Origin of the sequence: Pseudomonas beijingensis (assembly GCF_030687295.1) — a bacterium.
Classification (GTDB): Bacteria; Pseudomonadota; Gammaproteobacteria; order Pseudomonadales; family Pseudomonadaceae; genus Aquipseudomonas; species Aquipseudomonas beijingensis.
The window spans coordinates 3474371-3532041 of sequence record NZ_CP117425.1 but is presented as its reverse complement, the minus strand read 5'-3'; the positions used below and the strand labels follow the sequence as shown (position 1 = coordinate 3532041).

The following is a 57671-nucleotide window of genomic DNA, read 5'->3' as shown; positions in this document are numbered from 1 at the left end:
TATTCTCGAACTGAAGGTGATATCGCTGCGGTAGGCGCTGCTCCCACGCTATCGAGGTCGAGTATCAGGGCGCGGTTTTCGGCGGTATTGTAAATTTCGGACATTGACGCTTGTCCCTCCCGCACGTAAGAGTTGGCGCGAAAAATGCGTGATTATTCGCGTATTTTTCCACTCAAGGGTCCGGTCATGGTCAACCTGCGCGCGCCGACGCTACGGCACCGCACCGCGTACGAACAACCCTGGTTCGTGCTCAGTTCATCGCGGTATTCGGTAATACCTTCCGACCACCCGGCGATTTCGCATTTCTATGCCTTCGATGTCGCCCACTCAGCTGACCTGCTGGCGGTGCCGGACGGCTGCGTGGACATCGTGTTCGACTGTGATACCACACGCCCGAGTGTGAGGATCTGTGGCACTCCGCTGGAGGCGCAACGGGTTGAACTGCTCCAGGGGCATCATTACTTCGGTGTGCGCTTTTCGCCGGGGGTAATACCTGGTTTCATCAACGTACTGGCTGAGGACCTGACCGAACAGGAATGGGATCTGCTGGAAGTCTCTGCGTTTGCCCAGCGCATTTTCGAAAGCATCGTCAAAGCCCCGCAGTTGCACGAACAGGTGAAGCTGTTCAACGACTACCTGGCCCCACGCCTGATGGGCAGGACATCGAAACTCACCGCGATGGTCATCCAGCAGGCAATCGCGCGCCGTGGCGATCTGCGCATCCAGCAGCTTGAAGACCTCAGTGGCTACACCAGTCGCACCATCCATCGCCAGTTCAGCCAGGACACCGGCCTGTCACCCAAGACCTTCTGCAGGATCATCCGCTGCCAGACAGCCCTCGACACCCTGAATACCCAACACGAAGTGTCGTTCTCGGAACTGGCTCTGGACCTGGGCTTTTCCGATCAATCGCACTTCCTGCGCGACTTCAAGAAACTGATCAGTACAACCCCTTGCGAGTACCAGCGCAAAATGCTGCAGAACGCCTATAACGACCGCATCAGCATCGCCTGAGCCCTGGCCCTGCTCGCCGGCAAAATAAGCGGCCCCATAGCGTCTGCCCTATTGAAACTTGAGGGTTCGCGTTTCAACAAGGTGCCAAGGCAGCCGCCCAATCCTCATTTTTAGCGCTCGTAATGCTCGAGCCCACATTGAAGCCCTGCCGCCGCTCAGTGCGTCATCCACTCACGCCGGCATGCCTGCGGCGCCTGGGTGCCAGCACACTCCGAGCGACTGACAATATGTCAGTCAGAGAACGCTCATACAGGCTGCCGCCGGCCTTGCAGCCTTTGCTTATCGGCCTTGCGCTCATGGCCCTGACGTAAGCGCAATGCCGCTATTGCCGCAACCACCAGGATGATTGCCACGATTTTCATTCCATCCATCGCGTTGCCGGTACTTTGCTCGATCAACCCCATCACAGAGGGCCCGAAAAAACCGCCCAGCAGACCGCAAGAGTTGACGAACCCAAGGCCGCCGGCGAGCGCCGCACCTTTTAGCCGCGAAGCCGGGTAAAGAAAAATGATCGACTGCACGACGAAGAACATCACCGCCGAAAGACAGAAACCCAGCAGGCTGATCACCGGTCCCGCCAGCGAGGCGATTCCCAGGCCAGCAGCCATGGTCAGCAATCCCATGACCAATATCTGTCGAGAGCGTTGCGGTGTAGTGGCGAATCGAGGCAGCGCTATTGCCCCCGCCGCTGCCGCCAACCAAGGCAAGGAAGTCAGCAATCCGATCTGCAAGGTGCTGAGGTCACCGTATTTGCCAATGATACCGGGCAGGAAAAAAATCACCGTATAGACCGTGATCTGATGGCAGAAGTAGACAAGGATCGCCAACAGGATTTGCGGAGTCAGACATTGTTTGAACGAGTGGCCACCGCGACCGGCGCCCTCCTCCGCTTCAGCTGCCAGCCCCCGCTCGATCTGCTCGGCTTCAGCGGCGCTCAGCCACGGGGCCTTGTTCGGGCGGTCTGGTAATTTTTTCCACACAACCATGGCGAAAAACACGGCTGGCAGACCCTCCAGCATGAACATCCACTGCCAGCCGCGCCAGCCCAAGACGCCGTCCAACTGCATGAGCGCAGCCCCCAACGGGCCGCCAATGATGTTGGCAAAGCACACACCCAGCAGAAAATAACCGGTAGCACGGGCTCGCTGTTCCCGGCCAAACCAATACGTCAGGTACAGCATGACACCGGGGAACAGGCCCGCTTCGGCGATGCCTAGCAACAAACGCAGGACGTAGAACGACGTTTCACCTTGAACAAAGGCCATCGCTGCAGAGATCAAGCCCCAGGTCACCATGATTCGTGCAATCCAGAATCGAGCGCCGACCTTGTGCATGATCAAATTGCTAGGCACCTCCGAAAGTGCATAAGTGAGAAAGAACAATCCCGCTCCCAGTCCATACGCGGCAGCAGAAATACCCAGATCGACATCCAGTTGATGTTTGGCCAACGCGATATTGGTGCGGTCGAGGAAGCTCAATACGTAGGCGGCGATCAGCAGCGGCATCAATTTGACGAACATCAGTTTGTTTAATGTTGCTGAATCTCGGGGCAGAACAGATGTTTCGATGATTCTTGTGGTTGTCATCGCACAAAACCTCTTGGCCTTTACAGCCTCTGAAAATCCCGACGGTGCTGACCGCCGGGAGCAAAACGATCAGCGATCCAGCTGGGCGACCAGTACTTCTGGCCGATGAGAAAACAACTGCAGGAACGCCCCACCCAGTGCACAGCCCGCCATCACGAAGAAGCACACGGTGTAGCCGTTGAGGCTGGTCCAGCCACCGCCCATGCTGATCAACGTCCCCATCAATACCGGTGCGATGCCGCCACCGATGAACATCGCCGTGGTGATGATGCCGTTGGCGGTCGATGTCGCAGAAGGCTGCGCGGAATCAGAGGCAACTGCGTAGTAGATCGGCCAGACCGCGTTGGCGACCAGACCGAACAGCAATTGCACGACGATGATGATCAGTGTCGTGTTGGCGAAGTAGAACGCACCGACACTGACGGCCATCCACAGTCCGCAGATGATCAATGTCACCCGGCGACCGATAATGTCCGACAGCGACGGCCAGACCAGTTGCCCAAGGATGCCGGTCAGCGTGAACACCACGCTCATTCCTGCCGACTCGGCCAGCGACAAGTGAAGTATGTTGTACAGGTACGCAGGCAGGACAATGTTGACGCCCATGTACACCACTTGCGTCAGCATGGTGTTGCCGGCGGTAAGGGCAATATTGCGGTTACTGAGCGTCGCCTTGAACGTTTTCCAGGCCTGGCCTTTGACGTTGGTCGAGGGCGTGCTGTCCGGCGGGGTCATGCCTTTGGCGGCGATGTCCACGTACAGCTTGGTGATACGTTCGGCGGTTGAGTAGCGCGACCAGAAAATCATCAATGGCAGCGCTACCACGAAGGCGAAGAAGAACACGTAGCGCCAGTTTTCTTCACCGAACGTGGTGATCACGAAGCTGGCGACAATACCACTGAGCATCGCGCCGATGGGGTAACCGGTATGGTGAGCGCCCAGAGCAAAACCGCGGCGTTCCACCGGCCACCATTCTGCGGTGTTACTGACGCCTACTGGTTCGCCCCAACCGGCTCCCAGGTTCACACCCACCCGCAAAGCGACGAAGCTGGCCAGGCTTCCACTGAGCGCCTTGAAGCCGGAAAAAAACGAAAGCGCGGTGTAGCCCAGGACCAGCGGCACCTGGAAGCGCGCCCGTTTCCAACCGCCGCCATAACGGTCACTCCAGATCGAACCTGGAATATCCAGGACCGCCAGGGCGAGCATGACGATAGTGGCCAGCGTGCCCCACTCGTCCGCCGATAAGTCGAAGTGCTTGGAGATTGTTGGCCCCAGGCGCAGCACAATCTCGCGGTCATAGGCGTTGAGAATCCAGATCAACCAGCACACCAGTAACGATACCCAGGAGAAACGATGGATCTTGCCCAGCGATGCTTTTTTATTATTTTGCATGGGAGAATCTCCAGGCGTGCCGCGCACGCCCTGTGAAGAGAGTTCAGTTGTCCTTAACGGTCAGGTCCGGTTTGGTGGCCGATCAGCTGGCAAAGCGTTTTTCGGCGATGCCCTTCACACCCAGCCCGGTGATGGCGAACAAAGCACCGCGTTGCTGGCCGTCTTCGGGAAAGCGCGGAAGCGGCGGCTTGGCCATTGAGGTGACAAACAGCGTGTCCAGATTCGGCCCACCGAAGGTCAGGCTGGTGACCTTCTTCACGGGCATATCGATGATGCGATCCACCTGCCCGTCTGGGGTGTAGCGCACCAGTTTTCCGGCGTATACCAACGCCTGCCACAGGCAGCCTTCGGCATCCACAGTGCAGCCATCCGCCGCGCCGCCGGCGGATGTGTCGACCTTGGCGAAGGTCCGACGGTTGGCGACTTTCCCTGTCGCATTGTCGTAGTCATACGCCCAGAGTTCACCAGACCAGGTGTCGGCGAAATAGAACGTTTTGCCGTTCGGGCTCCAGCATGGACCGTTGGACACGATGATGCCTTCGTCCAATGTATGCAGGCTCAGGTCCGGGTCGAGGCGATAGAGTTTGGCACTGGCCTCGTCCTCCTGAGTATCCATCGAGCCGACAATGAATCGGCCCTGACGGTCGACTTTGCCGTCATTGAGTCGATTATTCGGTCGGCCTGGCTCCGGGTCGATGATCAATTCAAGATCGCCAGTCGGCAAGTCGAGGCTATAAAGCCCGTTTTGCAAGGCGACGATCGCCGCGTCGCCGTTCTTGCGCAGGGCCATGGAACCGATTTTCTGCCCGACATCCCAGGCCCGCAGCTCGCGCCCATCCTCGGTGCAACGCAGAACCCGACCGTCGAAACTGTCGATCCAATACAGACGCTGCTGTTCGACATCCCAGACTGGACCTTCGCCCAGCGTAGTCTTCACATCGACGACGATTTCGATACGCATGTTTCACCTCTATCTTGTTGTTATTGAGATGGACGTCCGGCAACTGAAAACAGGGGTTAAAAATTGACCTGGTTCTTGCCCTTTAGGTTGAGCATTTCCCGGGCCTCATCCGGGGTCGCCACTCGTCCCCCTAACGCCTCGATCACCGTGCGAATGCGCTTGACCTGATCGGCGTTGGACGCCGCCAGTTTGCCCGGCCCATCCCACAGCGAATCTTCAAGCCCGACGCGTACATGACTGCCCATCGACAGACCCATCGTGCCCAGGGGAATCTGATTGCGACCGGCGCCCAGTATCGACCACTGGTACCCATCGCCGAACAAGCGGTCAGCCGTGCGGCGCATATGCGCCAGATCTTCAGGGTGACCACCAATGCCACCTCGTAGGCCAAACACCGACTGAATGAAAATCGGCGCTTTAAGCAACCCTCGCTCCAGGAAGTGCGCAGCGGTATACAGGTGGCCGATGTCGTAGCATTCAATTTCAAAGCGGGTGCGGTTTTCAGCACAGGTGTTGAGGATATGAGCAATGTCGCGGAAGGTATTACGGAAAATCCGATCGTCGCTCTCCGCAAGGTACGGCCGCTCCCAGTCGTGCTTGAACTCGGTGAAACGATCGAGCATTTCGTACAATCCGAAGTTCATCGAACCCATGTTCAGCGAAGCCAACTCGGGCTTGAGTTGCGCCACAGGCTGCAAACGCTCCTCCACACCCATGGTTGGCGCACCGCCTGTGGTGATGTTGATCACCACATCACTCTTGGCCTTGATTTGCGGCAGAAACTGGCGGAACAAATCCACATCTTGACTGGGCCTGCCGTCATGAGGATCGCGAGCGTGCAAGTGAACAATCGATGCACCCGCTTCAGCGGCACCGATAGCTGCGTCGGCAATTTCCTGCGGCGTGATTGGCAAATGCGGCGACATCGAAGGTGTATGGATGGCGCCAGTGACGGCGCAGGTGATGATCACCGGACGTTTTTTAGACATGAGTCTTCTCCATTCTTGTTCTTGACGAGAAAGTGGTCAGGGTTGCCCGGCTCCGAATAATGTCCGGCCGTTGTTGCAGCTGAGGTCGAGACGCTTAGAGGTACTCGACGTTGCCATCAACACTGATGGCCTGGCCGGTCACGTTGCGTGCGGCGGGTGAGCATAGGAACAACGCCATGGCCGCGACGTCTTCGGCGGTGACCATGCGTTTGAGCGAGATCTTTTTCAGGTATTCCTCGCGCATCTGGGCTTCAGGCACATTCATTTGTTCGGCGCGGGCACGAATCACACCGGCCATGCGCGGACCTTCGACGATACCGGGCAGCAAGGCGTTGACGCGGATATCGCTTTCGCCCAACTCGGATGCCAGGGACTTCATCAGACCGACAATGGCCCACTTGGTCGCCGCGTACGGCGTGCGCCAGGCGTAACCCAAGCGGCCAGCCACTGAAGCGATGTGGATCAAGTGCGCATTGGGTGACGCCTTGAGCAGCGGCACGGCGTGATGAGCAAAGCGGTATTGCCCGGTGAGGTTGATGTCGACGGTGCGCTGCCACTCTTCGTCGGTGATGGCGTCGATGCCCGCTGTAGGACCTGCGATCCCGGCATTGTTGATCAGTACATCAAGACCGCCGAACTGTTCGCGTTGAACCTTGAACACCGCTTCGATCTGCGACGGGTCACCCACGTCCGCACGGGTGGCGACACTGCTCGGATACCGGTCGCGAAATGCTGCGAGGGCGGCTTCACTGACATCACACACGTGCACCTTGGCACCTGCTTCCATGTAAGCCGCCGCCAGCACTTCGCCAATCCCGGCTGCGCCGCCAGAGATCAGCACCCGCAGACCGGTATAGGGAATCAATCGGTTGAGAACGCTCATGCCTTTTTTACTCCACCAGAGACAGACGACCTTGAACGGCCGTTCTTGACGATCAGGCGCGCCAAGGAGTCAGCGGCCTGCATGATGTCGTCGGTGACCGCCGCTCGGGCCGCAGCCCCATCACGCTCGGCAAGAGCCTCGACGATGCGGTTGTGCGCTTCCATTGAGCGCTGAAGGTGCGCCTTATCGGGTGCAACAAGTGCAAAGCAGGGGCCCATGTGCAGCCAAAAATTTTCCACGGCTGCGATGGTCATTTCAGCTTTCGCAACCGCGTAGATGCGCCGGTGAAAGGCAAAGTTGGTCCACAGATAACGGGGCACATCGACGCTGTCGGCGGCTTGCTGCATTTGATCGCACAGATGACTGATCTCTTTAAGATCGGAGTCCTTGAGAAGAAGGACCGCTTTCTCGGCCAGCAGACCTTCGAGTGCAACCCGGGCATCGCGGATCTCGCGCAGCCGTTCGGGAGTCATCATGCGGACACGCAGACGTGAGGTTTCGGTGACTTCGAAGGCGTTCTCTGCGCTGAGACGATTGAGCGCTTCACGCACCGGCATCGGGCTGGAACCCAGCGCCTCGGCAAGACCGCGGATAGTCAGCTTCTGGCCCGGCTGGAAGCGACCGCTCATCAACGCTTCCCGAATCTGGCGGTAAATCTGATCCTGCAGGGTATCGCGAGAAACCTGACGCATGGTGGGCAGGAGGGTCGGACGATCTGTCATGAGTAGCGCTCACATTTGGCGTTCTTATAGGCCAAATATGTGATCACAAATAACATATGTCAAATTGTTTTTTGCCCTGAACTCGGTGTCAGGGACCCGCGATGACCGGGTCGCGAAAGCGTTTTTACACACTCGCATCAAGTCCAGACCCTGAATGCTGGTTGATACATCATCGAATACATTATTATCAGCCCGCTGTTCGACAGTCCCAAGCCCCGGAATGGTCAGGGCACCCAATGGCATCAGGGAGAGATGGATGTACCTCAATCAAAAGTCCAGCCGCTGTATCTTGCTGGCCGGCGTCTTGGTAATTAGCGGTTGCACTTCGTTTTTGCAGGGTAAGCAGTATGTCGTTCCCGGCCCCGATGAACCCTCCGCAACGGTTCGCCTCAAGGCTGGAAATGGTGCGAGACTGGATGCCATGACGTTCAGTGACAATGGATGCTATGCGGGTTACACCATCCTGCCCTCTAACGGCGACTACATCGAATCTCGGGTCGCCGTGAATAAGGAGCTGATCCTGACCTATGGGCAGGTCGCAGGAAGCAGCGTCTGTCAAATACCGTTCTCCTTCACGCCACAGAACGGCGCCACCTATACCTTGATCCAAGGCTCCTGGAGCAAGCCCAAGGCAGGCATTCTTCCAATCTTCAACCGCGACGAATATTTCTGTGGCGTAGGCGTCGTCAAGAAAGTCGGCGACCAGGAGAGCATCGAACCCATTCAACAGCTTCAAATCAAGACTGGGTTCGCATGCCTGAAGTTCGTTAAATAGGGACACCGCACGGCATCCGCTGCGAGGTGGTTGAACCATTTCGAGCTGATGCCGTTCTCCCCGTACAACGACAGTAGCCTTTTTTAAATGGATTTCTCCCATTCAAGACGGGCGCTCCGGGCTTCCAACTCCTGGATTTTCTGCTGCTCGGGCGTCAGGGTTCTGCTCTGTGGAGTTGCTGCTACACGATATCGCCATCATCCTGGGCAAGCGGACGCGCGGGCGCTGAGGACGATGCTTGACCCTGCGTAACTGCGAGCGGCTGCATGGGCATGCTCTGACCAGGAGCGGCTTGGCCTTGAGAGGTGGCCGCGGGGCGTTGCCTCAAAGCTCCAATGCTTTTGTCCCAGGCCGATTGAGAGGTGCTGCCAATGGCACCAGCAACACTAATGATTCCATCCCCTGCCGCTTGAGCTGCACTTTTTGTGTGGTGGGTCGCTGAAACAGCTGTCTCTTTGGCAAATCTGGCGCCGGTGAGCGATGTCTTGAGTGCAAGCTCACCGCCCTTGACCGCCACCCTGCCAGCGGCATCTGCGCTCCCTTCTACTGCTTTTGGTACATGGGCATCGACAGCAGCGATGGCTTTTTTCGGCACTGACCCACCGAGTGAGGCGCCAGCTGCCCACAGCCCGAAAGCCAGGGTACCCAATACGTTCTTTACACCCTCCGAGGCGGCGGTAGCCGCCATTTTTCCCAGTTCCTTAGACTTGACCAAGTTGGCTGTGGCGGTTGTAGCCGCGCCCATTGCAGAAAAACCGCCAATCAGGAGGCCATTTCCTACAACACTGACCGGGTCCAGTATCTCTTTCAAGGCGTCGCCGCTGATGACTGCATTCAGAGCCGTAGCCGCGCCTTCACCAAGCCGCGCGGAAACCATCTTAACCAGGGCAGTGGCATCGAGATCCTTCAAGGTCTCGAAGTCATCCAGCCATTCGGTATCTTGATCAATAGGCTTATGAGCCTGCCCTTGCGGTACAGCATCCCGACGACCATAGAGCATCGCAGGGTCAGCTAAATGGTTAGTGCGATCGCGGCTTACATTGTAATGCTCAATTGCTATACCCACGATGATAGCCGTGACTGGTCGTAGGGCGGGTTGCAGGATTGCATCCAGGTTCTCTTTGCCAGCAGCCGTCATGGCAAGCGTTGATGCGTACATTGCAGTATTACGCACGGCAAACCCGGTGAGCCACTTATTGGCTTCGTCGAAAGCATTACGCAATGGACCTTTGTCCAACGCCAGCAGCTTTTGCGCTACTGATGCTTGAAGCGCCGGGTGCAGTGTATCGCTCTCGGGTTTAAGGTAATAACCAGGCTTAAAGCCCGCGATCATCTTGTTACCGGCAGCATCCGCCATACCGGCATACAAGCATGACATGGCGTTCTCTATAGCCGCTTGGCGTACTGTATTGCCCTGCTTGCCCGCGACCTGGAGGATGGACGGTTTGAAATTACCGGCCTCGGTAAGTGCCGCAAAGGGCGTGCCCCCCAGCCCTGACTTTATTGACGCAAACAATCTGTCGGCTCTGGCTGCGTTTTTTTCCGCCTTCTCCATGTCATGGACGTTATAGCCCCCTGCCTCTAACCGTTGAGCACGATCATCGCGAATGGCCTTCAGCTCCGCATTGCGGGCGCTTGAAGCAGGGGCAGCGGGTTGATCGGAGCCAGCTTCTGTTTCAAGGTGAGCCTCGAAATGGTTTTGAAGCCGGGTGCTCATCGCTAACCCGATAGAGCCGAGGTTAGGCGAGTGAGAGGTCTGTTGCGTTACTTCCTGCTGTATCTCATCAGGTACACGAGTCAGCTCGCGGCTTGCACGTACATTAGGCGTATCCATGGCGTTATCACTCTTAGTGATCGGCAGATAGAAGAATGCAAATGACTCTGGCAGGAGCGGAGACATCCTTACACCTGAGTGGCCGTGGCGGGAGAAGCGTTCCAAAGGATGTGATAAAAATTAAAACTAAGCGGCTATTTGATATGCGCCAGTTCAAAGCCCAAGTCGTCCAGGGATACCTGCAACCTGGAGCAACGACTTCCAGGTTGGCCATCAATCACCGCATCAACTTCAACTTGATCGGCAAGGGGCTACCGATTTACCAGGATCAATCACCCGCAACCCCGCCGGCCTTCGTAGCGGCGAGCCGCGGATAGATCGCACGCGTGCCCCACGACATCATCACTGCCGGGATCGAAAGCAAAAGGGAATACAAAATGCCGACTGCCAGTAGCGGCCCCGCTTCAGATGTCATCACCACACAGGGAATCTGCCCGAACATTACGATGGGGCCTGCCAACCATCTGCGTGCTTGAAACAGCAGACCCAGGGTCAATGTCAGCACCAGGGACGCAGGATATAGAACAGTCCAAAAACATTGCGCGTCCCAAGGCTCATTCACTCCCGCAGACCATGACGCCGCCAGCCAGAAGCTCACGCTGATGACGCAAGCAACGATCGTCGCCAGCCACATACTTTTCAATAACGGTCTCCCTTCTAAGCTGCACTGCATTAGTCCTCACCCGGTTCGCACATCGGACACCAAGTGAAGAGAAATCCTAGTACTGGAACATAATGTTCCGCGTCTACGGCCCAAGGAAAAGGCTTCGCATTGAATTCTCGACGGGCCTCGGCAGTTTTAGGATGTCGCCCTATCGATGAATGTCGTGGTCTGGAACAGCGCGATGGCTGCCGGCGAAGTGTTGGATGACGTAATGCTCGGCCAATGGGGCGTGGGCTCGTTCCCTTGGGTGCTACTGGTACTGCTGCTGGCCGGTTTTGCTATCGCCCTCCGCGCTCGCGCCCATGGATTCACCCAAGGTGACAGGTACGCAGGCTCGGCGGTTGTCGGTCACTGATTCCTGTCTGTCATTCTGAAACCACAATACGCCACGAACAAGGAAGGCCACGACCAATAAGGATCCTTGACATGTTCCTGTCAGCCTCCGGTCACTCTGACGTCAGATCCTTGCCCCTAAAGTACCCCCAATGACTGCCCTACGGTGCCAGCGTTACAGGCATCAAGGACACATCGCTTTAGCTGAACCTATTGCCATCAGCCGGAAGGAGAAACGCAATGAGCCATCCTGATGCGCACGTCAGTGCTCTTGATCCATTTACTTGGCAATCGACGCTCGACAGCAATCTGGACAGAAAAGGCCTGTTGCTCCGCCTGTTCGCCGAACAGCGATTCATGGCCGCGCAGGTGCGAACCTGCAAGCTGGATCACAGGGACTATCTGCTTTCGCTGATTGATCCGGCATCGACGGTGAACGATGGCACTCGGCACTCATCAAGTGTCGACGGCCATCGAATGCGGAGCGTCATCACCGAAGCGGCAAAGAAAGCTCATTGGGGCAAGCCCCCAAGACATGGTCGGGCGCAAGGCATCGCTGCCCACTATGACGCGCAGACCTGCATGGCGGTCGTTCTCGATATCGAAGTGAGCGACGAAGGCCGCTTGATCATTCATGACGCGGTCGTTGTCGCGGACTTGGGTTTCTTGAAAAATCCTGGTCGCGTGCGCTCGCAGCTCGAAGGCGCTTGCCTGATAGGGATAGCGTTCGTGACATCCTGCGATTTTGAGCCGACCCTCGGAGATACCCGGCCTAAACCTGCCAATCGCACCCGTTGGCCACTCGTCTCATGGCTGCCAGGACAGATCGCGGTGCACCTGATCAATCCCACCGGGGCTCCCGAAGCCGGCCAGCCCAGCCAGACCAGTTACGCACCTGTCGCCCGGGCCTTGTGCAATGCGATTTTGAAGGCCACGGGTAACGGTTCGGTCCGCAGCCAGTCACTCGAAAGATCGGGCGCAAATTAAGTCGCAGTGCTGCGGGCCAGATATCACCATGACTCGGGCAATCCGATTGCCGCACCACAGTCGCCATAGCAAACCAGCTAAATTAAAGCTTCCAGATCAGATGAGGTTTTGCGCCATGCCTTCAGGCTCCAATGTTTTTTTCAACAGCCGCGGGCAACGCGGCGCGGACCTGTTCGTAGAAGTGCTTCGCAGCGAGGGTGTACGTTACGTCTTCGGCAATCCGGGAACAACCGAACTGCCCTTGCTCGACGCCCTCTCAGGCGCCTCAGACATCCAATACATCCTCGGCCTCCAAGAGGCCTCAGTCGTAGCGATGGCCGACGGTTATGCGCAGGCATCCGGTCGCCCCGGCTTCGTCAACCTCCATACGGCCGGTGGACTCGGCAATGCAATGGGCGCAATTCTCAACGCGAAGATGGCAAATACGCCACTTGTCGTCACGACGGGCCAACAAGACACGCGACATGGCGTGACCGACCCGCTGCTCCACGGAGACCTCGTCGCTCTCGCCCGACCGAGCGTCAAATGGGCGGAAGAAATTCATCATCCCGAACACATCCCGATGCTGCTGCGTCGTGCGTTTCAGGACTGTCGCACGGGGCCGGCCGGCCCGGTTTTCCTTTCCCTGCCGATTAACGTGATGGAGCAACACACGGATGTAACGGCCGGCCCGCCATCGCGAATCGAGCGCGGTGCCGTGACCGGGGCGATTGAGGAATTGGCCGCTGCCTTAGCGGCAATTACCCCCGGTTGTCTGGCGATTATCGTTGGAGAAGAAGTGTTCCAGTCGAGCGCGGAAGTTGAAGCCGTGAAGCTCGCCGAAGCACTCGGCGCGCCGGTCTACGGGCCATCCTGGCCCGGGCATATTCCGTTTCCGACGGCTCATCCGCAGTGGCGGGGAACGCTGCCTGCGAAGGCTTCCGATATCAGGGAGACGTTCTCTGACTTCGACGCAGTCTTCCTGCTCGGCGGCCATTCGTTGATCAGCTATCAATATTCCCAGGGCCCCGCTATTCCATCTCACTGTCGCCTTATCCAATTGACCGGCGATGGACACCAATTAGGCAGAGTCCACGAGACAGCGCTAGGGCTGATCGGAGATTTAAGACTCTCCTTGCAAACGCTGTTGCCGATACTGGACAAGAAATTGGTCCCACACCGCGAGGCAATCGCAACGCTGCGAAACGTCGCAGGCCAAGAACGCGATACACGTCGTGCCGACGTCGTCGCTCGCTTCAGTCGCGAATTCAACACGCCGCTGACAACGCCTTTCGTGGCTGCCCACGAGGCTATCCGGGCAATCGGGCCGGACGTCTGGATCGTCGACGAAGCACCCGCCACGATTCCTCATGTCCGTGCCTGCCTGGACTCCCATTCGGCCCGCCAGTATCTTTTTACCCGCAGCGCCATCCTGGGCTGGGGCATGCCGGCGGCTGTCGGTACGTCGCTTGGCCTGGACCGCAGCCCGGTAGTCTGTCTGGTCGGTGATGGCTCGGCAATGTACTCACCGCAAGCACTCTGGACGGCGGCGCATGAACGGCTGCCGGTCACGTTCGTTGTCATGAACAACGGCGAATACAATATTTTGAAGAATTACGCTCGTAGGCAGGCGCACTATCTGAGTGCAAGCACTCACCGGTTCATCGGCATGGACCTCTGCGACCCGGCGATCGATTTCCTGGCCCTCGCCTCTTCCATGGGGATCCCTTCCCGCAGGATCGAGTGCGCCGGCGATATTGCAGGAGCTGTCGAAGAAGGTATTCGCTCAGGCTGCCCGAATCTCATTGAACTACCGATCATGCCCTGAAGGAATGGGTGCACCTTGTCCCTGCTGACACTCATCCCAAACACCACGCACCAGTTCCTTCAGCATCAGCGCCTCGCCCCAGCGATCCGTTACATCGCGCCCATCACTCCCCGTGATCGCATAGGGTGGCGGGCCAAGCTCGCAGGTGAAGGACAGGCTCGCGGGTGTGTTCGGTCGCGCCAGCCAATCCTTGATTCCGTAACGCCACCAGCCCAGAAACCGGTCCAACCAAGGGCGATGCTGGGCGAAGGTCAAGGGCACCTGGACCTGCTCACTATTAGCGACCCGCCCGTGAAAACCCCAACTGTGTCGCAAGATGGTGTGAATCTGTTCGTCGTCTTCGGCAGTGGCCGACTCAGGCAGTTCGCGGCCCACGACGTAATGGGACAAGTCAGCCAACAACTTGAGGTCGGGCATCTGCGCGAGCAAGTCGAGAGTGAACAACAGGTCACTGGTGAGACGATAGCGGTGGGTTTCCAGCAGGATCGGAAAGTCCACCTGCTCGGCCAGACGCTGCCAGCCTTCGATCAGGGTGATCGCCTGTGCCAGCGTGCGCGGCCGGACGTCGGCTTGCAGCGTGAGGTGGTGGCAGCCGTAGCGGGAGGCAACCTCAAGCGCTTGCGCCAAGTCACTCACGGTGCGGGGAAACAGTTGACCCTCGATTTGCAGGCCTTGCGCCTTGGCAGCGGCATGCAGACGTTCGGCCTGTGGCGCAATCCAGAAGTGGTCGGTGATCCCATCGAAGCCAGCAGCGGCAATCTTCTCCACCTGCGCCTCAAGGGAAAGATCGCATTGACCACGGTGATCTTGCATGGCCCACAGGGACTGAAATACCAGAAATTCACGCATGTCTGGGCCTTAGCAGATGTTTGAGCGACACATCGGCGTCGGCCAATGCGTCCACAGAGAGTGGGGTCAAGTTGGCAATCAGTCGTTCACACAACTTGATGTCCTTGGCAACGCTGTTGCCCTGCCCCCAACCGCAGGCGCCTTGCAAACGTTGCTCGGTGTCCAGGTAGAACAGCAGCAGACCACCGTTTGCCAGGATGCGCACGGCCGAAGGTGGCGTCGGTGAGATCACGCCCACCGTCTGCAAGCCCCAGTCGTACTGATCAGACCAGAAGCCGGGAACCCCCTCGAACGGCAACTCGCCGCCCAACAGATTCAATGCCGCGTGACGGCCCTGGGTCTCGGCATTGCGCCAGGTTTCCTGGCGCTGGAATAACGCGTCGGCGTGCAGGCGAAACTCACACACATCGCCGGCGGCAAAGATGTCTGGCGCGCTGGTGCGCAACTGGGCATCGACTCGAATTCCCTGGCCCACCTCAAGCCCCGCCGCCGCGGCCAGTTCGATGTTGGGTTGCATGCCGATACCGACCACCACCCAGTCACAGGGCAGCACTTGGCCGTCCACCAGTTGCACCGCCTCAGCGCGTTCGATGCCTTGTACAATTTCAAGCGCTACGTTCAGCCGCACGTCCACGCCCTGCTGCCGATGCAACTCCAACAAGGCCTGGGATACGGCTTCAGGCAAGACTCGCCCGGCCAGTCGTGGCCCGGCTTCCAGCAACGTCACCTGACAGCCCAGGGTTCGAGCCGTTGCCGCGACTTCGAGGCCGATAAAGCCACCGCCGACAATCACCAGGCGCGTGCCGGGCCTCAATGCGCTGCGCAGGGCCAGGGCTTCGTCATGGGTGCGCAGGTAGAGCACGTTGGCCAGAGATTCAGGCGCCTGGGGCAAGCGACGCGCTCTCCCTCCGGTCGCCAGCAGTAATCGGCTGTAGGACAGCCAACGTCCGTCGGTCAATTGCAGGCGGTGGTGCTGCGGATCCAGACTTTTTACCGGGTTGCCCGCCAAGTGGTCGATGTTCAGTTCCGTGAGCCGGCTCTCCCCCCACAGGCTGCAATCGTCCAGGTCCATTGTGCCCTGCAGCAAGCCCTTGGACAGCGGAGGACGCTCGTACGGCCGATGGAGTTCATCGCCGATCAGGATCAGCCGACCGGTATAACCCTGCTCGCGCAAGGTCAGCGCCGCGCGGCCACCGGCATGGCCGGCGCCGACGATAATCAATGGAGCATTCATGGCGTGCACTCCTGGCGGTCAGGCCGAAATGGCGAGCAGAACCCGCCCTCCGTCGACCCGTACCGGATAGGTCTTGAGATTGACGCACACTGGCGCCCCCAGGGCTTTGCCGTTGCGATAGTCAAAGCGCCCGTTGTGCTTGGGGCACTCGATGACGTGGTCCATCACCAGGCCGTCAGCCAGGTGGATCGACTCGTGAGTACACAGGCCAGCAGTGGCAAAAAACTCGTTGTCAGCAGATCGGTAGATGGCATAGGTATGCGGACCGTGGTCGAAGCGAATGACGTCTTCTTCATTGATTTCGCCCACGGCGCATACATCGATCCATTGATCGTTCATGGCGTTTTCTCTTGTTCGGGATACAGCCGGAAGGTGTCAGCCCAGCGTGGCTTCAGCCTGTGGATGAGCGTCGGTGGCAGGCCTTGAGCTACCGACGGGGCGTCGCACGAAATACGTCGGGTCCTTACGCTGCTTCAAGAGGGTCGGAATGATTTCCTTGAAGGCCTCGCCTATGTTGGCGTAAGGCGGCGGGCAATCGTGGCGGATCTCTTCATGGAGTTGCGCCAGGGCGTGGTACGGCACCATCGGGTACATGTGGTGCTCAAGGTGATAATTCATGTTCATGTACAGAAAGCGCAGTACCCGGTTCATATAGATGGTGCGGCAGTTGCTGCGGTGGTCCAGCACGTCTTCCGCCAGGCCCACATGTTGGGTGAGGCCAAACAGGTAGGACAACCAGCCGCCATACAGGATGGGCAGGCCGATATACATCAGCGGCAACCAGCTGTGCAGGTAAAGCGCCGCACCAAAGACAACGGCGTAAATCACGAGCCAGATACGGGCCGCCAGGAACACCTTGGACCATTCGGACTCAGGGATGAACGTCTGTTCCTGGGCATCCATTTTGCCAACCGCGTGCCGGCACACGCCTCCCATCGTCTTCAGCAGCAACGGGATCTGGAACAGGCTCAGCAGCATCATGAACAAGCTCGGTGGACGCGGTTCGACGATTTCCGGATCGCGGCCGACGACGATGGTGTCGGTATGGTGCCGGGCATGGCTCCAGCGCCACACATGGGGCTCGAACATGCACATGAAGCTCGCCACCTGGTAGAGCGCATCATTCATCCAGCGGGTCTTGAAGGCGGTGCCGTGACCGGCTTCATGCCAGCGCGGGTTGGAGGCGGTGGCGTACAAAACCCCATACGCAAGGAAAAACGGCACACAAGCCCAAGTGCCCCAGAACCAGTAGCCGCCGAAACCGGTAACCACCAGGGTCAGCAGCCAGATGGCGGTGTCGAGCAAGGCCGGGCCGTCGCGGCGTTGCATCAGTTGCTTCATGCGTTGACGGGAAATGGGCGACTGGTACCAACTGGCCGATACAAGACCTTTTTCGGCCGCGCGGACGGCTTCAGGGCCGGTCAGGCGATAGTCCCGGGGAGAGGCTGTGTTGTCTTGAGGCATTGTTATTGTTCTCCGCAAGCGTGAGATGTCAGGTGCTTTGCGTAAAAAAATATAGAGAGCGTGGAAGGTCCCCTCAAGGTCTTGAATACATTCCCTATCAAGCTATCATCCAGCTCCTACAGGGCTTGATAGTTTTCTATCAAGACGCGTTGAAGGCTCATCATGAATAACAATAAACGCCCCACCATCGCCACGGTCGCCGAACACGCAGGCTTAAGTGTCGCCACCGTCGACCGCGTGCTCAACGCTCGCGCCCCGGTTAATCCAGCCACTGCCGAACAGGTGCTTCAGGCCGCCGAAGCCGTGGGTTATTTTGCCGCGCGGCTGATCGGCCAGCGCATTCTCGAACGTCGCCCCACGTACCGCTTCGGCATCCTGCTGCTGGGCACAGCCCAGGCGTTCTACGCCAACCTGGCCCAAGCCATCGCCGAGGCCGCGCAGCGCCAGGCCGGGGCCAACCTGACCTGCCAATTCGAATACGTTTTTGATCGCACCCCCAGCGCCATCATTGCCCAGATCGAACAGTTGGCGGTGCAATGCGACGGCCTGGCGGTGGTCAGCTTCGCCCACCCGCAGATCAACGCCGCCCTTGCCCAGATTCGCGAGGCCGGCGTGCCCGTGGTGGCATTGTTGTCGGGCATTCATGAGGCGGCGGCCGAGCCCTATGTCGGCCAGGACAATCAGGTAGTCGGGCGCACGATGGGGTGGCTACTGGCCCGCACCTGTGGCGCGCGCAAAGGCAGCATCGGCGTTCTGCTCGGTGGCCATCGCTTTCTTGGTCACCAGGAGCGGGTCGAAGGTTTGCACAGCTACTTGGCCGAACACGCACCTGGGCTGCGCCCGCTGGAGCCGCTGATCAATCTGGACAACTGCGACATCACCGAAGAAGCGACCCTCGACCTCCTGGTTCGGCATGACGATTTGCGCGGGCTATGCGTGGTAGGTGGCGGTGGCGACGGGATTATCAACGCGTTGGCGCAACTGCCCAAGCGCCCGACGCTGTGCTGCATTTTGCAGGAGTCCACTGAGCTGTCACGCCAAGCCCTGGCCCAGGGTTTGGTCGACGTGGTGATCGACTCTCAGCCGCGCCAGACTGCAACGGCGCTAGTGAATCTACTGGTGGAATTGCAGACTGCGGAGCAGTTCGATCCTGTGCGTCACCGGGTGCATATTCCGCTGCAGATTGTGACATCGGAGAATTCCCAAAGCTGATGAGCTGGCGGCACAACCTGTTCGGCCCTTGATGGCGCGGTTAACCGCCACTTACTACGGCTTCAGCTGACTTCTGCACATTCAATCCCGCCCCCCTCGACGCTCGGCAACACAGTGGCAGACGGGCAGACCTCCCAGGGTAATTCGCGCGACCTTTCTGCTGATGCCTGTCGGATCTATGTCACAGCCTGGCCAGTGAAACAGGCACAAAAAAAGCCACTCATCTGAGTGGCTTTTTTCTGAATCTTGGAGCGGGAAACGAGGCTCGCATCTGGTGTCCGACTCATTGAAATCCAAGGGGTTTCTTTTCTTGCCAGAGCAGGAAAAGACTCGATTCTGGACTTGTTTTTTGAGGGTATCAAGGCACATCGCCGCTCAGTTAATCGTCATGGCAGCGGCGAACCCGACATCAACGACGGGCAGACGCTAGGCAGAGTTAAGAGCGAGGATTGGAGGGATATTTCCGGGTCACCGTCCAAGGCCGTAGGGGCCAAGGACGGTGAAGAGTTCATAGACCCGGTTTCCGGCGGATCATAAGGCTGCTCCGCTTAAGTGACCAGCATTACGCCAATGCGGGGCTTTTTGTTTGGACAGGCTCAATCATCTGCCCCAGCGTCATCAAACAGTTGCTTGTCGAGATTCAAGACCTTGTCCATCACCTCCTGAGGACTGCCCTTACCCTCGACGGTATGGGTCTTGTAGTTGAAATCGAGTGCTATCCAACCCTGCAGCTTCGCCTCGTAACTATTAGGATATTGTGCCTGCACAATAACGGGCAAACCCTTGTAATGTTCAAGGGCTGCAGTAAAGAATTCCGTCAGTTTCCCGGTTCCGTTATATTCCGCCATAGCATTGGCAACAACCTTCTGCCGCCAAGCAGATTCCTGATCGAATGACTCTCTCCACGCCGCGCGGCGTTCATTAGTCGTAAAACTTCCACTGTCATCATAGATAATCAATGAGAGCTGATCGCTCGACATACCCGCAAATGGATTTTTACCACTGCCATTGACGAACTGCGTTGCATTGGCCGCACGAGCCAATAACACAGGGTCCTGAGTGTCAGGCACTTCAGCATCATTGGCTTTTTTGTTGATAAAATAGCCATCACCGGAAATCTTGCTCAAAAGCTCATTCGCTTTCGCGCCAAGCTCTTTCCTGCTCAAACTCGAATCTCTAGCCGCCGCACGCGCGGCACTCTCACTCAACTGCACAGAGAGTGAAGAAAGGCTACTGGTATCTTTCTGACTGCCACTCGCAGAGTTTTCAGTTGTCACCTGACTTTTCGTCAGCGATTCATTTTGGTTCGCCGCCACATTGGAAACCTGCGAACCAGAAAACGCATTTGAATTAATTGAACCGACCAAGATAATGTCCTCCCTGTTATCAGCCATCCCTGAAAACGTGGCTAGTAAATTTATTATCGGCAGCACTCAAAAAGACTGTAATGCTTCATGTGACGCTATTCCAAAGCATCAACCATCTGTCATGGACATCGGCGAACCTTCTACGTCTTGCGCAAAAAACGATCGAGCACGTTTTTTGTGATCATCACGGTGTAAATGTCTGCCTGCATAAGCCCATGCACCCATTCGCACGTGGCAGCGGTAAAGACCTCACCTCGACCTTTATGAAAGTGCACCACCATGCCGGCCCCGCGGCTGTGCAGATCGATGCTGGCCTCGCTAAGGCCGGGCGCCAGGATGGAAGCACGAAACCGAGCATCACCATCGCCGAGCATGAATGAATAGGCATCCTCGGATCGGCCGTGCTCGGCATTGGTCGCCCAGCCCATGGCGAGGATTTGCAATCCGCGGGGTGCACCGTCTGTGCCGAGCGGTTCAGGGAGGCCGTCGACAAACGTGTATTCCAGGCCATCCACCTCATAACCAAAGATGTTGGCTTCGTCTCCGAACATGTCCGCGTAACCCAGGCCCGTCCCCATAAACGCCCAGTGCTGGGGCCTGAAGACCGTATACCCACGCGGGTTGCGCGGTGCCATTGCTCCAAAGCCTACATATATCCCCCGCAATGCATTGACCCCAAACGTTCTCGCCCCGGGGTGATTCACCCTCGGATCTTCCCAGGCGCCAGTGAGCCGAGGTGGGTCAGTCGCCGCCACAGGATCAAGCGCGCCGGCATCGTACTTGTAGGCCACCTGCCGCTGGCCCTCATCCTCCAAGCGGATCTGCCACATGAAATTGCCAGCAAAACGCGCGACCTTGCCACCTCCCTCGACAAAGGCGTCGACATGGTCGCGCATTTCCCACGTCCAGTATTCGTCGTGCCCCGCGAAAACGGCGCAGGTGTAGCCCTCAAGAGCGTGCGGGTCGTGATGCAAATCGTCCTGGGTCAGGATATCGACCGTGTAACCTTGCTGTTCGGCCCAGACAACAAAAGGTCTTTCGTAGGAGGCCCACCCCGCCAGCGCGTAGTACTTGGCGTAGCCGTTAAGGGATGCCCATTCGATGAACTCGTAGCGCGCCGGCCCGGGTTGGCGCTGCCGGGTCGCGTTGACGGAACGCGGGGCATCCTCCGGCAGCCAGACCTGCCCTCGCGCCCAGGGGCGCTGTGCCGACAGCAACGGCGCGCGGCCACGGGGCGTGCCGGGGTGGAGACCGAAGTAATGGTTAGCGCCGCCCCAGTCGTTATAAGCGGCCCAGGTCGATGTGGCCGCGACGAGCACCAAGGCATCGGCGCGCTTGTGCGCCGTCTTGACGATGAACAGGTGATGCCCGAGGACACTATCAGCGCTATCCCGTACTTCCACTACGTAGCCACCCGGCTCGGCATCAGTTGGGATTGACCACCGCATGAATACCGGCCATTGGCACCCATGCTCATAGGCACGCTCGGGCAACGGGTGGAATAGAGCTTCAAGGCTGTCGGTTTCATGCAGCGTGCGAGCGATGGCTCCATCACGATAGATCCTGAGTCTCACTTGCGGGCAGTTCGAAGACAGATACAGGCACACCGAACCACCCGGGTTATAGGAGCGGCGATCCGAGTAGCACCAAGCGGCCGCCGGGCCCGACTCGGAAGGGACTTCGACCCAGGTTTCTCGCGCGGCCTGACGTGGCCCCGACGTCTGGCTGACGGTCACGCTCGCGCCCGGTCGTTCACCTCGTGCAGCAGCGTTTTTGAGGTCTGTTGAGTTCATTGAATCGCACTCCTTGGGGTTCGCTGATCCTGCGGATCGACAAGCCAATTGATTTAGTCCTGAGAGGCCATCGACGGCCGTGAGCCAGCAGTCACTCGAGCGCCGGGCGCCTCGATGTGCGCAAGATCGATGCCCGCCGTTTCGTCGATAAGAAAACCTGCCAGGACGGTGACCAGGCCCAACCCCATGACGTAGCAGATATACAGATAGCCAAGGTCGGCGCCGCTGAGGTAGCTGTGTAAATAGGGGGCGGTGCCGCCAAAGATCGCCACCGAAACCGACGACACCAACCCAACGCCCTGCGCCCGTGCCTGGGTCGGCACCTGCTCCGACAGCACGGCGGGGAAAATCGCCGCGATCAACGACCAGGCCCCAAGGCCCACGACCTGGGCCAGGAACAGCGTGTAGGGTTCAGTGGTCACCATTATCGAGATGGGATAAGTCAGTAGGATCACGCCCAGGCCCCAGGCAATGACCATGGGTTTGCGACCGAAACGATCGGACAGCATTCCGCAGATTGGCAGCCAGCACACACAGAGGATCTGCGCCAGAAGGCTGGCCATGTAGGCACCCGTAGCGTCCATGCCGTGGGCGATCGCCGTCGAAGCGCCAAACGTGACCCAAGCGTAGTAGGTGACGTTAGCGGCCGCTGCGAGCATGACGATGTTGCGCGCGACTCGCAGCATCTCCCCCCTGGACAACTTGCGCAGCGGCCGAGCCAGGCCCTGCTGCTCTACGAACACATGGGACTCTTGCGCACCGCGACGCAAAAACAGCGCGTAGATACCCAGTAGCCCACCGACGGCAAAGCCGATCCGCCAGCCATAGTCAGCCATCGCCTGCGCGCCCAGCAGCCAGGTCAACGCCGCCGCCATGGCCGTCGCCGCCATCACCCCCAGTGTCACCCCGACATAGACTGAACTGGACCATAAGCCACGGTGTTTGCTTGGGGCGATCTCGGCGACATAGGTGTAGGAAACCCCTGTTTCGCCGCCATGGGCGAGCCCCTGCATGAGCCGGAAAAACAGCAGCGCGACCGAGGCATACAGGCCAATGCTTTGGTAGTCAGGGATAACCGCGATACCAAGGCTGCTGATCGCCAGTAACAACATCGTGATCACCATGATGGTCTCCGGCGCCCCAATCGGTCGCTCAGCCGGCCAAACAACCACCCGCCGATGGGACGAGCGACAAACCCCACCGCAAACACCGCAAGGGTCGCGAGCATCGCTGAGCGGGCATCGGTTTTGTCGAACAGATTGCTTGCCAGGTACACCGAAAAGGTCGCGTACAGCGTCCAGTCGAACCATTCGAGCGCATTGCCTATACCTGCCGCGCGCAAGGATTTCAGGCGTCCTTGGTGGGACGTCGCATTGTTCATGTTTTATCTCCGGGTTACGGACGGTATCGGGGTGGCTTGGAGAGCCGGATCAAAGGTGCAGTGCCGGCCTGACCTGGGCACCGCCACCAGCAGAAGGGACTCGGACACGCCACGCAATCAGCAACGCGGCCAGCAGCATCAGCACGGCCGCCGCTACGAATACGCCTGCGCTGCCACCGAGGCTGAACATCGCACCGCCAGCGGCGGCGCCGGTTGCGATGGCCGACTGCACAGAGGCTACCACCATCCCCCCGGCGCTTTCCGCCTGATCAGGTATTGCGCTGGCGACCCAGTTCGACCACGCCACCGGCACACCACCAAAGGCCAGTCCCCAGACCGCCAGCAGTACCACTTGCCCCGGCACCGAGGCCGGCAACAGCACCAACGCCAGTGCGGCAACGCCCACCAGCGCGGGCATCAACACCAAGGTGGCCAGTGGGTGACGCTCAAGCAGCCACCCGGCCAACAGCGTGCCGCCGAAGTTCGCCACACCGAAACCCAGCAGCATCAGTGACAGCCCTTGCGGGCCGATGCCGGTAGTGCCCTCGATAAATGGCCGAACGTAGGTGAACATCGCGAAATGGCCGCTGTGCACCAGCACACAACCGAACATACCCATGGCGATGCCCGGGCGCGTCGCAACACTTCGAGTACGGTGCGCAGGCGTGCCGGCGTGCGCGGCGCAAGGCGCGGCAGCGTGAACGACTGGAAAGCCAGGGTCACCACACCGACCGCCGCCGCTGCAAAGAACGCGCTGCGCCAGCCATATAAGCCGCCCAGGTAACTGCCCAGCGGGACCGCAACCACCGTCCCGACGGCAATGCCGCTGAAAATAATCGAGAGCGCTCGAGGCAACAACGCCCCCGGTACCAAGCGCATCGCCACCGCTGCCGCCATGCTCCAGAATCCGCCGAGGGCGATACCCAGCAAGATACGCATCACCAATAGCACCGCGAAACTGGAGGAAACGGCGACCAGAAGATTGGATGCGATCATCAACGTGGAAAAACCCAGCAGCACCCAGCGGCGGTCGATACCGCGGGTCAGGCCTGGCACCAACAAGCCCGCGAACAGTGCCACCACGGCTGTCACCGTTACCGCCTGTCCCGCCAGCGCTTCGGACACGCCCAGATCGGTAGCCATCGGCGTCAACAGGCTGGCCGGAAGGTACTCAGCGGTGAGCAATCCGAACACACCCATTGCCAACGAGAACACTGCCATCCACGCAGGGGTTGCAGGCTCTGCATCCAGCCCGACGCCGGGCCGGCTGTCAGATACGGCATTACAAACACAGTCATTCATTGCACGGATCTCCCAATCTTAATCGCGACCCGCAGTCTAGGCGCGGGAATCTGGATGATCTATGATCGAAAAACTCGTTTTTTTGACTAAAACACCGAACAATGCGCCTGCGTGGCGTCGAGTACCGGCGTATCCAAGCCGGTCCAGCCTTCGGCCTGAGCTTTGCCGACAAACCTGGGCATGCCTGGTTTCACTTCCTGGCGGTCGGCAATGCGGTGCTGCGGATGGAGGACGGGACAACGTACGCACTGTCTGCCGGCAACGCCGTATTCATCGCCCATGGCGCGGCCCATCAACTGCTTTCTCATACGGACGTGCCTGTTCAGGACATCGACCGTTTAGACGGCGCTCCCCTCGGTGATACGGTCAGCGCGGTGGATACCGGAACCGATGCCAGCCCCACGCCGACCACCATTTTGTTCAGTGGCTGCATGGAGTTTGAACTGGGCAGTATCCATGGCCTTGGCAGGCTGATGCCGGGTCTGATGCTGATTGATGCCGGCGGCCAGCGTTACCCCGGGCTGGTGCCTATCCTGACCACCATGGAACGCGAGGTCAGCGCCGCCCGTGTCGGCTTCGCCGGTATCCTCGCGCGTTTGGCCGATGTGGTGGCCGCCATGGTCGTTCGCAGTTGGGTGGAGTGCGCCTGCGGCAATGCCTCTGGCCTGGTCGCTGCATTACGCGACCTACGCTTGGCAAGCGCGCTTCTCGCGCTCCATCAACAACCGGGACGCGACTGGACCGTTGCGCAGTTGGCGGAGCAATGCAATACCTCTCGCTCGGTCTTCGCAGACCGTTTCCAGGCGACTATTGGCATGGCCCCACTGCGCTACGTGACTGAGTTGCGGATGCGGCTTGCGAGCCAGTGATTGACGCTCGAAAGGCTGCCGATTGAAAAGGTGGCGCAGCGCTTGGGTTATACCTCTCAGGCCGCGTTCAGTCGCGCATTCAAGCGCATTACGGGCAAGACGCCTGGGTTAAGTCGTCAGTCGAGGCGGTCTACTGTTTCCTGAAGCCGAGCGGGAGCCACCGAGCACTTTGAAATTCAAAGTGCTCGGTGGCTAGCGTTCAAATCTCCTAAACGCTGAATGCATTCTTTCACTCGCAGCCTCTACAGAATGATCGCGTTCGCCCAAAAGCGGACAGTGAGCGCCACGTATTTGCCTAAGGCCTATCGCGTGAGTAGAATGCGATTAATTATCAATCATGCACCTGCCGGGATTCCGATGCGTAGCGATGAAACACTAGGTACTGCAGATCTAGGGCTGCTCTATCGAACCCACCACTCGTGGTTACACGGCTGGCTAATCCGACGCATTGGATGTCGCGATAACGCAGCAGATTTGGCGCAGGACACCTTCGTACGTCTGCTCAAATCCCGTCAGTCCAGCCCCTTGCGCGAACCACGCGCCTATTTAAGCAGTATCGCCCGCGGACTGATGATTGATCAGTATCGTCGTCGCGAACTCGAACGTGCCTACTTGGAAAGCATCACGTTGCTGCCTCAACATGAGGTTCCCTCGGAAGAAAGCCGGCTGATGATTCTTGATGCGCTCGAGCGCATAGACCGCATGCTCGGTATGCTTAAACCAAGAGTTCGCCAGGCATTTTTATTTGCCCGACTCGACGGTCTAACCTGCGCGCAAATAGCCGAAAAGCTGGGTGTTTCCCGCGCGACGGTGGAACGCGACCTGGCCACGGCCCTGCAACACTGCTATCGCTTGCGTTATGTCGAGGCGTGAGCCGCAGGCGCTCAATCCGGCCATTGTTGAGCAGGCAATCCAATGGCTGGTGCGCCTTCGCTTCAATCAAGCCGATGAACAAACACAGCGCACTTTTGAGCACTGGCTGCAGCAGCGCCCGGAGCATGTGTTGGCGTGGCAGCGTGTAGAAACGCTTGGGGATGAATTCGCAGGCGTGCCAGCTCAACTGGCCCGACAAACCCTTAATGGTACCAATCACGGAATGCCGCGGCGGGAAAGCCTGAAGCTACTGGGCATATTGGCGACTGTTAGCGCTGCAGCCTGGCTCGGCCGGGACTATACACCCGTACCCGCCATGCTTGCGCAGCAGCGCAGCAGTACCGGCGAGCAACGACGCTTCCAACTCGATGATGGCAGCCTTATCCAGCTCAATAGCGATAGCGCCGTCGACAGCGATTTCGACGCCCAGCGACGCCTGATAATCCTGCGACGTGGGGAAATCATCGTGAATGTCGGCCCGGATCAACACTCGCCTCGAGCACGACCGTTCTGGGTGCAATCACGTGACGGGCTCATGCGCGCCCAGAGTTCCCGCTTTCTGGCACGCGAGCTTGACGATGGCACTCTGGTCGCGGCTCAGGAAGGATCAGTCACGGTTTTCCCCGGCTCCGGTCAAACTCCTGCGAGCCGCAGCGTCCAGGCAGGAAATCACCTGCTGTTCACATCAAGTGGCGCCCGAATGTTCAGGGACAACGGCCTTGATCTATGGAGCTGGGGTGACGGGGTGATCAGTGCGCGCAATATGCGCCTCAATGATTTCATCGCGGAGTTGTCGCGTTATCGCCCCGGGGTACTGCGCTGCGCCGAAGAGGTCGCTAATCGTCGCGTTTCCGGCACCTTCCAGCTCGCCGACAACGAGCAGGTCCTGGCATTGATCGCGCAGTCACTGCACTTGCACATTGATTATCGGACCCGTTATTGGGTGACCGTGACCGCTGCCACCTGAGCCCATCAGAACTTTGTGCTAGCTGAAAAATAATGAGGTAGCTTCTCATTCTCGTTCGACCTCTAAGGAAGGCCGGAATACAGGCCAGTCTGCCGATGTCCTTTCTTGGAGCGAGAAAATGAGTTCGTCCCCTGTTTCACAGCGCCATCCATTAAATCGTGCCTTGCACGGTGCGATTTTGGGTTTGATCGTAAGCAGCTACACATTGCCATCGCTGGCGCAAACGTCGAGCGCTGACCACAGCAATCAAGTGAAACAGTGGAACATCGCTGCCGGCCCACTGGCACCGGCGCTTGACCGCTTTGCGCGCGAGGCTGGCATCAGTCTTTCCTTCGACGCATCGAGTGTAGTGAACCGCACCACTGCTGGCGTGAATGGCACGCTCGATACGTCGGCAGCGCTGTCATCGTTGCTGCTGGGGAGCGAATTGCAAATCGAACAGCAAGGTCCGAATGCCTATCTACTGTTCCCTCAACCAAAGCCCGTCGGCCCGCTGGAGCTCGACGCAACGAACGTCGAGGACTACCGCCTTGCCCCCCTCATCATCAACGCCAAAGTCAGGGTCAGTGCCGACGACGACGCCAACTCGGTGGTCGCCAAGGAGCTCTGGGTTGGCGGCAAGGTGGCAACCAGCATTCTCAATACACCGGCCTCGGTGTCGGTTGTTACCAACAAGGAAATGGAGCAACGCAGCGTCAGTACCACGGAAGAGGCGCTGCAATACACGCCGGGCGTGGTCAGTGACTTCTATGGTACGGATGACCGCAACGACTATTTCCAGATCCGGGGCTTCCAGGCTACTACCTACCGTGACGGCTTGACCCTGAGTTCGATGCGCGGCGTACGCGAAGATCCATTCGCCTATGAACGCATAGAGATTCTGCGTGGCGCCAACTCCACGCTGTTTGGCCCAGCGGACCCGGGCGGTTCGGTGAATTTCGTGACCAAACAGCCGCGCTTCGAGCAGTTTGGCCAAGGCTATGTGACCTACGGTTCGTTTGACCATGTCGAGACAGGCATCGATGTGGGGGATGCGCTGAACGACGAGAAAACCTTGGCTGGCCGCTTTACTGCCAAAGGACAAAACAGCGACCGCGAGTACGATCACTCACAGGAGGACAACCGGTTGGTGATGGGTGGCCTCACCTGGGCACCCACGGATTACACGTCAGCCACCGTGATTCTGGACTATCTGAAAACTGAAAGTTCGCCCAACAGTGGCGGCTATCCGCTGGACAAGGAATACGACCGCAGCAAGTTTTATGGTGAGCCCAGCTACAACTTTCACGATGTAGAGCGCACCAGCCTCAGCGGTAACGTCACCCATGACTTCGACAACGGCTTCGTACTGCGCAGCAATCTGCGTTACAGCAAATTGACCGATGATTTTGGCTACGTTTACATCAGCGACAGCGCCGCACGTGTCGGTACTACCGTTGACCGGTATCTGTTTGGAACGGACAGTGAGGCCGACCAGTTCAACGGCAATCTGATGCTGCAATACGATGCCCGCTTCGAGAACATCGACAGCAGCAGCCTGGTGGGCGTGGAGTACCTCGATTCGACCACCAAGGAAAGCTCGGTCTACGCCCTGACGACCCCGATTGACATTGCAAATCCCGTGTTTACTGGCGTTCCACGCTCAATCATGCCGTATGCCGTCAACAAGCGAGACGCGACCACCAAGGCCGTGTTCCTTCAGCAGAACCTATCGTTCTACGAGCGTTTCATCGTCACCGCGGGTATGCGCAACGACTCGATGGACCTTACCAGCAAAGGCTTGCAATCCACTGAGAAAGACAACTTCTCCGAAACCTCCTACCGAGGTGCGTTGACCTATATCGTCAACGATGAGGTGTCCACCTATGTGAGCATGGTGGAATCCGTCTCGCCGCCTCAGGTTGGCGTAACACCGCAGACAGGCAGGCAGTACGAAGTGGGCGTGAAGTATTCGCCGATGGGGATGGACGCACTGTTCTCCGCAGCCGTTTATGACTTGACCCAGGAAAACGTCACCATCGCCGTGGTGCTGCCGAGCGGCATCATTGAGCAACAGACGGTGGGCGAATCGCGGGCGCGTGGCCTCGACCTGGAGGCCAAGGCGCAGGTGACGCGGAACCTCAGCCTGATTGGTGGCTACTCCTATATGGAGTCCGAGGTACTACGCGGTTCGTTGTACGACGGCAGCTCCCTGAAGGGTAATGAGTTCACCACGGCACCCAAGCATTCCGCTTCGCTCTGGAGTTATTACGACGTGCCTGGCACTGATGTCAGCGTTGGCTTGGGTGCGCGCTACGTCGGCTCTTATTACTTCGATGCAGCCAACTCCGGCAAAAGCGATGGCACCACGCTGTTCGACGCCGCCTTCAACTACGAGATCGCCAAGGGCACCGACCTTGCGGTGAACGTCAGCAACCTGCTGGATGAGCAGCACGTGGTCGGTTCCGGCACAGCGAACTTCTACAACCCAGGTCGCGAGATTACCGCCAAAGTGAGTTACAGCTGGTAAGCAGGCGTGTAAGCCTTTTCCCCATGTAGGAAGCGGTGCCCGCTATACCGCGGGCACCGTCAACTTGCCATCATTGTGCGAGTTGAAAAGCAAGAGCGTTCGATTTTCATCGTTACGCGCCAGCTGTTAACTGCGCGCCAGTAGCGCGAGATAACATCAACCTGTTTTCGAGCATCTGCGTCGGTTCCGACCGCGATCAACTCAGCTCGATGCCAAGCAGGCCCGCAGACTTGCGTTTCAATAACGGGTCTAATGAAGGCGCTGTCGCCTGTCGACAGGAGCGCTGGCATTTCACAAAAAAAGCCACTCATCTGAATGGCTTTTTCCTGAATCTTGTCTCGTCCTGAATAAGGTTTACACCTTCTGACCTATCCTCAGGAGGAACCAATGGATTCAGGAAGAAGGCGTAGTCAGCGTGATTACACGCTGGGCTTTAAATTGGCGGTTGTCGATCAGGTTGAAAAGGGCGAACTGAGTTATAAAGAGGCTCAACGGCGTTATGGGATTCAGGGCCGGTCGACTGTGTTGGTATGGTTACGCAAGCATGGGCGGCAGGACTGGAGCCAAGGCGCCTCCATTCGTGCCCAGAGGAACCGACCGATGGCCGAGCCAAATTTGCCGCTGACACCAGAGCAGCGAATCAAGGAGCTGGAAGAAAAGCTGGCCCTTGCCAACCAGAAAGCCCAATTTTTTGAAGCTGTCGTTGACGTGCTGAAAAACGATTACGGTGTTTCTGTCGTAAAAAAGCGATCCGGCAAGTCCTCAGCCAAGGGCAAATCGAAGGCCTGAGTGTCACCAGGGCTTGCCAGTTTCTGGGCATCTCACGGCAGGCGTATTACAAGCGCAATCGAGCTTACGACGCGCAAGCTAGCCATGCGCAAAAGGTGCTGGGGTTTGTGCTGGAGGCACGCCTTGAAATGCCTCGGTTGGGCACCCGTAAGCTGCATGGGCTAATGCAAGCCGAACCTGAACTAACGCAAACGGTAGGCCGAGATCGATTGTTCGATATTCTGCGAGACCATCGACAACTGGTCCCACGCAAACGCGCTTATCACAAGACTACCGACAGTCATCATCGCTTCCGTCGACATCCGAATCGGCTCAAGCCCGGCCCTGACCAAGTCACTGCCACCGGCCCGGAACAGGTGTGGGTGGCGGATATAACCTATTTACCGACCGAGCAAAGCGTCGCTTACGTAAGTCTGGTCACTGATGCGTTCTCGCGCAAAATAGTCGGCCATCATGTGCATGAAAGCCTGCATACCGAGTCAGTCATCCGGGCGATGACGAAAGCTCTTCGACACCGAAGAACCAATCAGCCACTGGTACATCACTCCGATCGGGGCTCGCAATACTGCTCTGATCTCTACCAAAAGCTGCACGCCAAGCATGGCGTCAGGTGTTCGATGACGGATGGCTACGACTGCTACCAGAATGCCCTAGCGGAACGAGTGAATGGGATTCTGAAAACAGAATTTCTTTTACACCGTCCCAAAGACCTCGCCCAAGCCAAGCGCATGGTTGAGGAATCGATAGAAATCTATAACCGTAAGCGACCTCATTTGGCCCTGAAATACAAAACGCCCGATGCGGTGCATCGGGCGTTTTGAGACTGAAACAGGTGTAAACCTATTTCAGGACTAGACATCTTGGAGCGGGAAACGAGACTCGCATCTGGCGTCCGACCCATTGAAATCTAAGGGGTTTATTTCCTTGCCGAAGCGGAAAAAGACTTAATTTTGGACTCCTTTTTACGCAGTAGCAAGGGTCAAGCAGGCAGGATTCCAGGCTCTGCCATTTCCTTCTATCCGTAGCCAATCGGACGGCAAGCGCCCGATCTGGACAGTTCATTATTTCTTGGATAATTAGATGGAGTCTGCAGTTGCTCCTGCTGTAGCGTCCCTGTGAGTTCAATGGTCCGTATCCGGAAACTGCAACCGACCTAAGCCGCACCCCATCATCAATTCGCTGGCGTTGCCATCCAACGTATGATTGATCGCTCAACGGACTCCTTTCGGTCGGTCGTTCAGCATCTACAAAATAAGGCGTGGATCAGAGAACAGCCGCACCAAACGGATATCGGCTCGGGCGGCCAGCCAACGCTCAGCTGGGAGCTAACTTTGAGACAGAAGTAGCAGCAGCCCTAACCGCTCCTGGCGTCAGACCGCACCATTTACGAAAAGCACGGTTGAATGCGGCTTCCGAGCTGTAGTTGGATCGCTCAGTGATTGACGCAATGCTCAGCGTAGTCTCTGTCAACATCTCGCTGGCTCGAGCCAAGCGCACATGGGAGACGAAGTGCCGCGGCGACATACCGACCGAGGCCATGAAGCGGCTGTTCAACGCCGAGCGGCAAACATGGGCGACCTCGACCAGATCCTGTAGACCCCAGTCCTTTTGAGGTTCCTTGAGCACTGCCGAAATTACCCGAGCGACAGCGGGATCGGCCAGTCCGTTGTAGATAGGCCCCGTATCCGGTTGTGAAGTGGCCTCCTTGAGAGCGATGGTCAGCAACGCCTCGGCTAGCCGGATTGCCGCGGGTTGCGTGACGGACCGACTCCCGCGCTGTACATCCAGCTCGTCATGGATAGCGTTGAGAAATGAACGATGCTTGTCCGCGAACCCCTTGAGCAACATCGGCCCGGGCAGGCCGTTGATCAAAGCGCCTGAGGTTTGCTTGTCGACGAACATAATGACCATGCGCAGCTCGAACAACTCACCGCCGCCGCCATAGTTGACCTGTTGATCAAGCAAAAGGCCAAGTGAAGGGTGGCCTTGGGAATCCGTTACATGAGGCTCCACTTGCGCGGCCATCAAATCACGGATATCAATACAAGGCGTATGGTCCGGCGCCATGATCCGATGATGCGTATGAAAAGGCAGCACCAACATGTCGCCCTGGCAGAAATTCATAGGCTCTACCGGCGCATCGAACGAAACGACGCACTGGCCTCGGTAGGCCTCGTAGATCACGAAGGTATCCGCTCCGTAACGGACATCCACGCCAAAGGGAGCGGTAAGGTTGGCATGGCCCGGCACGGCGGCAGAAAGTCGAATGGAACGAAGGAGAAGATCGAATGCTTCCGAAGGCAAGTAACGCGCCGGATTGGAAAGCGACCACAGTACCTCGTCGCGGTACTTGAAGAGTCCTTGATCAAGCGTTATCGGGTCCTGAGCAATAGCATTGGCTAGCTGAGACATACGCTTTCTCCAGCTGCGACAGCAGCGAGGCATCACGTGCCTGTTTATTGTTGTTACGCCAAACTAACGCACCGCCGCAGAGGCGTCCATCAGCTTTATCAGCAATATGCCCGTCGATGTCCATGGAAAAAGCCGTCAAGCACGCGCACGACAAAGCCGGTAACTCTGCACCGGCCTTGTCGAAAAACGTGACGCAAATGGTCTCAGAAGACTTTCCAACCCATGATCATCACTAGGCTGTAACCCGAGAAGGTGTTTTCTGCATCGTAGTTGGCCGCCGCTTTTACCTTGAGCTGGCTACCGATGCTCGGCAGAAACACGCTGACCACCGGGCCGACCGAGCCTGACGAAAACTTGCTGTCGTTGGTTCGCAGACCATTGGGCAGCTTGTCGCCGTCAATCTGCTTGGCTTGCTGTCCGGCAAGGCCGACCTGCCAATTTCCATAACGCTCGGTAATCGCCCAGTCCAGATTGACCACTGTCCCGGCGTCGAAATCGGTGTCATGGTTTTTTTGCGGCATAGAGTAGAACAACCGAGCACTGAATTCGGTTCCATCGCCCCCCAACGAATATTTCGGACCGGTCAGGTAGCTCACGGCCAGGTTCGGCGAAACGATCCAGGTGTTGCCACCGGTATTGACCGGCTCGTGCTTGTCATAACTCCCAGTGGGCATCGTAATGCCAAGACCACCACCGATGGTCAGGCCGTAAGGCAACGGCGCAAGTCCGGCATTGCCCGCCTCGCCTCCACCCAAGTACTTGCTCCAGAAGAACAGGTCGCTATAGATATCGGCGGCGCCAGAACTGCAATGGCGCTCGCCAAAACGAATGCAGCGGCGACCGTAACCGAACTGTGCCGAAGTGGCGACGCTGCCGCCGAATATCTTGGCGTCGTAGACGTAGTTGAACCCGACCACGCCGGCCGACGCATCAAAACCGGTGTCGAGCGGCACCTTGTCACCGTTGACGTCCCGGAAGTCATCGGAGGTCACGCCGATGTAACCGGCGCCCATGTAGAGCCCCGGCTGTGGGGGCAGATAAGCGGCGCCGATGTCGGTCCCACCAATCGGGCCACCATAGATGGGTGTCTCGCCGGCCAGTGCGGTGCTCATTATGAAAGCGACTGTCAGTCCAGCCAGAGCAGGAACGAAACGTAGTGTGGGTTGTACGCGCATGGAAGTTACCTCGATTATTATTTTTGTTTTGTTGCACCGGTCACAGGCGTTGGCGACCAACAGCGATGCGTCGTGGAACACCTCGCTACAACCTGCCCGGTACCGTTACCCGCTCGTTATTGCGCGTCTTGAATCCTCATTGCGGCTTTTGGGAACAACGCCAGGGCATTGCGGCCGATCTGCTCGATTTGCTCGCGCCGTAGTCCACTGAACGCCAGCAACTGCTGGATATTGGCGATGGCCGTGTGCTCGGTCGTACAGGGCGCCCCGCAATCCGAGCCGTACACCAGGTGTTCGGCGCATGTCATCGCAAGACCCGCCGACAGGCTCTGCTGCGATCCGGTCATCGCGGTGTCCAGATAAAGCGCCGCCAGTTGCTCGCGCATCTCCTGCTGGGATATGCGTTGCGGGTTGGGCACCCAGGACTCATTGCCGAGCAGAATCAAGCGTCCCGACAACGCCGGCAGCGCACCACCACAATGGGCGAGGATGAAGCGGATCGACGGGTAGCGCCTGAACATCCCGGCATAGAGCATGTCAGTGATAACACTGGCGGTCTGATAGGCAACCTCCAGCAATACGCCGGGTCGGGAGAACTGCCCCGGCACGGCGTGGTCAGGGTGTACGAACACCACCGCTGCGCGCTCATCGAGCGCGGCCCAAAGCGATTCCAGGCGTGGATCGGAGAGAAATACGCCGTTGTACTGGCAATACACCGCAAACCCATCGGCATCCAATGCTTCGGCCCGTGCCAGTTCCCGCAGAGCGGCTTCGGTATCGTCGGTGGGTAGGCCAGCCAGCAGGCCGAAACGGGCCGGGTGTCGGGCTACCCATTCAGCGCCGTAGCGGTTGCTCGCTTCCAGCGCCGCGTGGCTGGTCGGCACCAAGCTGAGCATCTGCATGCTGATGCCGACCTTGTCCATGTAGGCAAGACGGTCGTCCAACGACCAGTCCGGTGGCTGCTCGCCCGACCAGTGATCCTGTTGCAGGGCCTGCCACATCGCCGAACGTTGCTCGACCGAGCGCGGCGGACTGAAGTGCGCATGGACATCGATCCACGCGTCGACCAAGGTTTTACTGCTCATCATCAGGCTCTCCAGGATTCAGCCGTGCGCTGCGCGCGCAAGGTCAGGCCGCTGCGGCACCTGCTCGCTATCCGAGGCATGCCCCGTATCGAGCAATTGCGCCATGACCGACGGTAATTCAGCGGCGCCGGCCGAACTCTGCGCACGCCAGGCAACATGTCCGTCCGGCCTGACCAGCACGGCGCCATCGCTGCCCGTACCGCGCACACGCGCCCAGTAGCCCAGGGGGTCACGTACGGCGCCGAAACGGCTATCGATCTGTATGACGTTCACCCGCACACCTGTGCCGAGCAGGGCTGCTTGCGCCGCCTCGAACCAGGCGCCGCCGCCGCGGCCAGTGAGCAGTACGAACTGACCGCGTCCGACCAGATCCAGCGTGGAGATACGCCGCCGTCCCTTCTCGATCCATGCGTGCGGCAGACGCGCGCCTGGCCAGGTCGTTGGCATGTAGGCGACGTCTGGATGACCATCGAGTTGTGGCTCTTGCGAACCGTCGTCTACCCGCGCGCCAGCCCGATAGCGATACCCCAGCTCGATTCCCAGCGCGTTGAAGGCCGGGTCCAGCACCTCTTCTTTGAGCCGTTCGAACCCAGCGCGTCGGGCATCACCTTCCGGACTGTCCTCATGCAGTTGGAGCAGCGAATTCTTGACCTCGTCTGGCGTGGCGCCAGGGCTGACACCAAGGAACTCGGAATAGAAGCGGCCCCAGAAGCCCATCGCCGAATCCCAGGCACGATTGACGATACGCTCGCCCACCGGCTGACGCTCCAGCTCATAGCTCTGAAGCAGTTCGGGCCCGGCTTTGCCTTCCAACAGAAGCTTGAGTTTCCAGGCCAAGTTGTAGCCGTCAGCAACCGACGTATTGGAGCCAAGGCCATTCATCGGGGGATGACGATGTACCGCGTCGCCCATGCACCACACCCGCCCTTCGCCGTAGCGGGTGGCCCACATTTTATTCATGGTCCAGCGCGACACACCCTTGATGACGATATCGACGGTGCTATCGCCGATGACGGATTGCACTCGATTGCGGAGGGTCTCGGGATCACCATCGAAGGTCATGCCTGGCGGCATGGTCCAGCCGGCGATCCACTCGTCCCAAGGGGCGACGTTGACAAAGGTGGCCCCGTTATACATATCGGTAGACCAGAACATGGTCCCTGGGCGATGAGCGCAATAACGTGCCAGATCACCCTTGAACCAGACGTAGATGACTTCACCGATCCCCGCATCGCCGCCTACGCCCATCTGTCCTTCGAACGGCAGGGCCAACTCCTGGGCCACCTTGCTGCGGGCACCGTCGGCCCCGAGCAGGTAATCGGCACGTACCGTGTAGCTCACGCCACTGTGTACTTCGACGACCGTTGCAGTTACGCCCTGAGCATCCTGCACGAAGGATTCGAGCTTGTGACTGAAGCGAAGATCGGCGACACCCGCGTCCTCGATGGCCTCGATCAGCACCGGTTCCATGATGTTCTGCGGGATATTGCACATGCCGCAGGGACTCGCTTGAGCGTAACGTGCCGCGTGTTCTTCCCCGGCGCCCCATGCTTCGGAGCGATACACTTCCGGGCCTGCCATGGTGGTGATCCAGGCATTGCTCCACATGCCCTCGGCTGGAGTCGCCTTGGCTTTCACCGCCTCTTCGATGCCAAGGTCGCGGAAGATCTCCATGGTGCGCTGATTGGTGATGTGCGCACGTGGTGTGTGGGCCGCCCCGGGAAACATCTCCAAGACCATATGAGGAACACCATAACGACTCAGCGCCAGGGAGAGGGTCAGCCCCGCCGGGCCGGCCCCCGCGATCAGAACGGGTGTACTCAAGTCGTACGGAGCCTTCACGGTAGAATTGTTCATTACCGAGTTCCTATTCATTTTGTTGTTTTTTCCCGTAGCGGGATTTCTAGAAAAGTACGGTCTGAAGATCAGCCCGGCCGGCTATGCACGGTGGTTGAGGCACTGTGTTTCAGCAGATCCAGCGCCACGTCGACAATCATGTCCTCCTGACCACCCACCATCCGTCGCTTGCCCAGTTCGACGAGAATGTCGAGGGTCTTGACGCCGTACTTCTCGGCAGCCACTTCGGCATGGCGCAGGAAACTGGAGTAGACGCCGGCATAACCCAGGCCGAGCGTTTCCCGGTCAACACGCACCGGGCGATCCTGCAGCGGGCGCACCAAGTCATCAGCGGCATCCATTAGCTGATACAGCTCGGTTCCGTGGTTCCAGCCCATCCGCTCTGCTGCGGCAATGAAGACCTCCAGAGGCGCGTTACCAGCACCGGCGCCCATGCCGGCCAAGCTGGCATCGATGCGGTCGCAGCCCTCTTCCACCGCCACGATGGAGTTGGCCACGCCCAGGCTGAGATTGTGGTGTGCGTGCATGCCGGTCTGGGTTTCGGGGTTCAGCGTTGCCTTGAAAGCTCGCATGCGGTCGCGGATGTCGTTCATGTTCATGGCGCCGCCTGAGTCGGCCATGTAAATGCATTGCGCGCCGTAGCTTTCCATCAGTTTGCCCTGGCGGGCCAGCTCTTCGGGCGGGATCATGTGGCTCATCATTAGGAAACCGACGGTGTCCATGCCAAGCGAGCGGGCGTATTCGATGTGCTGTCTGGAAACGTCCGCTTCGGTGCAATGGGTGGCCACGCGCACGGTGCGGGCGCCGGCCTCGTAAGCGGCCTTGAGGTCGTGCACGGTGCCGATGCCCGGCAGCAACAGCACCGCAATACGCGCATGTTCGATGACGTCGGCAGCCGCTTCGATCCATTCCAGATCGCTGTGCGCGCCGAAGCCGTAATTGAAGCTGGAACCTTGCAGGCCATCGCCGTGGGTCACCTCGATAGAATCGACACGGGCCTTGTCCAACGCGCGAGCGATATCCTGCACGTTCGGGATCGAGTACTGGTGACGGATCGCGTGACAGCCATCGCGCAAGGTCACGTCGCAGATATAGAGTTTCTTGCTCATGCCGAGACTCCCATCGAATGCGCCATGCGCTCGGCGGTCGCCAGCGCAGCGGAGGTCATGATGTCGAGGTTACCGGCGTAGGCCGGCAGATAATGAGCGGCGCCTTCCACTTCGAGGAAGATCGACGTTTTCAGGCCGCTGAAACGGCCGTGACCGGGGATGTGCAGGGGCGCCGAGTCGGGAATCACGTCGAACTGCACCTTCTGCTTGAGGCGATAGCCCGGCACGTAGGCCTGCACGGCGGCGGTCATTTCCTCGATGCTGGCGCAGACCCTGGACTGATCCGCTGCTTCGCTGAGCACGAACACCGTGTCTCGCATCATTAATGGTGGCTCGGCCGGGTTCATGATGATGATCGCCTTGCCCTTGGCCGCGCCACCGATAACCTCGATGGCCTTGCTGGTAGTCTCGGTGAACTCATCGATATTGGCGCGCGTGCCAGGGCCGGCGGATTTACTGGCGATCGAGGCGATGATCTCGGCGTAATGCACTTTGGCCACGCGAGACACCGCCGCCACCATCGGGATGGTGGCCTGGCCGCCGCAGGTCACCATGTTGACGTTGAGTTGGCCCAGGTTCTGCTCCAGGTTCACCACCGGCACGCAATACGGGCCGATGGCGGCAGGCGTCAGGTCGATCAGCCGGATCCCCGGCTTGATGCGGCGCAGAAAAGCATCGTTCATGACGTGGGCGCCGGCCGAAGTGGCATCGAAGACGAAATCGATGTCCCGGAAGACCGGCAGGCGAGTCAGACCTTCCACGCCCTCATGGGTCGTGGCGACACCCAGTCGAGCCGCGCGAGCCAGGCCGTCGGAGCTTGGGTCGATGCCGACCATGGCGGCCATTTCAAGATACTTGGCGTTGCGCATGATCTTGATCATCAGGTCAGTGCCGATATTGCCCGAGCCGATGATCGCTACTTTGGCGGTTTTCATCAGACAGACTCCCCATAAGTGAACGACACCGCACCCAAGCCACCGATCTTCGCCATGATGTGGTCGCCGGGGGCCAGGGTGATCATCGGGCCCAGTGCTCCCGTTAGCACCACGTCGCCAGCGCGCAACGGCTCACCGGCAGCGGCCAGTGTCCTTGCCAGCCAGGCAGCGGCATTCAACGGATGTCCCAGGCACGCCGCACCAGCCCCTACCGAGGCGACCGCTCCGTTGACCTCCAACACCATGCCGCAGGTATACAGATCCAGTTCGTCGAGCGAACAGGCCTGCTTTCCCAGGACGAAACGTGCGCTTGAACCGTTGTCGGCGACGGTGTCAGCGAAGGTGATCTTCCAATCGGCGATACGGCTGTCGACGATCTCGATCGCGGCAAACGCGTGATGCGTCGCGGCGGCGATGTCGTCCGGCGTCGCGGTGAGGCTGGTCACGTCTGCCCCCAGCACCAACGCCACTTCGGCTTCAGCCCTAGGCTGCAACATGGCGTCGCAGTCGAGCACTCCGCCATCGATCAATTGCATGTCTTCGAACAGAACGCCGAAATCCGGCTGGTTCACACCGAACTGTTTCTGCACCGCCAGGGACGTCAGGCCCACCTTGCGGCCCACGATGCGGCGTCCCCGCTCTACCCAATAGCGAGTGTTGATGGCCTGCACCGCATACGCGCTTGTCGCGTCATCGGGAGCGAGGCCGTCGCGCAGGGGTGCGATGGGGCCCAGTTGATAGGCGGCACGCAGACGCTGGGCCAAAGAGGAATGGTCAGTCATCGCTCTGCTCCAGGAAACCGTGCACCAGCGTATTGAACTCGCTGGCTTTTTCCAACTGAGCCCAGTGGCCGCATTGTGGGAATACGTGCAGGCTCGCGTTGGGCAACAAACGCATCAGCAGCAAACTGGTGTCCCAGGGAATGACACGGTCTTCCTTGCCATAAATCAGCAGCGTGGGGTTCTGCAGTGGCGAGCCCACCAGGCGCTCCCACAGATTGAGCATCGGATGGCCCTTCCACTCGCGCGGCTTGAGAAGATCCGGATGAGTAGCCGCCTGATAACGCGCTTCGATCAGTTCAGGCGTCACCATCGACTGGTCGTACACCATGATGCGTACCGCTGCTTCGAGCTTCTCGCGAGTCGGACCTTCGCCTTGATAGAAGGCGCCCAGGATCTTGATGCCTTCGGTCATCATCGGCGTGAACATGGTCGGCGAACCGCCAGGCCCCATGAGCACCAGCTTTGCGACCAGATCAGGCCGTTTCATCGCCATGGTCATGGAAATCGTGCCGCCCATGGAATTGCCGATGAAGTCGGCCCTTTTCACGCCTAGCTTGTCGAGCGCCTGGGAAAAAACTTCCGTATAGAAGTCCGTGTCCTGGTAGGCGCTGAGAGGCTTGTCCGATTCGCCATAGTGCGGCGCATCGAAGGCGATGACCCGGTAAGTTGCAGCGAAGGCCGGCAGGTTGGTCCGGTAGTTGCTCCACGCCGACGCCCCAGGTCCTCCCCCGTGCAGCATCACCAGCACGCGGTCACCTACCTCGGTGTCGTGGTAATGAATATTGAGGCCATTAATTTCAATGAAACGTGAAGTGGTTTCAGCAGTGTGAATAGTCATGGTGGTGATCCTTCGTTACTTGGGCGCTTGAAACTGAGCTGGCATGTGGAATTCGTGTCCCCAGCTGCTGTTGGTGGGGTAATGGGTCACGTGCCAGGTTTCGTCGTCGATCTGGATGCCACCCCAACCGATTTCCACTGACCAGCCAGACGGCGTCAGGACGTAGAACGAGAACATGTTGTCGTTAACGTGCCGTCCAAGGTCGATAAGGATGTGGGCCCCGGCCGCACGTGCGCGGCTATAGGCGAAACCCACTTCGTCGAGCGAGTTCATTTCCAGAAGAATGTGATGCAGGCGTGGGCCATGGGTTGGCGGCATGTCGACGATGGCGAGGGAGTGATGACGTTCGTTCACCCGCATGAACATCGCCTCACAGTTGACGCCTGAAATGATCAATGAGTCGGTGCGCTTGAAGCCCAGCACCTTTTCATAGAAGTCGATCTGAGCGGAGTATTGAGTGGTCGAGAGCACCAGATGCCCCAGACCTTGTTCCTGAGTCAGGAATGGGCGCGCACCGACCGGCGACACGAATGGCTGATTGGCAAGTATCGTAGGTCCGTAATGGGCTTCGATCAGCACACCGTCGATATCCCGGAAGCGAATCATTTCCCGCACTGCTAACGCTTGTGCGTTGTGCACTTCCTCAAAGGGAATCTGCGCAGCGCGCAGAGCGTTACGCACGTTGTCTAGATCTTCGCTGCAGCGACATTCCCAACCCACGTAAGCGACATCATCATGATCACCGGGATGAATGATAACCCGACGCTGATGGAGGTCGGCGCGTAACACCAAAGAGCCATCCTCCAGCTCCTCACCGATTTGCAAACCCAGCACCTCGGGCGCAAATTTCTTCCACGCGCCGATATCGCGTGCGGTAAATCCGATATAGCCAAGGGTATCGATGCCCGACATGGTGGCTCCTCTTCGCATCATTATTCTTGTAGTGCGAGCCGTCTCGTTTGACGGCGTCTGAGGAGGAGTCTGCTGTATGGGCCAGCACCGGGTCATTACCCGATATACCGTTGTTCTTGATCAACCGTACGCACGACGCATCACCGTAGAAAAACTTTTCAGGCGCGGCTGACCATAACGATGGGACATGAATGAGGTGCCGACATGACCCAAGAGTCAGCAGAAAACAAGTGAGCGTTTATGACAGAGCACTATAAGTGCCGCGGCAGACATGGTTATGGGATGGCGGAGTCATGGCCGGCCGCAACTCGCCTAGCAAATGCCATCTTTTCACTGTTGAAGCGGCTGCTGTTCTTAATATCGACATCAAGAATGGCGCGCCCCCAGCACTGCCCCTCGATGCACGCCCATTGGTCGAATAACCCTAATCGTGTTGTCCAGACAACTGACGCGCAAGGCCGTTGCGCGAGCGGGGCCAAGGCTCATTGCGCAGCTAACAAATGAACTTAATGAATGATCCCACTGAAATGTTCAAACATTCAGCGGGCAATCTATCCAGCGCTAAGGCATTTCTCATGCAATCGGCATAGGGGACGGCCTTTCACAGGCCGTTCCCCTGCCACACCACCCGGCATGCGGGTCCGCACCGGGCGGTTCTCATGCAGTTGCTCAAGGCGCACTCGACTGTCGTGCCGCCATACAAGGTAGGAATCGCCCGTCCCTGATCATCCTGGATTGGGCTGAAGCGTGCATTGCCGTGCACACCGGGATTGAATTGATCTGGCTGATACTTATCTTGATGCACACGATGGAGCACGGCGCCCTTGGCAAGCACCGTGAGAGTCACGTGCAGCGTAGCCGCGGGAACCGGGGTGATGGACGCCGCCAAATCGGTGGCCGGTGTCGCCATGTTATCGCTGGACTCGGTACGCTGCTTAGCCATGGACAATGCCCTGGATCTCATCCAGTGCGGCAGCAATCACCCGATCAGGCGCCGATGCCAGCAGGTCCTGGGGCCTTTTACCACCCAGAAAGCTGTTATCTGACCGGAACCAGTAAGCCAGCCCCCAGCCGTCCTTGTGGCCACCGAAAGCCTCAATGACTTTGGCTAACGCCTTGAACGGCCGATAGCCCGCGTCCGGATCCAAGCCGTAACCCGGGAAATAGTCGACCCCACCATGATTGATAGCGAAGATCTGACCTTGCTTTTTCCACTTGTTGGGCTGGGCACTCGGGTTTCGGGTACTCAACTGGGCCACCTGCGCGATATCTGCGGAGGTCAACCAGTCACCGCTCTCCAGCACTGCTTTACGGGCTTGTACCAGCATCGCCGCTTCCTTGAGCAGACGAGGCGAAGGCGGCTTACGCGTCACAAACGCCTCGGCAAGGCGCTCCAGTGCCTTCGGATCCTGACGCTCCTGCAGCACCTCATACATCGAGGAGGCCACATGGGCAAAGTTTTCCGCCAACGCTTCAAATACGCCGAGCTTGATACGATCGAAAGACACGACCAGCACTCGATCCGCATGTGAGCGGCTCAAGCTAGCCCGCGCCTCCTTGGGCGTACCCACTAAGGTGGAGACGCCCGACTGCTCTGTAACGCTCATTGAAAATTTCCTCACCAGTTATCTACGCTATCTAATCCTAGCATATCTTGGATAACCCTAGCTCTAACCTAACAAGAAGCGCTCTCTCAACACAACTTTTCGTAGCAGCACACTGGCAAATGGGCGCATTGAGCAATACCCTGCCCGTACCGCCCCAACGTTACGAGCTGAAACATGTCAGGGATTGCCATATTTGAAAGCCCACGTTGGCTACGAGATCTTCTGCGCTTCTTGCCGCTGAAGAGCCAATTCGTCCTGTCAGGCAACATCCGCGACCTGCAAGCCTGTGAAGTGGCGCCGGGCACGGTGACCGCGCAGAGCTTCAACCAAACCCTCTGCAATGCCCTGCTCGATGCCGGCTACACCCAGGTCATCGCCTGGGAACCCGTGTCCGGTTTCCGCGCAATCGACAAACCCGGCTCCGCCCCTGAAGCCGGCCAGACGTTGCTTCAGGAACTTGGCTTGACTCCGGTCAATGGCGTAGCACCCGCAGGTATCGATCTGCTGGGCGCCACCCTGCCACGGCTGGTGGGTCGTGCTGGCGAACCTATCGCGCTGATCATCGATTTCGCCTCACGCCTGGTGGTTCGCAACGACTCCCTAAGCGCTGCTGAACACCAACTCTTCACCCAGGCCCTGGTGCAATCCCATCAGGCTCGCAGCCGTCCGGCCACAGAGTTGCGCAAACCGTTCTTCAACACCCTGCTATGGCTGGTGGAAAAAGAAGGCGATTTGCCCGACTGGTTGCTGGTCGACAACCCACGCCTGCGCCACATTCCCGTGTCCAAACCCGATCAATTGTCCCGCCGTGCGTTGGCACCGGCGTTGCTCAAAGGGCTCAGTGGCAGCCAGGGCGCCGGCGAAGGGGTCATGCACCAGGCTGTGGAAGCCTTCGTCCAGAACACCGAGGGATTGCTGCTGCTCGATCTCAGCGCCATTGCGCAACTGGCACGGGTCGAGGGTGTCGCCATGGAGCAGATTGCCGATGCGGTGCGCCGCTACAAAATCGGTGTCACCGAGGACCCGTGGCTGAAGATCGACCGTCAGCGTATCCGGCATGCGGACGCGCTCGTCCACCAGCGGGTCAAAGGCCAGGAGCATGCGGTGACGCACATGCTCGACATCGTCAAGCGTGCGATGACAGGCGTCGGCGCCAGTCGCAAGGGCAACCGTCCACGGGGCGTAGCCTTTCTCGCGGGGCCGACCGGCGTGGGCAAGACCGAACTCGCCAAAACTATTACCAGCCTGCTGTTCGGCGACGAAAGCGCATACATCCGCTTCGACATGTCGGAATTCAGCGCCGAGCATGCCGATCAACGCCTCATCGGCGCACCGCCCGGCTACGTCGGCTATGACGTCGGCGGTGAGCTGACCAATGCTATCCGCGAGAAGCCATTCAGCGTGGTGTTATTCGATGAAATCGAAAAAGCCCACCCACGGATTCTCGACAAGTTCCTGCAAATACTCGACGACGGAGTGCTGACTTCAGGCCGCGGTGATCGGGTGTACTTTTCGGAGGCCCTGATCGTGTTCACTTCCAACCTGGGAATCTATCGCCAGGGTGACAATGGCGAACGCGTTGCCAACGTCCTGCCGGGCGAAGCCTTCGAGCAAGTCCAGGACAAGGTGCACAGCGAGATCGACCGGTATTTCAAGCTCGTGCTCAACCGGCCGGAAATCCTCAATCGAATCGGCGAGAACATTATCGTCTTCGACTTCATTCGCGAAGGCGTTGCAGTGCAGATCTTCGAACAGATGGTCAACGCCACCTTCGATGACCTGCTGGGACAGAACCTGTTTATCGAATTGGCCCCCCAGGCACGCCAGACACTGCACAACCTCTGTCTGCAGGACCTGTCCAACGGTGGCCGGGGCATTCGTAACCAGTTAGAGGCACGCCTGCTCAATCCCCTGTCGCGGGCACTGTTCGATCAGGACGCGCAACCGGGCGAGCACTTCACGATCACCGAGTTGGACATCACCGGACTGAAGATGGAACGTCGCTGAACATGGACCTTAGCCTGTCGCGCATGCATTTTCCTGTCACTACCCTCGGCCCAGGGCGGCGTATTGGCATCTGGTTCCAGGGCTGCAGCATCCGCTGTCCAGGCTGCATCTCTGCCGATACTTGGGGCCCCGGGCACCGACGCTTGTCGCTGGAGCAACTGCTTGAACAGATCACCCCCTGGCTGCTCGAGGCCGAAGGAATCACCATTTCCGGAGGGGAGCCGTTCGACCAGTTCGACGCCCTGCGATCGCTGCTCGAAGGCCTGCGTCGGCTCAGCGAACTCGACATCCTGGTCTACAGTGGATACTCCCTGGAGCAACTCGACGAGCCGTTGTTCCAGACCAAGGGCTTGATAGATGCCTTGATCAGCGACCCCTATATCGAAGCACTCAGTCAGACCATGGCCTTGCGCGGCAGTGACAATCAACGTCTGAGCCTGCTCACGCCACTGGGCCGGGCACGCCTGGGTCATTACGAACGCCTGCTCGAACCCACCGACAAGGCGCTGGACCTGATGTTTGACGAAAGTGGCAGCGTTTGGATGGCCGGCATCCCACGACGTGACGACCTGTTGCGCTTACGCGATCTGCTGCATGAACAAGGCCATCATTTACAGATCAGCGCACACGCGTCGCGACGCCGCTGAGTGGAGCACACCCCATGATACGTTTCTGCCCCAACTGCAAAACCGAGCGCGCCCTCCAGGAAATGTTCTGCGAAGGGCTCATTCAGGAACAACCCTGCGGCTGGGACCTCGCTGGCGAACCCATTCATGCCGCCGGCTGGCGGCCGCATGCCGTCGTCACGGAGCAAACCCTCCCGCCGGTCAGTCCGACTCAGGGGAATGCCCCTGACCTGCTCTGCGAAAATGGGCACCCGATGGTCGATGGCGACCTGATGTGCCTTGAATGTGGCAGCTCACCTGCGCAAGCAACGTCCTACGACGCCCGGCCAGACAGCAGCGAACCAGAGGGTATCCCCCAGAGCCTGATCGATGGTTGGCGCCTGATCCGTCAGATCAGCAGCACCGACGGTGTGCGAGAGCGCTACCTCGCCGAGCACGAGGAAACCGCGCAACAGGCGGTCCTGACCCTGTATCGACCCGGCGCCGAACCGGACCCGGCGATCTATGATGTGATCCGCCGACTGCCACGCGAGCACGTACCCGAAATCATTGCCACCGGCCGCTGGGATGACCGTGCCTATGAGGTCATTGAAGAACTCACCGGCGGGACCCTGGCAGAACTTGGCAGCGTGATCCGCGACAGCGACAGCGTGCACCATGTGGTCAACGAACTGGGCCTGGCGCTGCATGCTTTCAACGAGGCTGGCCTGCGCCATCGTGACCTGCGCCCAGCCAGCCTGCTGGTGCGTTCCCGCGAACCGCTGGACCTGGTCATCAGCGGCTTCGGCTCGGCACGCCTGTCCGAGTTCGACCTGGACATCGTATCGCCACTGGAAACCAGCCGCTACATGGCACCCGAAGCCATCGCAGGCGGCGTTGCGGCTGCCTCGGACTGGTGGAGCCTGGGTATGATCCTGCTCGAGCAACTAACCCAGGGCGCTTGCTTCGACGGCATCAATGCCAATGCATTTCTTATTCACGTGCTGGCCAACGGAGTACCGATCCCCGACAACCTCGACCCGCGCCTGAACCTGCTGCTGCGAGGTCTGTTGGCACGCGACCGTCATCAGCGCTGGCAATGGCCGCAGGTCGAAGGCTGGCTCAACGGTATTATGGTCGAGGCTCCGGCCTCTTCCGTCCAGCAAACGGACGATGGTGAAGGCGCGACCCTACTGCTGGGCGAGCGCCGCTTCCACAAGCCCGGCGTATTCGCCCTGGCGGCAGCCCAGGCGGATAACTGGCAACAGGCCTTGGACCATTTGCTGCGCGGTGTGATCGTGACCTGGACCGAGCAGGTCGGTCTCGCCCCTTCTCTGGTCGCTGGCTTGCGTCAGGTCGTTCAGCACGAAGGGATTGAGGACGACTTCCGTTTAATGCTGGCGCTGAGAATCCTCAATCCGGAAATCCCGTTGATTCATCGTGGTGACATCGTCACACCAGGATGGCTACTGGAGCACCCACTGGAAGGCTATCGCCTGATCAGCGGGTCGGTCCCGGACCTGCTTGAGCAATTGCAGACCGACAACTGGCTGTCGCGTCTCAAATCCCGCGCCGAAAACGTACGTCAGCGTGCCCTGCACCAACACATCGAGTTGGTCGAAGAGCAACTGCGGATATTCCTGCTATCGACCTCGCGCGCCAAGCTGTCCACGCAATGGCAAGAGCGCCAACGCCTGTTTCCAGACACCGACCATCCGGGACTGTCCTCACTGTCGGAGCGCCGGGTGATCGCCGAAGAAGATCTGATCGTGCTGCTCAGCGCGGCGATCAGTCAGTTCCGTTCGGGGGCCTCGATAGTAGAGTCCGCCGCCGAGCTGGCCAGAGCTGCCGATGTCGGTTGGTTCGACTCCGAAGCGGCGACCCAACTGCTGTTGCATTCGCGACTTGAGCTGTACCGCAGTGTCGATGAGCGCATCCAAGGCTTTGCCCGTTGTGGCGTGCCGGTAGTGGACGAGTGGGCCGAGCAGTTCCGCCTGGAGCGACGTATGCCGTTGGCTCAGGCACTGGTGTTGCTGGCTATTCCGTCCAGTCATTGGCTGGAACCACAGAAACAGCAGTACGTCTCACAGATTCTCGACTTCTTCGAGAAGAAGGTGGTGACCGCAGTGATGCGCGGGCCACTGGTGCGTATGAGCATCGGCAAGACCACCGCACGGGTCGACATCAGTGAACTGAACAGCGAGCGCAGTCCGGCCGCGGCTTTGCTCGATCACCTGCTGCAACGTAATGCCCGGGCAGTGAACCTAGACCCAGAGAGTTTTCAGCTCAACGGCCAGCTGGAATCGCGCCTGCATGCCCTGTACCGGCAAAGCGCGCTGTACAAACGCGACACCGGTATCGACGGCCTGTACCTGGGCTTCCCTTTCCTGCTCAATCGCGACCCTCGCGGCACCACGCGTACGCGGATCATCCCGCTCCTACTGTGGCCAGTGAAACTACTGCTGGAGCTGGGTTCTCGTGGTCACGCCGCCTTGGCGTTTGACAGTGAGCGTGAAGAAGTGCGACTCAACCCGGCGTTGGAAAGCGTGCTCGGCGCCGAAACCTGCAAACGCTGGCGCAAGACCGCCGATGAACTGCTCGGCCGCTCGTCAATTCGTGCGGCGGATGTGATGGACGCCTTCGGCATGCTCGCCACCATCCGCTCACGCACCCTTGGCAACCTGCCCGCGAGCACCGTGGAGATCGCGCCCTACCAAGACGAGCTGGACTGCGCGGCGGTGCTGTTTCACGTGACCTTCATGGGGCAAGCCATTGGTGAAGACCTGCGCCAACTGAAAACCCTGTCGCCCGCCGGTACCGGCCTGGAAACGGCGTTGCGCCTCAAGACCGCCGATGAAACCACGCACGCGGCACCACCAAGCGAGCTGCAACGCTACTTCACCGTGGCCAGCGATCCCTCCCAGGAAGCGGCCGTGATCCAGGCCCGACAAAGCCCGGGACTGCTGGTCGAGGGGCCGCCCGGAACCGGCAAGAGCCAGACCATCGTGAACATGGTCGCCGACGCCATCGGCCGCCAGCGCAGCTTACTCATCGTCTGTCAGAAGCATGCTGCGCTGGAGGTCGTGTACAAACGCCTGGTCGCCGAAGGCCTTGGCCAACGCATCGTCATGCTCAATGACGTCAACCGCGACCGCGAACCCGTCATTCGCAATATTCGCGAACAACTGGAAAGCCTGTTCACGAACGGCAGCCAGCCGCAGGGCTGGCAGCGCCAGCGCGAACAGGTCGCGGCCCGCATCGAGGCCCTGGAGGGCGAGCTCGACCGCTTCCACCAGAGTCTGCATCGCCTGGATGAAAATACCGGCCTCAGTTATCGCAGGCTGCTCGGCGAGTTGATTGAATTGGAATCCGGCCCGGCCCCGCTCGAGTTTCCGGCCCTGCGCCAACGCCTGGCCTCCCTGGACCTCGCTAGCCTGACCCGTTTGGAGGAAAGCTGCGCCCCTCTGATTCGCCTGTGGTTGCCCGCGCGCTACGAAGGCAGTCCATTGGCCCAGTTGCAGTCGTTCGCCGCCGACCGGGCGACCTTGCAGGCTTTCACCGACAATCTGCACAGCTTCACCCAAGCCGAACACAACCGTCAGGCCACGCTGCAAGCACACCCTGCCAGCTTCGAAATCGACGACCCGATGCCGTACCGTAACTGGATAGCGGCCCATGTCGCAGCCCTGCTCGACCTGAAGCAAGAGCAACGTCTGCGCCTTGCGCGGTGGCTACCGCTTTTCCGCAGCCGCGAAGCGGGCCCACCCCCACGGGGAGAGTCGATTCTCGGCGAACTACAGCAACTGGACCAGCAACTCGGCCAACTGGATCAGGACCACTACGCCCCCGCCTTGTCACCGGCCCTCTGCCTGCTCGAAAACAAGGCCCTCAGGCATCTGGATCAAGACTGTACCAAGGTTATGGCTGCCCGGTCCCTGGTTGGCGAACATCAATCCGCTGCATCTGCTGCGGCGCAAGCGACTGCGCAACTTCCTTCAGGACCAGGGGGAAAGCCGTGTTAGTGAAGCGCTACCAACCCTACAGGCAGCCATCCGCATTGAAAGCCAGTGGCGACCATTGCGCGCCGAGCTGAGCACCCTGCACCAGGCGTTGGAACTGGAAGCTGTGAGTCGGCAAGCCTGCCTGGAATTGATCAGCTTCGTGAAGAGCGACATCCGTCACCTGCTGGAAATCCAGGCGCTGGCCATGGCGTTGGCGCAATCGCCTCGCGCCCGGCAGGCCGACGAGGCCGCCCTCGCCGGCGACAAACAACATCTCGAGGCGTTGCTCAGCGATCTCGATGCTTCGCTGATGCGCCATGGCGTTCGCCAATCCAGCCTCGAGCAACTCAAGATCCTCGGCGACTGGCTGGGCGATGAGCTGGTGCAGCAACTGCAGCACGCCATCGAGCACAATCTGAGCAATCAACTGTCTCTTGATCGGCTGCATGAAGCGCTGCCCTTCCTGGCCGCCTACCAGGCATTCCGCGGGCGCGCCACTCAGTTGACAGCAGCCGACCTCGAGCTGCTCGCATTGCTGCGCCAACGCCAGGAACAGTTGGACAACATTGCGCCCGAGCAGCTTGAAGCCGCGGTGCGGCGCCTACTCAACCGCGAAGCTCGACTGGGTTGGAAACACCGCGTCGAGCAAACCAATCCCGAACTGCTGTTCAGCCAGGACGAAGCCCGTGCCAAAGTCGCCAGCCTCGCGCAAGCCGATGCGCAGATGCGGCTGCTCAATCGCGAGCTGCTGGCCAAAGCCATCAACCTTGATCACCTGGGTAACCGCAAACAATGGGAGGATGTCACTCGCCTGACTGGCAAACGCTCACGACGCCTGCGCGAATTCATTGAACTGGGCAGTAACTTAGGCCTGATGAGCCTACGCCCGGTGTGGTTGATGAACCCGGACGTCGCCAGCCGTGTGCTACCGCTCAAGGCAGGCCTGTTCGATACCGTTATCTACGACGAAGCCTCACAGATGCCGGTTGAGTTCGCCCTGCCAACCCTGTTCCGCGGCCAGGTCACTGTTGTCAGCGGCGACGAGAAGCAAATGCCGCCGACGGCATTCTTTTCCAGTCGCATCGAAAGCGACGAAGCCGAAGTGTTTGACGGCGACGAACCTGATGAAGATGCGGATGAGGAACAGCGCGAAGCGTTCGAAGATACTTGGAACCGTCGTGAGATCAAGGATTGCCCCGACCTGCTGCAGCTGGCGCGCAACGCCCTGCCCAGCACCACATTGCAAATCCACTACCGTTCGGCCTACCGTGAACTGATCGGATTTTCCAACGCCTCGTTCTATGGCAATCGCCTGAACGTTCCGGTCCGTCACCCGCTAGCGAGCATCCAGCGCATCAAGCCGCTGGAGCTGATCCAGGTCGGTGGGCTGTATCAGAACCAGAGTAACGCCCAAGAAGCCGAACGGGTCGTCGAGTACCTGAACGAATTGTGGCAGCAGCCTTACGACCAGCGACCCTCGGTGGGTGTCGTCACCTTCAACCGCAAGCAGGCCGACCTCATCGAGGAGCACTTGGAGCGGCGGGCTGAGCAGGATGAACTGTTCCGCGCCGCCTACACCCAGGAGCGCGAGCGCAGCGAAGACGGCGAGGACATGTCGGTGTTCGTCAAGAACGTGGAGAACGTGCAGGGGGATGAACGCGACATCATCGTCTTCTCCTCCACCTTCGGTCGCAACAGCCAAGGCACATTCCGCCGAAGTTTCGGCGTACTGGGGCAGACGGGTGGCGAACGACGCCTGAACGTGGCGGTGACCCGCGCGCGGCGTAAGGTGGTAATGATCACGTCGATGCCGATCGCCGATATCTCCGACATGCTCAACACGCACCGTGCCCCCAACAGCCCGCGAGACTATCTGCAAGGCTATCTGGAATATGCTCGCGCGCTCTCCTCGGGCGAGTTCAGCAACAGCACCAAGTTGCTGGAGCGCCTGCAGACCGACCGCAGCAGCCAGCATCGTGAGCAAGGTCAGCAACGTGATGGCTTTGTCAGGTTGGTCGGTGAATTCATTCATTCCCTGGGATGGCAGGCCGCTCCCGCCAGTGAAGGCGACGCTTTCGGTCTCGATTTCGCCATCGAGAATCCAGACACGGGCCTGTATGCAATCGGCATCGAGTGCGATGCGCCTTGCCACAATCTGCTGGAACGTGCCCGCGCCCGGGAAATTTGGCGCCCGTCCGTGCTGCACCGCGCCATCCCGCACATCCACCGTGTGTCGTCACAAGCCTGGTATCACAACGGCGACAGCGAACGCTCGCGGCTGCGTGAAGCAATCGAACACGCCATGCAAGTCGAGCAGCCGCTGCAACCCAGCCCTACTTCAGTTGATACGGAAATCTGCCAATGAGTGGTCCCAAGGTCGTTCGCATTGTTACCCGCGAAGAAATCATCGCCATTTGTGAAGGCCACCTGCAACGGCTGGAGCGCGCCGCGGACCGCTGGCAGACACAGGCTACAAGACTTGGAGAACTCAGCGAACAGGAGCGCTCCGCCTCCCTGGAGCGACACGCTCGCCTTCGCGCTCTGCTGGCGGAAGACCGATTGGCGGAACTGCAGAAGGCCGTGCCAGTAGAGATCGAGCACCTGCGCCGTGACCTGGAAGACCGCGAAGAACGCGCGATCATTCGCGCCGCTGAGCGACGCCAACGCGACCGACGCGTCCATGAAAACGCAAAAATCCTGCTTGATGCTTTGCAAGCCAACCCCGAAAGCGTCGATCAAGCCTTGCTGGAGTCCCTCTCACGATTGGCCAACGGTGCTAGTCAGGAAGATGCCGAGCGTCTGCTGGCCGAGGGTTTCGCCCACTTGAGCAAGGCAAGCGAGAAGCCAACACTGAGCGATACCCAACGCAGCCTGGCGCAGCAACTCAAGGTCGACGAACCCGAGGTTTCCCTGCGCGAATGGATTGCGGCCCGGGAACCGGATGCAACGCGCGACGTACGGCTGCTACGCATTGACCGCCACATAGTGGAGCTGCAACTGCTGCAAGGCGCTGAGTGTGCCGCGCCGTTCCTCTTGGCACTGGAAAGAGCTGAAACGGAAACCGATGCCAAGCGGCGTAACCTGCTGCTCGACAGCCTAGTACTCGACCTCGCCGCGTCCGCCCGAAACGTCCGACGCCAACGCGAGCGCCTCGAACAACTGCAGGATCTGGCTAGCGAAGTCAAAACCTACACAGGCATCGAACACGCGACCTTGCTCGGTCATATTGGCGCTTGTACAACCGACACCGAACTCTCGGTAACCACCGGACTGATCGCGCAGGGTAAAACGCTTATCGCGTCCCACTTACAGGACCAGGCCGCCCTCGCCCGCCGCGAAGCCGTGCTCGACGGCTTGGCCAGCCTCGGCTACGAAGTGCGCGAAGGCATGGCCACTGCCTGGGCAGAAAACGGCAAGGTCGTGCTGCGCAAAACAGCTATCCCCGGCTACGGAGTAGAAGTGGGTGGCAAAGCCGACAATGGCCGTCTGCAGGTTCGCGCCGTAGCCCTCAGCAGCGATCGTGACAAGGCGCGGGATCGCGACATAGAAACCATCTGGTGCGGCGAATTCCAGCGGTTACAGACCCTGTTGGAAGACAGGGGCAGCGAATTACTTATCGAGCGTGCGCTTTCGGTAGGTGAGGTCCCGCTTAAAGAAACGAACATCTCCCTGCCGGACGTGGGAACAATCACAGGTCAGCAAAAGACTCTTCATCAGTAAACCGCAAGCTGTTGTCGACGTGCTCTGCCGTTAGGCACTCAGAACCGTGTGAGCTTGCATCGGGTCTTGTAGCTACCACCTTAGGGCGTAGTTGAGCCCGCCTCATCGCTACAGATAAGTTATTTCTGAGCGCTACTTGCGTAGCACAACGACCAGAGCCAGCGGGTACGACCCTGCCGTATTCTGCGTAGCAAGTTCAACATACTGGTTTCCACATAGATCAAGCAGCACAACACCACATCTGGTGTCGATGAAAAAACATAAAGGACAACATCTAGCAACCTAAAAATAGAAATAGGGTCTTGCGAAGCCGAACGAAGCGGACTATGTTGTGCTTGCGAACGGCAAAAAACACTACATGATGTGTTTCGACCTGCCATTCCAATCCTGCATGTGTGATATACCCATATGACGTAGGAGATTTAACGATGACTGATCGACGCCCAATCAATAAAAACGTCAACGTTCCGAAGCCAGGAGGTGGAGAACAGCCTCGCTCCCGGAACCAGGATGGCCAAATCCGAGACAAGCGTAGCGACGCAGGCAAGTCTCGCAGCAAATAATCCTCTCACTTTAAGCGTCGCTTGGCTGCCTCTCTAACGTCAGGCGGCGCTCATACATGATTTCGAAGCGATGCTGAGGGATATGCGCCGTCAAAACTGCACATTGTCGATAAGAGGCCAAAAACAAGGTATCGCGTGGGACAACCTCGCGCGGCATCTCAGATTTGAGCAAGCTTGCTTTGTTCCATTGAACGAAAGGATCTGGAACGCCTTCCTGAGCGATTGAATGGGATAATTCCCCCGTACTGCTGGATATATCGACGCTTCCAAATTTCAAGCACAAAAAAAGCCACTCATCTGAGTGGCTTTTTTCTGAATCTTGGAGCGGGAAACGAGACTCGAACTCGCGACCCCGACCTTGGCAAGGTCGTGCTCTACCAACTGAGCTATTCCCGCGTCTTGGTGTGGCGCATTCTATAGATTCAGATTACGCCGTCAACCCTTTGATTCAAAAAAGTTTTATTTGGGCTCTACATCCGTCCGCAGATGCGGCCAGGCGGCGCGCAAGTATTGGACCATCGACCACAGCGTCAGCCCAGCGGAAACCAGCAGCAATGCATAGCCCAACAGCACCCAGAAGCTGAAGTCCGACGGGTTGGCCAGCAGGATCACCAGCGCCAGCATCTGCGCGGCGGTTTTCCATTTGCCCAGGTTCGACACCGCGACCTGGGCGCGGGCGCCCAGCTCGGCCATCCATTCACGGAGCGCCGAGACGACGATTTCGCGGCCGATGATCACCGCCGCCGGCAAGGTCAGCCAGAGGTTGCCGTGTTCCTGTACCAGCAGCACCAAGGCCACCGCGACCATCAGCTTGTCGGCCACCGGGTCGAGGAAGGCACCGAACGGCGTGCTCTGCTCCAGGCGTCGAGCCAGGTAACCATCCAGCCAGTCCGTCGCGGCGGCGAAGGCGAAGACCGAGGCGGAGGCCACGTAACTCCAGTGGTACGGCAAATAGAACAGCAATATGAAGATCGGAATGAGCAGGACGCGTAGAACGGTAATCAGATTTGGGATATTCATCGGCACAACTGGCTACAAGGTTGACGGGCATTCTACTCGCTGTGCAGGTTTGCATAAATCGACTCTGCGAGCTTTTTACTGATACCGGGTGCTTTGGCTATCTCCTCGATGCTGGCACGAGACAGTTCCTGCAATCCACCAAAATGTTTCAACAAGTCGCGACGGCGCGTCGGACCGACGCCTGCCACACCCTCCAGTGTAGACGTACGGCGCGTCTTGCCACGACGGGCACGGTGTCCGGTGATGGCGAAACGGTGGGCTTCGTCGCGGATCTGCTGGATCAGGTGCAGCGCCGGCGAATCGCCCTTGAGGGTGAACTCATGGGCGGCATCGTTCAGGTACAAGGTCTCGAAGCCGGCCTTGCGCGTCGCGCCCTTGGCCACGCCCAGCAGGATCAGGTCGGGGACCATCAGCTCATTGAGCACATCGCGGGCCATGGACAACTGGCCTTTGCCGCCGTCCACCAGAAGGATATCCGGCAACTTGCCCTCCCCGTCCTTCAGCTTGCCGAAGCGTCGCATCAATGCCTGGTGCATCGCCGCGTAGTCATCGCCGGGCGTGACGCCTTCGATGTTATAACGGCGGTAATCGGACTTGATCGGGCCTTCCGGACCGAACACCACGCAGGACGCCACGGTTGCCTCGCCACTGGAATGGCTGATGTCGTAGCACTCCAGCCGTTGCGGCGGCTCGTCCAGGTTAAGGACATCGGCCAGGGCATCGAACCGCGCCGCCACATGCTGACGGTTGGCCAGGCGCGCACCCAGGGCCTGTTCGGCGTTGGTCACGGCCAGTTGCTGCCAACGGGCACGGGTGCCGCGAACGCGGTGGCTGATGGTCAGTTCGCGACCGCGAAGCTTGTCGATGGCTTCGATCAGGGCCGGGAAATCTTCATGGACCACGTTGACGATCAACTCGGCAGGCAAGTCGCGTTCCGGACTGCTGATGTAGTACTGGCCCAGAAACGCCGCCATGACCTCGGCCACGTCTTCCTCGATACCCACTTGGGGGAAGAAGTTCTTGCTGCCCAACACGCGACCACCGCGCACGCTGATCAAATGCACGCAGGCGCCACCCGGGTTGATGAACGCGGCGATCACATCGACATCGCCGCTGCCACCTTCCATGCTTTGCTGGTCCTGCACCCGGCGCAGCAGGCCGATCTGGTCGCGCAGCTCGGCGGCCCGTTCAAACTCAAGGTTGACCGCCGCGTCCTCCATGGCTGCCGACAACTCGTCGGTCAGCGCATTGCTGCGCCCTTCCAGGAACATCACCGAATGACGCACGTCCTCGGCGTAGACCTGCGGCTCGACAAACCCCACGCAAGGCGCCTTGCAGCGCTTGATCTGGTACTGCAGGCAGGGCCGGGTGCGATTCTTGTAGTAGCTGTCTTCACACTGGCGAACGAAGAAGGTCTTCTGCAGCAGGCTAAGGCTTTCACGAATCGCGCCGGCGCTGGGGTAAGGGCCGAAATACCGCCCCTTGGCCTTCTTCGCCCCGCGATGAATGCTCAGGCGCGGAAAGGCCCCGTCGGACAGGAACACGTAAGGGTAGGATTTGTCGTCGCGCAGCAGGATGTTGTACGGCGGGCGCCATTCCTTGATCAGCGTCTGCTCGAGCAGCAGCGCCTCGGTTTCATTGGCGGTGATCGTCGTTTCGACTTGCGCGATGCGCCCCACCAGGGCGGCAGTCTTCGGCGCTAGGCCGGTTTTGCGGAAATAACTGGCCAGGCGTTTCTTGAGGTTCTTGGCCTTGCCGACATAAAGCAGGCGCGCGTCGCTGTCGAACATGCGGTACACGCCGGGGCGACCGCTGCAGGTGGAGAGGAACGCGCTGGGATCAAACAATTCAGTCATTTTCAGGCGCTGGCATCGACCATGCCGTGGCGCACGGCCAACAGTGTCAATTCGACGTCACTGCTGATCGAAAGCTTCTCGAAGATACGGTAACGGTAGGTGTTAACGGTTTTAGGCGACAGGCACAGCTTGTCGGAGATGATCTGCACCTTCTGGCAACCGACAATCATCAGGGCAATCTGGATTTCCCGCTCCGACAGTGCATCGAAGGGCGAATCGTTGGTCGGCTGGAACGACTTGATCGCCAATTGCTGGGCGATCTGCGGGCTGATGTAGCGTTGCCCGGCAAAAACCAGACGAATGGCCTGGACCATCTCGTTCAAGCCGGCGCCCTTGGTGAGGTAGCCCGCCGCGCCCGCTTGCAACAGCCGGGTGGGGAATGGGTCCTCTTCGCAGACGGTCACCGCGACCACCTTGATGTCCGGGTGACTGCGCAGCAGCTTGCGCGTGGCTTCAAGACCGCCGATGCCGGGCATCTTGACGTCCATCAACACCACGTCGGGTTTCAATTCACGCGCCTTGATCAGGGACTCTTCCCCGGATTCAGCCTGGCCAACTACCTGCAAGCCATCGATGTCAGCCAGCATTCGTGTAATGCCCGTACGGACGAGATCATGGTCATCGACCACTA

The 57671-nt window shown here is 59.1% G+C and carries 44 protein-coding genes, 1 tRNA gene and 4 pseudogenes (1 of these 49 cut by a window edge); 15 read left to right on the top strand and 34 right to left on the bottom strand.

Annotation, left to right across the window (positions count from 1 at the left end; all coding sequences use genetic code 11):
- The first annotated feature begins 186 nt into the window (after positions 1-186).
- Positions 187-1014 (top strand): AraC family transcriptional regulator, encoded by an 828-nt coding sequence (locus tag PSH84_RS16010; RefSeq protein WP_305471178.1) that lies wholly within the window; start codon positions 187-189, stop codon positions 1012-1014.
- Between the two features lie 245 nt (positions 1015-1259).
- Here PSH84_RS16010 and PSH84_RS16005 read toward each other — a convergent pair whose 3' ends face one another.
- The 6 genes from PSH84_RS16005 to PSH84_RS15980 form a co-directional block, all read right to left on the bottom strand.
- Positions 1260-2600, bottom strand: a complete 1341-nt coding sequence (locus PSH84_RS16005; protein WP_122568260.1) for an MFS transporter — start codon at positions 2598-2600, stop codon at positions 1260-1262.
- Positions 2601-2669: 69 nt separating this feature from the next.
- On the bottom strand, positions 2670-3992 hold the full coding sequence (locus tag PSH84_RS16000) for an MFS transporter (RefSeq protein ID WP_305470552.1): 1323 nt from the start codon (positions 3990-3992) through the stop codon (positions 2670-2672).
- 82 nt (positions 3993-4074) lie between these two features.
- Positions 4075-4953, bottom strand: coding sequence for an SMP-30/gluconolactonase/LRE family protein (locus PSH84_RS15995; RefSeq protein ID WP_305481363.1), 879 nt, complete (start codon positions 4951-4953; stop codon positions 4075-4077).
- 56 nt (positions 4954-5009) lie between these two features.
- Complete coding sequence (gene kce / locus PSH84_RS15990; protein WP_305481362.1) at positions 5010-5942, bottom strand: 3,5-dioxohexanoate:acetyl-CoA acetone transferase; 933 nt, start codon at positions 5940-5942, stop codon at positions 5010-5012.
- Positions 5943-6036: 94 nt separating this feature from the next.
- Positions 6037-6825: an SDR family oxidoreductase gene (locus tag PSH84_RS15985; RefSeq protein WP_305481361.1), complete on the bottom strand. Its 789-nt coding sequence runs from the start codon at positions 6823-6825 to the stop codon at positions 6037-6039.
- Positions 6822-7547 (bottom strand): GntR family transcriptional regulator, encoded by a 726-nt coding sequence (locus PSH84_RS15980; RefSeq protein WP_305481360.1) that lies wholly within the window; start codon positions 7545-7547, stop codon positions 6822-6824. Before PSH84_RS15980 ends, PSH84_RS15985 begins: the two co-directional genes overlap by 4 nt.
- 256 nt (positions 7548-7803) lie before the next feature.
- Here PSH84_RS15980 and PSH84_RS15975 point away from each other — a divergent pair, with 256 nt between their 5' ends.
- Positions 7804-8322 carry a hypothetical protein gene (locus PSH84_RS15975; protein ID WP_122568254.1) on the top strand — a complete coding sequence of 173 codons (519 nt, stop codon included), beginning with the start codon at positions 7804-7806 and terminating at the stop codon, positions 8320-8322.
- A gap of 70 nt (positions 8323-8392) precedes the next feature.
- Here the strand turns inward: PSH84_RS15975 and PSH84_RS29020 are convergent.
- From PSH84_RS29020 to PSH84_RS15965, 3 genes and pseudogenes are all read right to left on the bottom strand, one after another.
- Positions 8393-8510: pseudogene (locus PSH84_RS29020) on the bottom strand (IS3 family transposase); the annotation flags it as partial.
- Positions 8504-10222, bottom strand: coding sequence for a RopAA-2 (locus tag PSH84_RS15970; protein ID WP_305470549.1), 1719 nt, complete (start codon positions 10220-10222; stop codon positions 8504-8506). The pseudogene PSH84_RS29020 and the gene PSH84_RS15970, both read right to left, overlap by 7 nt.
- Before the next feature lie 202 nt (positions 10223-10424).
- A complete protein-coding gene (locus PSH84_RS15965) occupies positions 10425-10799 on the bottom strand; it encodes a hypothetical protein (RefSeq protein WP_305481359.1) in 375 nt (124 codons plus the stop codon).
- Between the two features lie 160 nt (positions 10800-10959).
- Between PSH84_RS15965 and PSH84_RS15960 the strand changes: the two are divergent.
- From PSH84_RS15960 to PSH84_RS15950, 3 genes and pseudogenes are all read left to right on the top strand, one after another.
- Positions 10960-11175 (top strand): annotated as a pseudogene (locus PSH84_RS15960) (MFS transporter); the annotation flags it as partial.
- Between the two features lie 218 nt (positions 11176-11393).
- On the top strand, positions 11394-12140 hold the full coding sequence (locus PSH84_RS15955) for a hypothetical protein (protein ID WP_305470547.1): 747 nt from the start codon (positions 11394-11396) through the stop codon (positions 12138-12140).
- Between the two features lie 115 nt (positions 12141-12255).
- Positions 12256-13947, top strand: coding sequence for a thiamine pyrophosphate-binding protein (locus tag PSH84_RS15950; protein ID WP_305470546.1), 1692 nt, complete (start codon positions 12256-12258; stop codon positions 13945-13947).
- On the opposite strand, the gene PSH84_RS15945 is transcribed toward PSH84_RS15950, so the two are convergent.
- Genes PSH84_RS15945 through PSH84_RS15930 form a run of 4 tightly spaced genes read right to left on the bottom strand, consistent with a single transcriptional unit; the run spans position 13930 to position 17494 of the window.
- Entirely contained in the window at positions 13930-14796 is an 867-nt protein-coding gene (locus tag PSH84_RS15945; protein ID WP_305470545.1) for a sugar phosphate isomerase/epimerase family protein, read from the bottom strand. The genes PSH84_RS15950 and PSH84_RS15945 overlap by 18 nt on opposite strands.
- A complete protein-coding gene (locus PSH84_RS15940) occupies positions 14789-16039 on the bottom strand; it encodes an NAD(P)/FAD-dependent oxidoreductase (protein WP_305470544.1) in 1251 nt (416 codons plus the stop codon). The genes PSH84_RS15945 and PSH84_RS15940 overlap by 8 nt, the downstream gene beginning before the upstream one ends.
- A 9-nt stretch (positions 16040-16048) precedes the next feature.
- Entirely contained in the window at positions 16049-16369 is a 321-nt protein-coding gene (locus PSH84_RS15935; RefSeq protein ID WP_076384093.1) for a MocE family 2Fe-2S type ferredoxin, read from the bottom strand.
- Positions 16370-16405: 36 nt separating this feature from the next.
- Positions 16406-17494: a fatty acid desaturase family protein gene (locus tag PSH84_RS15930; protein WP_305470543.1), complete on the bottom strand. Its 1089-nt coding sequence runs from the start codon at positions 17492-17494 to the stop codon at positions 16406-16408.
- A gap of 162 nt (positions 17495-17656) precedes the next feature.
- On the opposite strand from PSH84_RS15930, the gene PSH84_RS15925 reads away from it, so the two are divergent.
- A complete protein-coding gene (locus PSH84_RS15925) occupies positions 17657-18706 on the top strand; it encodes a LacI family DNA-binding transcriptional regulator (protein WP_305470542.1) in 1050 nt (349 codons plus the stop codon).
- Positions 18707-19302: 596 nt separating this feature from the next.
- Here the strand turns inward: PSH84_RS15925 and PSH84_RS15920 are convergent.
- The 6 genes from PSH84_RS15920 to PSH84_RS15895 all read right to left on the bottom strand — a co-directional run bounded on the left by PSH84_RS15920 (position 19303) and on the right by PSH84_RS15895 (position 24549).
- Positions 19303-20073, bottom strand: a complete 771-nt coding sequence (locus tag PSH84_RS15920) for a hypothetical protein (RefSeq protein WP_305470541.1) — start codon at positions 20071-20073, stop codon at positions 19303-19305.
- Between the two features lie 140 nt (positions 20074-20213).
- Entirely contained in the window at positions 20214-21866 is a 1653-nt protein-coding gene (locus tag PSH84_RS15915; RefSeq protein ID WP_305470540.1) for a N,N-dimethylformamidase beta subunit family domain-containing protein, read from the bottom strand.
- A 53-nt stretch (positions 21867-21919) separates the two neighbouring features.
- Positions 21920-22990 (bottom strand): MFS transporter, encoded by a 1071-nt coding sequence (locus PSH84_RS15910; RefSeq protein WP_305481358.1) that lies wholly within the window; start codon positions 22988-22990, stop codon positions 21920-21922.
- A complete protein-coding gene (locus tag PSH84_RS15905) occupies positions 22984-23247 on the bottom strand; it encodes a hypothetical protein (protein WP_305481357.1) in 264 nt (87 codons plus the stop codon). The genes PSH84_RS15910 and PSH84_RS15905 overlap by 7 nt, the downstream gene beginning before the upstream one ends.
- 49 nt (positions 23248-23296) lie before the next feature.
- Positions 23297-23821 (bottom strand): MFS transporter, encoded by a 525-nt coding sequence (locus PSH84_RS15900; protein WP_305481356.1) that lies wholly within the window; start codon positions 23819-23821, stop codon positions 23297-23299.
- The gene (locus tag PSH84_RS15895) at positions 23755-24549 is read right to left on the bottom strand and encodes an MFS transporter (protein ID WP_305481355.1); all 795 of its coding nucleotides are present in this window, start codon (positions 24547-24549) and stop codon (positions 23755-23757) included. The genes PSH84_RS15900 and PSH84_RS15895 overlap by 67 nt, the downstream gene beginning before the upstream one ends.
- Before the next feature lie 101 nt (positions 24550-24650).
- On the opposite strand from PSH84_RS15895, the pseudogene PSH84_RS15890 reads away from it, so the two are divergent.
- The 5 genes and pseudogenes from PSH84_RS15890 (at position 24651) to PSH84_RS15870 (ending at position 31377) form a co-directional block, all read left to right on the top strand.
- Positions 24651-25562: pseudogene (locus PSH84_RS15890) on the top strand (AraC family transcriptional regulator).
- A 213-nt stretch (positions 25563-25775) separates the two neighbouring features.
- Entirely contained in the window at positions 25776-26291 is a 516-nt protein-coding gene (locus PSH84_RS15885) for a sigma-70 family RNA polymerase sigma factor (protein WP_047229725.1), read from the top strand.
- A complete protein-coding gene (locus tag PSH84_RS15880) occupies positions 26278-27258 on the top strand; it encodes a FecR domain-containing protein (RefSeq protein ID WP_305470537.1) in 981 nt (326 codons plus the stop codon). The genes PSH84_RS15885 and PSH84_RS15880 overlap by 14 nt, the downstream gene beginning before the upstream one ends.
- Positions 27259-27376: 118 nt before the next feature.
- Positions 27377-29767 carry a TonB-dependent siderophore receptor gene (locus PSH84_RS15875; RefSeq protein ID WP_305470536.1) on the top strand — a complete coding sequence of 797 codons (2391 nt, stop codon included), beginning with the start codon at positions 27377-27379 and terminating at the stop codon, positions 29765-29767.
- A gap of 387 nt (positions 29768-30154) precedes the next feature.
- Positions 30155-31377, top strand: a protein-coding gene (locus PSH84_RS15870; RefSeq protein WP_122568800.1) for an IS3 family transposase whose coding sequence is annotated in 2 segments (ribosomal slippage) — positions 30155-30506 and positions 30506-31377 — 1224 coding nt in all. Because the reading frame shifts where the segments join, the coding sequence is not laid out codon by codon here.
- Between the two features lie 493 nt (positions 31378-31870).
- Here PSH84_RS15870 and PSH84_RS15865 read toward each other — a convergent pair.
- From PSH84_RS15865 to PSH84_RS15815, 11 genes are all read right to left on the bottom strand, one after another.
- On the bottom strand, positions 31871-32968 hold the full coding sequence (locus PSH84_RS15865) for a helix-turn-helix domain-containing protein (protein ID WP_305470535.1): 1098 nt from the start codon (positions 32966-32968) through the stop codon (positions 31871-31873).
- A gap of 203 nt (positions 32969-33171) precedes the next feature.
- Positions 33172-34080, bottom strand: coding sequence for a SphA family protein (locus PSH84_RS15860; RefSeq protein ID WP_305481354.1), 909 nt, complete (start codon positions 34078-34080; stop codon positions 33172-33174).
- A 179-nt stretch (positions 34081-34259) separates the two neighbouring features.
- Positions 34260-35231, bottom strand: a complete 972-nt coding sequence (locus PSH84_RS15855) for an amidohydrolase family protein (RefSeq protein WP_305470533.1) — start codon at positions 35229-35231, stop codon at positions 34260-34262.
- Positions 35232-35246: 15 nt separating this feature from the next.
- Positions 35247-37085, bottom strand: a complete 1839-nt coding sequence (locus PSH84_RS15850; protein ID WP_305470532.1) for an FAD-dependent monooxygenase — start codon at positions 37083-37085, stop codon at positions 35247-35249.
- Positions 37086-37153: 68 nt separating this feature from the next.
- The gene (dmpG, locus tag PSH84_RS15845; protein ID WP_305481353.1) at positions 37154-38194 is read right to left on the bottom strand and encodes a 4-hydroxy-2-oxovalerate aldolase; all 1041 of its coding nucleotides are present in this window, start codon (positions 38192-38194) and stop codon (positions 37154-37156) included.
- Positions 38191-39129 carry an acetaldehyde dehydrogenase (acetylating) gene (locus tag PSH84_RS15840; protein ID WP_305470530.1) on the bottom strand — a complete coding sequence of 313 codons (939 nt, stop codon included), beginning with the start codon at positions 39127-39129 and terminating at the stop codon, positions 38191-38193. The genes dmpG and PSH84_RS15840 overlap by 4 nt, the downstream gene beginning before the upstream one ends.
- On the bottom strand, positions 39129-39911 hold the full coding sequence (locus PSH84_RS15835) for a 2-keto-4-pentenoate hydratase (protein ID WP_305470529.1): 783 nt from the start codon (positions 39909-39911) through the stop codon (positions 39129-39131). Before PSH84_RS15835 ends, PSH84_RS15840 begins: the two co-directional genes overlap by 1 nt.
- Positions 39904-40749: an alpha/beta fold hydrolase gene (locus PSH84_RS15830; protein WP_305470528.1), complete on the bottom strand. Its 846-nt coding sequence runs from the start codon at positions 40747-40749 to the stop codon at positions 39904-39906. The genes PSH84_RS15835 and PSH84_RS15830 overlap by 8 nt, the downstream gene beginning before the upstream one ends.
- 15 nt (positions 40750-40764) lie before the next feature.
- A complete protein-coding gene (locus PSH84_RS15825; RefSeq protein ID WP_305470527.1) occupies positions 40765-41661 on the bottom strand; it encodes a VOC family protein in 897 nt (298 codons plus the stop codon).
- Positions 41662-42262: 601 nt separating this feature from the next.
- Positions 42263-42604 carry an RES family NAD+ phosphorylase gene (locus tag PSH84_RS15820; RefSeq protein WP_305470526.1) on the bottom strand — a complete coding sequence of 114 codons (342 nt, stop codon included), beginning with the start codon at positions 42602-42604 and terminating at the stop codon, positions 42263-42265.
- Entirely contained in the window at positions 42597-43268 is a 672-nt protein-coding gene (locus PSH84_RS15815; RefSeq protein ID WP_028236619.1) for a hypothetical protein, read from the bottom strand. The genes PSH84_RS15820 and PSH84_RS15815 overlap by 8 nt, the downstream gene beginning before the upstream one ends.
- A gap of 174 nt (positions 43269-43442) precedes the next feature.
- Here PSH84_RS15815 and PSH84_RS15810 point away from each other — a divergent pair, with 174 nt between their 5' ends.
- The 4 genes and pseudogenes from PSH84_RS15810 (at position 43443) to PSH84_RS15795 (ending at position 53601) form a co-directional block, all read left to right on the top strand.
- The gene (locus tag PSH84_RS15810; RefSeq protein ID WP_305470525.1) at positions 43443-45275 is read left to right on the top strand and encodes an AAA family ATPase; all 1833 of its coding nucleotides are present in this window, start codon (positions 43443-43445) and stop codon (positions 45273-45275) included.
- 2 nt (positions 45276-45277) lie between these two features.
- A complete protein-coding gene (locus tag PSH84_RS15805) occupies positions 45278-45922 on the top strand; it encodes a 4Fe-4S single cluster domain-containing protein (protein WP_305470524.1) in 645 nt (214 codons plus the stop codon).
- Positions 45923-45936: 14 nt separating this feature from the next.
- A pseudogene (locus PSH84_RS15800) lies at positions 45937-52246 on the top strand (AAA domain-containing protein).
- The gene (locus tag PSH84_RS15795; protein ID WP_305470522.1) at positions 52243-53601 is read left to right on the top strand and encodes a coiled-coil domain-containing protein; all 1359 of its coding nucleotides are present in this window, start codon (positions 52243-52245) and stop codon (positions 53599-53601) included. Before PSH84_RS15800 ends, PSH84_RS15795 begins: the two are co-directional and overlap by 4 nt.
- An 883-nt stretch (positions 53602-54484) precedes the next feature.
- Here PSH84_RS15795 and PSH84_RS15790 read toward each other — a convergent pair.
- The 4 genes from PSH84_RS15790 to gacA all read right to left on the bottom strand — a co-directional run.
- Positions 54485-54560: transfer RNA gene (locus PSH84_RS15790), tRNA-Gly, on the bottom strand.
- 63 nt (positions 54561-54623) lie between these two features.
- Positions 54624-55184: a CDP-diacylglycerol--glycerol-3-phosphate 3-phosphatidyltransferase gene (gene pgsA / locus PSH84_RS15785; protein ID WP_018608070.1), complete on the bottom strand. Its 561-nt coding sequence runs from the start codon at positions 55182-55184 to the stop codon at positions 54624-54626.
- A gap of 32 nt (positions 55185-55216) precedes the next feature.
- The gene (gene uvrC, locus PSH84_RS15780; protein ID WP_122568227.1) at positions 55217-57040 is read right to left on the bottom strand and encodes an excinuclease ABC subunit UvrC; all 1824 of its coding nucleotides are present in this window, start codon (positions 57038-57040) and stop codon (positions 55217-55219) included.
- A 2-nt stretch (positions 57041-57042) separates the two neighbouring features.
- A protein-coding gene (gacA, locus tag PSH84_RS15775; RefSeq protein ID WP_003200277.1) for a response regulator transcription factor GacA crosses the window boundary here: on the bottom strand, positions 57043-57671 show its 3' portion. 13 nt of this gene lie beyond the right edge of the window; only the last 629 of its 642 coding nucleotides appear in the window; its start codon lies off the right edge, out of view; it ends in the stop codon at positions 57043-57045.

Excerpts from the sequence above, each read along its gene's own strand:
- PSH84_RS16010 (WP_305471178.1), top strand. The coding sequence starts at position 187 with ATGGTCAACCTGCGCGCGCCGACGCTACGGCACCGCACCGCGTACGAA.
- PSH84_RS16005 (WP_122568260.1), bottom strand. The coding sequence starts at position 2,600 with ATGACAACCACAAGAATCATCGAAACATCTGTTCTGCCCCGAGATTCA.
- PSH84_RS16000 (WP_305470552.1), bottom strand. The coding sequence starts at position 3,992 with ATGCAAAATAATAAAAAAGCATCGCTGGGCAAGATCCATCGTTTCTCC.
- PSH84_RS15995 (WP_305481363.1), bottom strand. The coding sequence starts at position 4,953 with ATGCGTATCGAAATCGTCGTCGATGTGAAGACTACGCTGGGCGAAGGT.
- kce (WP_305481362.1), bottom strand. The coding sequence starts at position 5,942 with ATGTCTAAAAAACGTCCGGTGATCATCACCTGCGCCGTCACTGGCGCC.
- PSH84_RS15985 (WP_305481361.1), bottom strand. The coding sequence starts at position 6,825 with ATGAGCGTTCTCAACCGATTGATTCCCTATACCGGTCTGCGGGTGCTG.
- PSH84_RS15980 (WP_305481360.1), bottom strand. The coding sequence starts at position 7,547 with ATGACAGATCGTCCGACCCTCCTGCCCACCATGCGTCAGGTTTCTCGC.
- PSH84_RS15975 (WP_122568254.1), top strand. The coding sequence starts at position 7,804 with ATGTACCTCAATCAAAAGTCCAGCCGCTGTATCTTGCTGGCCGGCGTC.
- PSH84_RS15970 (WP_305470549.1), bottom strand. The coding sequence starts at position 10,222 with ATGTCTCCGCTCCTGCCAGAGTCATTTGCATTCTTCTATCTGCCGATC.
- PSH84_RS15955 (WP_305470547.1), top strand. The coding sequence starts at position 11,394 with ATGAGCCATCCTGATGCGCACGTCAGTGCTCTTGATCCATTTACTTGG.
- PSH84_RS15950 (WP_305470546.1), top strand. The coding sequence starts at position 12,256 with ATGCCTTCAGGCTCCAATGTTTTTTTCAACAGCCGCGGGCAACGCGGC.
- PSH84_RS15945 (WP_305470545.1), bottom strand. The coding sequence starts at position 14,796 with ATGCGTGAATTTCTGGTATTTCAGTCCCTGTGGGCCATGCAAGATCAC.
- PSH84_RS15935 (WP_076384093.1), bottom strand. The coding sequence starts at position 16,369 with ATGAACGATCAATGGATCGATGTATGCGCCGTGGGCGAAATCAATGAA.
- PSH84_RS15930 (WP_305470543.1), bottom strand. The coding sequence starts at position 17,494 with ATGCCTCAAGACAACACAGCCTCTCCCCGGGACTATCGCCTGACCGGC.
- PSH84_RS15925 (WP_305470542.1), top strand. The coding sequence starts at position 17,657 with ATGAATAACAATAAACGCCCCACCATCGCCACGGTCGCCGAACACGCA.
- PSH84_RS15915 (WP_305470540.1), bottom strand. The coding sequence starts at position 21,866 with ATGAACTCAACAGACCTCAAAAACGCTGCTGCACGAGGTGAACGACCG.
- PSH84_RS15910 (WP_305481358.1), bottom strand. The coding sequence starts at position 22,990 with ATGGTGATCACGATGTTGTTACTGGCGATCAGCAGCCTTGGTATCGCG.
- PSH84_RS15905 (WP_305481357.1), bottom strand. The coding sequence starts at position 23,247 with ATGAACAATGCGACGTCCCACCAAGGACGCCTGAAATCCTTGCGCGCG.
- PSH84_RS15900 (WP_305481356.1), bottom strand. The coding sequence starts at position 23,821 with ATGTTCACCTACGTTCGGCCATTTATCGAGGGCACTACCGGCATCGGC.
- PSH84_RS15895 (WP_305481355.1), bottom strand. The coding sequence starts at position 24,549 with ATGAATGACTGTGTTTGTAATGCCGTATCTGACAGCCGGCCCGGCGTC.
- PSH84_RS15885 (WP_047229725.1), top strand. The coding sequence starts at position 25,776 with ATGCGTAGCGATGAAACACTAGGTACTGCAGATCTAGGGCTGCTCTAT.
- PSH84_RS15880 (WP_305470537.1), top strand. The coding sequence starts at position 26,278 with ATGTCGAGGCGTGAGCCGCAGGCGCTCAATCCGGCCATTGTTGAGCAG.
- PSH84_RS15875 (WP_305470536.1), top strand. The coding sequence starts at position 27,377 with ATGAGTTCGTCCCCTGTTTCACAGCGCCATCCATTAAATCGTGCCTTG.
- PSH84_RS15865 (WP_305470535.1), bottom strand. The coding sequence starts at position 32,968 with ATGTCTCAGCTAGCCAATGCTATTGCTCAGGACCCGATAACGCTTGAT.
- PSH84_RS15860 (WP_305481354.1), bottom strand. The coding sequence starts at position 34,080 with ATGAGCACCGCACTGGCCGGCGAGACACCCATCTATGGTGGCCCGATT.
- PSH84_RS15855 (WP_305470533.1), bottom strand. The coding sequence starts at position 35,231 with ATGATGAGCAGTAAAACCTTGGTCGACGCGTGGATCGATGTCCATGCG.
- PSH84_RS15850 (WP_305470532.1), bottom strand. The coding sequence starts at position 37,085 with ATGAACAATTCTACCGTGAAGGCTCCGTACGACTTGAGTACACCCGTT.
- dmpG (WP_305481353.1), bottom strand. The coding sequence starts at position 38,194 with ATGAGCAAGAAACTCTATATCTGCGACGTGACCTTGCGCGATGGCTGT.
- PSH84_RS15840 (WP_305470530.1), bottom strand. The coding sequence starts at position 39,129 with ATGAAAACCGCCAAAGTAGCGATCATCGGCTCGGGCAATATCGGCACT.
- PSH84_RS15835 (WP_305470529.1), bottom strand. The coding sequence starts at position 39,911 with ATGACTGACCATTCCTCTTTGGCCCAGCGTCTGCGTGCCGCCTATCAA.
- PSH84_RS15830 (WP_305470528.1), bottom strand. The coding sequence starts at position 40,749 with ATGACTATTCACACTGCTGAAACCACTTCACGTTTCATTGAAATTAAT.
- PSH84_RS15825 (WP_305470527.1), bottom strand. The coding sequence starts at position 41,661 with ATGTCGGGCATCGATACCCTTGGCTATATCGGATTTACCGCACGCGAT.
- PSH84_RS15820 (WP_305470526.1), bottom strand. The coding sequence starts at position 42,604 with ATGGCTAAGCAGCGTACCGAGTCCAGCGATAACATGGCGACACCGGCC.
- PSH84_RS15815 (WP_028236619.1), bottom strand. The coding sequence starts at position 43,268 with ATGAGCGTTACAGAGCAGTCGGGCGTCTCCACCTTAGTGGGTACGCCC.
- PSH84_RS15810 (WP_305470525.1), top strand. The coding sequence starts at position 43,443 with ATGTCAGGGATTGCCATATTTGAAAGCCCACGTTGGCTACGAGATCTT.
- PSH84_RS15805 (WP_305470524.1), top strand. The coding sequence starts at position 45,278 with ATGGACCTTAGCCTGTCGCGCATGCATTTTCCTGTCACTACCCTCGGC.
- PSH84_RS15795 (WP_305470522.1), top strand. The coding sequence starts at position 52,243 with ATGAGTGGTCCCAAGGTCGTTCGCATTGTTACCCGCGAAGAAATCATC.
- pgsA (WP_018608070.1), bottom strand. The coding sequence starts at position 55,184 with ATGAATATCCCAAATCTGATTACCGTTCTACGCGTCCTGCTCATTCCG.
- uvrC (WP_122568227.1), bottom strand. The coding sequence starts at position 57,040 with ATGACTGAATTGTTTGATCCCAGCGCGTTCCTCTCCACCTGCAGCGGT.